Source organism: Glaciecola punicea ACAM 611, from assembly GCF_000252165.1.
Lineage (GTDB): Bacteria > Pseudomonadota > Gammaproteobacteria > Enterobacterales > Alteromonadaceae > Glaciecola > Glaciecola punicea.
The window spans coordinates 115,344-173,014 of sequence record NZ_BAET01000008.1 but is presented as its reverse complement, the minus strand read 5'-3'; the positions used below and the strand labels follow the sequence as shown (position 1 = coordinate 173,014).

The window sequence follows — 57,671 nt, the reverse complement described above, 5'->3', positions numbered from 1 at the left end:
GTGTCGCCACAAAACAAGAAGTCTTCGTGTACGTATACAATATGGTCAAGCGTGTGTCCTGGCGTCGCCAAGATAGTAAAGGTAATGTCAAAGGCTTTTATGTGGAGTGTGTCACTGTCTTGGAGCGTGTAATTAATGCCTGTAATGGTCGGATTGTTAGGGCCATATACTTTAGCCTTTGGAAAAGCGGCTGTTAATGCAGCAATGCCGCCAGTATGATCAAAATGATGATGCGTTATTAAAATGCAATCTAACGTAAGCTGATGCGCTTTTAAAAAAGCAACAACAGGCTTAGCGTCACCGGGGTCAACCACCAAAGCATGCGTATTGTTGTGCAGCGCCCAAATATAATTATCGGTAAACGCTTTTATAGATGAAATTTGATAAGTCATGGTATAGTTTTCGTTCACGTAAAAGAGACTTGTGATAATATCACAAAAGCAACAAAACGTTCACTTCCTTGCTTTTGTGTAAGCCAGCCTTAATTTACGACACGTCACTGGAGATAGTACATGATAATGCGTTCGGCACGCACAGATATCCAACCCGATTATCCAAAACAGTGGCAACAACTAAGCCAAGGAGAACTTGCGCGCGACGAATTAGAAAAAGCACTCGAGCCTATTGTAGCGCGCATTTTTGGCTATTATTTGGTAAAAATTGGCAGCTTAAGTAGCCAAATTAGCCTACCTACCTGCACTATTAAAAATCAATTCAGTTGCGCGCCGCATGCTAATCAGCACAATAGTTTGTATGCAAAATCCTCAAGCTTACCGTTTCAAAATAACAGTATTGACGCATTTGTGATTTTGGCTGAACTAGATTTTGCGCAAGACCCTCACCAAATTATTCGGGAAATTGACCGCGCCATTACGGTCGATGGCAGGGTGGTAATTGCGGGTTTTAATCCTTTTAGTATTGCTGGTGTGCTAAAATATATGCCCATTAACCGCAAAAACATTTTACATCAAGGCCGTTTTTTTACCGCATCTCGTATTAAAGACTGGCTGGCCTTACTGAATTTTGAAATTGTTCAGCAAGAAAATCTTGTATATTCTTCTCTTTTTATGCAAAAGCAATTTAACAGTCAAAGCCCCGTGCAAAAATTCTGCAAACGTTATCTACCTTGGTTTTCGTCTATGTATATTATTGAAGCCAGAAAGCGTGAGATGCCGTTGACGCCGATAAAACCGGTTTGGCAGGTCAAGCATAAGTTTAGTACTTCGCCTATTGTGGCTAGAAACTCACAGTCATCTTTTAAGAAGGCAAATTAGCCTTATATATCTGGTTTAGTTTTATTACGCAGGACCCAGCATAGGGTAGTTTTTAAAGGTTTTAAGAACGACGAGATGTGCGCGGCCAGTTCAGATGTCCGCGCATTTTTATGAGAGCTATTTTACACGCATGCCTGGCGTTGCGCCTTCATGTGGCTCTAATAAATAAATATCTTCGCCGCCAGGACCTGCTGCCAACACCATACCTTCAGACATACCAAAGCGCATTTTACGCGCTGCCAAGTTAGCCACCATAACAGTGTGTTTACCGATAAGCTCTTGCGCATTATATGCCGATTTTATACCGGCAAATACTTGCCTTGTTTCGTTACCAATATCAAGCTCTAAGCGTAATAATTTGTCCGCTTTTTCGACCGCTTCAGCATGTACAATCTTGGCAATTCTAAAATCAATTTTGGCAAAATCTTCGAAGCTTATAGTGTCGGCTATTGGCTCAATTTCAGCCAAGCGCTCATCGGCAATGACTATGTTAGCGTTTTCTTCACTAGTCTGTGCTTTACTTATGTCTTTAGTGACTTGCAGATTTTCTTTAGAAGCCTCTACTATAGCCGCAACCTTATCAGCATCAACGCGCTGGATCATAGCCTTAAACTTATTAATGCTGTGACCTAGCTTAACATCCTGTATGGCGTCCCAGGTGAACTTGTCGTTCAAAAAAGCCTGCGCATCAAGCGACAGTTTCGGCAGTACAGGTGTTAAATAAATCATCAGTATTCTGAATAAATGAATACCCATAGAGCACACGTCATGCGTGAAATCGTGTTTGTTTTCGTCTTTAATGGTTACCCATGGTGCTTGCATATCTATGTATTGATTGGCTTTATCTGCTAGGGCCATAATGTCGCGTATTGCTTTATGGTATTGTAGCGACTCAATCGTCTGCGCAATAGACACATGGGCCTGCTGAAACTCAGCTAATAATTGCTCATTTTGTATTCTATGCGATAACTTGCCAGCAAACTTTTTGGTAATGAAACCTGCACAGCGAGAGGCAATGTTTACCACTTTTCCAACTAGGTCAGAGTTTACCTTTTGCACAAAATCTTCAAAGTTTAAGTCTATATCGCTTGCACTGTCGTTAAGCTTACTGGCGTAGTAATAGCGTAAATATTCAGGCTGCAAATGATCTAAGAAAGTGCGACCTTTAATAAATGTGCCCTTAGACTTAGACATCTTAGCGCCGTTAACCGTCACGAATCCATGAATGTTTACGCCTGTGGGCTTTCTAAAGCCTGCGCCTTCAAGCATTGCAGGCCAAAACAAGCAATGGAAATAGGCGATGTCTTTACCAATAAAGTGATATAGCTCGGTGTCGTTGCCGGTCTGCCAAAACTCTTTGTCATTTATACCGCGTTTGTCTGCATAGTTTTTGAAACTGGCCATGTAGCCCACCGGCGCGTCTACCCACACATAGAAGAACTTGCCAGGCGCATTGGGTATTTCGAAACCAAAATAAGGCGCGTCTCGGCTAATATCCCACTGCTGCAAGCCTTGCTCAAACCATTCTTCTAGCTTATTCGCCATTTCGTTTTTTATCGCGCCTGAGCGAATCCATTCTTTCAGCATGGCCTCAAATTTAGGCAGGTCAAAGAAGTAATGCTCGGAGTCTTTTAATATGGGCGAAGCCCCCGACATCACTGAACGCGGGTTTTTAACCTGGGTTGGGTCATAGGTCGCCCCACAGGCATCGCAGCTATCGCCGTTTTGGTCTTCACTGCCGCATTTAGGGCAGGTGCCTTTAACAAAACGATCGGGCAAAAACATTTGTTTTATGGGATCAAACAGCTGGCTTATAGTGCGTTTTGAAATATAACCACTATCATTTAAACGATTATACACTAGCTCACAAAGCTCTTTATTTTCGTCTGAATGCGTTATGTAATAATTGTCGTAATCCACCAAGAAATCTTGTAAATCTTGATGATGTTCAGCGCGCGTTTTGGTCACTAACTCTTCAGGAGATATGCCTAGCTCTTGGGCTTTTAACATTACCGGCGTGCCGTGGGCATCGTCGGCGCACACGCTATAGCACTGGTGGCCTCGCAGGCGCTGAAAACGGACCCAAATATCGGTTTGTATATGCTCTAATAAATGGCCTAAATGAATAGAACCGTTTGCATATGGCAGTGCACTGGTAACCAGTATGCGGCGTGGATTAGATTGCATGAAGTAGGCTATCCTCGGGAGTTATTAATAAAATTGGCACAAATGGTAGCCGAAACTCATATTATTTGCACCTTGAATTAGGCATAATTGTGCCTAATATATAGTATGGTAGCTTATTAATATTAAAAGTGGGTCAATTGAAATTTTTTAGTCGCTCTAAAGCAACATCATCAAGTCAAATTTCGGTCTCGGTAATCTCACATTTAGGCAAAATATTTCATTCTACTAAGCCTGAATTATTTCAGGTAAAGGTTAATGACAAGCAAGTAGACATTTATTTTCCCTTCGTAATCGACGCCGTGTGGGATGAAGTTAAAAGCACGCTAGCACAGAAGCTTGGACCTGATATGGTGTTTTCAAAATACTATAATGTGCCGATTTTTAGCGCTCAAAAGCCACCGCTTCCTAATATTAAAAATATTATTGCGGTGTCGTCAGGCAAAGGTGGTGTTGGGAAATCAGCTAGCGCGGTAAATTTAGCCTTAGCGCTTAAAAGGCAAGGTGCACGCGTTGGTATCTTAGACGCCGATATTTATGGGCCATCGGTGCCCATTATGCTGGGTACTCAAAATGAAAATCCAAACAGCCCTGACAATAAGACAATGTTGCCTATAATGGCGCACGGACTGGCGTCCAATTCAATTGGCTATTTAGTTAAAAGCGATCATGCGTCTATTTGGCGCGGGCCAATGGCAAGTAAAGCGCTTAATCAGCTATTAACGCAAACAAAGTGGCCTATGCTCGACTATTTGATTGTAGATATGCCGCCAGGCACCGGCGATATTCAGCTCACGATGTGCCAACAGTTGCCGTTAACAGCAGCGGTAGTGGTGACCACGCCGCAAGATCTTGCTCTGTCTGATGCAGCGAAAGGCATTGCTATGTTCGAAAAGCTAAATATTCCTGTTCTAGGTTTAATTGAAAACATGAGCTATTTTGAGTGCGGGCATTGCCATAAAAGAACAACAATTTTTGGCGAAAAGGGCGCGCAGAAGCTCAGTGATAAATATGCACTGCCTATGCTAGCAAAAGTGCCGTTAAACCCAATAATTCGCGAATATGCCGACGCCGGCCGTTCACTCATAGACGAACAAAGTGACCATGACATATCCATAATTTACCAGCAGGCGGCAATGGATATAACCCGCTATTTGTGTGAAGAGGCCGAGGTATTGCCCGTGGCAGCTAATATGGCGTCGAGTATAGAAATTACAAAGCTAGACTAAATTTAACCCTTAACAATAAGAAGATACATGCATGCGACTTTGCGACAAAGACATTAAGAAATATATTGCCAGCGGTGAAATTGTCATTCTGCCCGAGCCTGCACAAAACAGTATTAGTGGCGTAACGGTGGATGTAAGACTGGGTAATAAATTCAGGGTATTTGAGGAGTATCAAGCACCATACATAGACTTGAGCGGACCTAAAGAAGCTGTGCAGGCCGCACTTGACAGTGTAATGAGTGATGAAATTGAAATTGCTGACGATAAGTCATTTTTTTTGCATCCTGGTGAACTGGCGATTGCGGTTACGCATGAGTCTATTACGCTGCCAGGTAATATGGTGGGTTGGCTAGATGGACGCTCATCCTTAGCACGTTTGGGCTTAATGGTGCACGTAACCGCGCATAGAATTGATCCTGGTTGGTCTGGGAACATAGTGCTTGAGTTTTTCAACTCAGGTAAATTACCGCTAGCCCTTAAGCCTAAAATGAAAATTGGTGCTTTGAGTTTTGAAACGCTGTCTGATCACGCTGAAACACCTTACAACGCACGTTTTGATGCAAAGTATAAAGGCCAAGACGGCGCAGTGGCGAGCCGCATAGGAGCGGATGATTAATAATTGTATTCGTGTGATTAGCAAGATTAGTTTGCCTGAAATAGTGAGCGTGTCAGTTTATGTATGATTTAGTTGGAGATATACACGGTTTTAGTGAACCTTTTGTAGTATTGCTCAAAAAGTTAGGCTACGCTGAAATCGAGGGCGTTTGGCAACACCCAACGCGTATTCTTATATCCTTAGGTGATTTAGTTGACCGCGGTCCCGGGCAAAAAGAAGTCGTGGATATTTTGAAGAATATGCAGCAAAACGGCAAGGCAATTGTGATTATGGGCAATCACGAGTTTTATGCTATTGGCTGGCATTTAAAAGGCTCTAATGGTAAACCTTTACGCCCGCATTCTGATAAAAACTATAGCGAACATCGCGCTTTTTTAGAGCAAGCTTCACATGGATCTCCTTGGTATGTTGACGCTATCGACTGGTTTAAAACGCTACCTCTGTTCTTTGAAAACGATTCTATCCGTTGCATCCATGCGGCTTGGCATGAAGACCACCTTTTACGCTTAAAAGAATACACACACGAAAATGGCGTGATAAAAGACGAGGTATGGAGAGATCCTAGCGCGGTTGAGTTGCGGTTTTATAAGTCCTTAGAATATTGTCTTAATGGCCCCAAAATAGACTTACCCAAAGGTGCATTCTTTATTGACTCGAACAATCGAAAACGGTCAAAAGTCCGGTTGAAGTGGTGGGATTTAACTGAGAATCCAACCTACCGAAGTGCCTGCACATCGGTGCCTAATCCCCAGCAGTTGCCAGATGAGCCTATTGCGCTGTCTTCACTGCCCATGATCCACGGCAACAAGCCTATTTTCTTTGGTCACTATTGGATGCAGGGTACACCTGAACTTATGAAAGATAATATTGCCTGTTTGGACTGGTCAGTGGTGCAAAAAGACGGCTGTCTTGCTGCCTATCGTTTTGATGGGGAGCAAGTGTTAGACACGAATAAGCTAGTGTGGGTTTAATTATCCATTTAATCCCCGCGTTTATCGTTCAATTAAGCATAATTATAAGACGAACTGGCGCTAACTATATGGGGTAATGGCGCAGAATAAACGGAGTAATATGTGAATTTGCATAAATACTAGACTATCAAGCAAGTTTTGTTATAAAAGAGTAGATATTTAAGTGTATATCCATATAATGTGTCGCTCGGTCGGTGTGTGGCGCAGCTTGGTAGCGCACTTCGCTGGGGGTGAAGGGGTCGTAGGTTCGAATCCTATCACACCGACCATTAATTACACTTCTACAGTATCAAATTACACTCAATTTCTACCTGATTTTTATCTATTATACATGCATGATCGACGCGCGCGATGGCTCCGGTTAAACCTTCTTGTTTATTAAGCTCACATACTCCTGTGCTAGTGGTAATATTTACGTCTTCGCCAATAATACAAGGCTAATTGAAGCTCAGAAATACTGAGCGTATTCGTTCAGCGCTAAGCTTGGCGTCGCTACTACCTGAGTCGGGCAGTATGATTAAAAACTCTTCACCTTCCCAACGGGTAATCAAGTCATGTGGCATCTATTAAGTGCCCAGTGAGTGGTTTAGTTGTCGCCAGCCCTCGTAACTCTTTTTGTGCTCTGCGCACCATTCCTATATAGTAAAACGAAAGGTAACTGAACATCAAAAATACTACATTTTATTGCTTTTTACACCATACATTTGGAACTTCTCTATGTCTAACACTGTAAGCTTTGAAAAATACACGACATTTTCGATCACTATTAACGAACAAATCGCTCACCTTCAGCTTAATCGCCCGAAGGAGCTAAATAGTATGAATGCTGCTTTTTGGACTGAATTGCCAGAAGCCGTCAACGCAATAGACAGAGCCTCAATGGCCAGAGTAATAGTTATTTCGTCCACCGGTAAGCATTTTAGTGCAGGTATGGATTTAGCCGTATTTCAAAACATGGGGGCTAGCTATGCAGGCGAACCAGCGCGGCGTGCTGAAAAATCGAGACGACATATTTTACAGTTACAAAATGCCTTTAATGCCTTAGAAGACGCACGGATTCCAGTTTTAGCGGCCCTGCAGGGCGGTGTGATTGGCGGTGCTGTAGACATGATTAGTGCGTGTGATATGCGCTACTGCACACAAGATGCGTTTTTTTGTATCAAGGAAACTGAAATAGGCATGACCGCCGATGTTGGCACGCTTCAAAGGTTACCGAAGTTAATTCCTGAGGGTTTAGTGCGTGAATTGGCCTACACGGGCAGAAATATGATGAGCGAAGAAGCAAAGTCCTGTGGCTTGGTAAACCATGTTTACGCCGACCAGAAAAGCCTGCTGGCTGGAGTGATGAAAATTGCTAAAACAATTGCGGGCCATTCTCCACTCGCGGTTGCCGGCTGTAAGGAAATGATTAACTATACTCGCGACCACAGCGTGAATGATAGCTTGAATTACATGGCTACATGGCAAAGCGGTATGTTACAAATGCCCGATGTAATGGAAGCCATGGCGGCTACTAAGGAAAAGCGAAAGCCGGTGTTTGAGAACTTATTACCCATAGATTCTTTGTAGCGTAGTCAGCTCGTTTATTTTTATAAAAGGATACAGTCAATACAAAAAGTGCCTTATTAAACATGGGCGTGCCACATTGTGGAAGGCTGCTTATAAAACAAAACCGTAAATAGCTGCAAAGTGACAAGCAGCGCCTGCTACTACACTAAAATGCCAAAGTGAATGAGAGTAGTGTCTACTTTTTAACAGATACAAAGGAATGCCCGCGCTATAACACAAACCGCCAACGATCAGTAATGTAAAGCCGGCGCAGCTTAATGATAAGTATATAGGGTAAATAAGCAGTAAGGCTAGCCAGCCCATTATTGCGTAGGTAATAATTGATAATTTGGGGAACTTATGACCGAAATAGAGCTTAAAAAAAATGCCCGTAAATCCGACTAACCATACTACCCCTAGACCAATTAGGGCAGAAGTGCTGCCAACGCCTAGTGCTAAGAAGGGCGTGTAAGTTCCTGCTATTAAGAGGTAAATAGCCATATGGTCGAGTTTTCTTAGCACCACTTTAGTATTGACCTCAACGCTGCTATGATAAAGCGTTGAGGTCAAAAACATCAGGGCTAAGCTAATCCCATAAATGAGCACCACTGATACTTCTAGTGGGCTTTGTGCTTTGAGAAACAAAGCTAAAACACCAGCTAGAGCAAGCAAAAAACCTGCGCCGTGGGACAGCGCGTTTAGCTTTTCCTCACCAATGGAGTATGCATTACTAGCAATTTCCCGAGCCGATTTTTTAGGGAGCACAAAGACCCTATCTTACTTCTATACCTTCTGCTTGCTTGTCAGCATGATAGCTAGAGCGAACCATCGGGCCACATGCTGCATGTGTAAACCCAATTTTCTTGGCATAAACGCCTAAGGCATCAAACTCAACCGGTGGTACATAACGTTTAACCGGATAGTGGTGAGCACTAGGTTGTAAGTACTGTCCAAGAGTGAGCATGTTTACATCATGCGTTCGTAAATCGTCTAGCACTATTTGCATTTCATCGTTTTCTTCACCCATTCCCATCATTAATCCTGATTTAGTGGGAATATGCGGATGCTGTTGCTTGAATTTCTTTAATAAATCCAAAGACCACTGATAATTTGCGCCTGGTCTACACTCTCTGTAAAGACGCGGGATGGTTTCTAAATTATGGTTAAATACGTCTGGTACGCCATTCTTAAATATCTCTAATGCACGGTCCATACGCCCACGAAAATCTGGCACTAGCACTTCAATTTTGGTGCTTGGGCTGTGTTCACGTATTGCATTTATACAATCTACGAAGTGCTGTGCTCCGCCGTCTCTCAGATCATCACGGTCAACCGATGTTATGACCACATACGACAGCCCCATTTCGGCGATAGTAGTGGCCAGTTTTAACGGCTCTTCTGCACTTGGCGGTAGTGGTTTTCCGTGACCAACATCACAAAAGGGACAGCGTCTTGTGCAAATGTCACCTAAAATCATGAACGTGGCGGTGCCATTGTTGAAGCATTCTGCAAGGTTTGGACAACTTGCCTCTTCGCATACCGAATGCAGTTTGTTTTTTCGTAAGGTCTTTTTAATATGATCGATGCGATCAGTTCTTGACGGTAACTTTACCTTTATCCACGAGGGCTTACGTAGCATTTCAGCTTTTTGCGTTGGCATTATCGTAATGGGGATATGTTTAACTTTATCTTCGTCTCGAAGTTTAACACCTGCTTGGGGGCGCATATTACTCATCAAAACCTTCTTTATATCGTAGTGGGTGAATGTCTAATAACTTGCAAAAATGTATAACGACCAAATGCTTGGCTTCGCGAATGGTGTTCACTGCATTAACATTTTTACTGTTTATCATTTCAAGTCCGGCGTATCCGCAAGGATTAATTCGTTGAAATGGCGATAAGTCCATATCTACATTAAGCGCTAATCCGTGAAAAGAGCAGCCTTTGCGTATCCGTAGTCCTACTGAACAAATCTTTTTTTCGTCAACGTATACCCCAGGTGCATCTTTTTTTGCATATGCAACAACACCGAATTCGGCCAATGTTAACACGATACACTGTTCAAGTGCAGTCACTAGCTGCCTCACGCCTAGCTTACGCCTTCTTATGTCCAATAATATGTACATCATTAGCTGACCAGGCCCATGATAAGTGACTTGTCCGCCCCTATCAACGGGTACTACGGGTATGTCCCCTGGATTTATAATGTGCTCTTGTTTACCTGCTTGACCTTGCGTAAATACGGGGAAATGTTCGCCCAGCCAAATCTCATCAAGATCATTGGCGTTTCTGGAATCGGTAAAGTGCTGCATTCTTAGCCATACTGGGGTGTATAACTGTAAACCTATGTCTCGCACTATAAGTGATTCAGTTGCTACACTATTTTTGTCAGCATTATGATCATTGCCAGCTTTAGCAATTAATGCTGTCATTTTATGATCCACAAAAACACTGACTATCATTACTACAGTTCATGATTATTATAATACTACCTTGACTAATTCTAATTTAGACAGCTCAATGTAAATAGTTTCCATATGTTCTTTACTAGTTACTTTTATGGCTATTGAGAGTGCATGATAAGTGCCTTTGCTACTGGGCCTTATTGTTGGAGCGTAGTCTCCCGGCGCTAAGGTTTGCAGTCGTGAAATTACCTGTGTTGGCAATTCCTCGTGAGCAATGCCCATTACTTTAAACGTTTGCATACAGGGAAAATCTAATAACTCATCAAATTTTGTTTCCATGGTTATTCTAATCCTAGCTGTAAGTTAATCCAATCCATTGCTTTACTAAAAAAGGTACCTTCTTGAATTTCTTCCAAGGTTACCAATGGGTAGGTGGCAATTGTTTCACCGTCGAGAGTAAGGCTGAGTAGGCCAACCTCGGTGCCTTTTTCCATAGGCGCTTCTAGCACTGAGGTAAGCTCGAAACTGGCGCTTAGCTGATCAGCTTGACCTCTAGGTACCGTCATTGAAGTGGACTGATTAATGCCTAAATTAACGGTTTCTTTACTGCCCATGTATATACGGTGGTTTGCAAAAATATGATTCGGTTGAAATGGCACTACTGATTCGTAAAAACGAAAACCATAGCGCAATAGTTTTTTATTTTCAGCTTTGCGTGAACGCTCACTGTCGGTGCCCATCACAACGGACACTAAGCGCATGTTACCTTGGGTTGCTGAGGTAATTAAACTGTAGCCTGAGTCTGAGGTATGGCCTGTTTTTATACCGTCTACATTCAAGCTCCTGTCCCACAGTAAGCTGTTACGATTAAACTGCTTTATACCGTTGTAAGTAAATTCTCTTTCGCTATAAATTTTATACATTTCAGGCGTTTCTCTAATGAGGGCAGATGAAAGCGTTGCCATATCTCGTGGAGAGGTGAAATGGTCGGCATCGTGAAGGCCATGGCTATTGACAAAGTTTGTTGCACTCATGCCTAAATTTTGAGCATGCGCGTTCATCATACTGGCGAACGCAGATTCGCTCCCTGCTATATGTTCCGCAATGGCCACGCAGGCGTCGTTGCCAGACTGCACGACTATGCCCATTAGCAGGTCGCTTACTGATACTTGAGTACCTACTTCGATAAACATTTTCGAAGAGTCTGGGAATTTCTTTGCCCATGCTTTTTCAGAAATAGTGACCATATCGGTCAAGCTTATGTTGCCTGCTTGTAATTCTTTACCAACCACATAAATCGTCATTATTTTAGTGAGGCTTGCAGGCGCTAAACGTTGGTCTATGTTTTTCTCGGCAATGATGTGCCCGGTGTTGTGATCAAGCAGCAAAAAACCACCCGCATCGACTGTGGGCGGAGGCGGTATGACTATTGCCGCAGTAGTGGTCATAGTCATAAAAAAGGTAAATAAACCTGCTAAAACTGTAAAGCGCATAATTTTCCTGAAAGTGGCGATGGATTATCTATTGGAGTTTAGGAAATAAAGGTCTGTGTTATTTCCAATGTTTTAAAGGCTGATGTGCCTTCACATTAGAAATGCAATAAAACACGTTTCGTGGTCTATTCAGACATATATAATCTTTATTTTACCTGCTTTACATGTAATGTCGACATACAAGCGCTAAAAGACCCCAGAAATAGGCCTTACGGCATCACTTGTATAGTAAAAGCCTGCTCGAAACCTATTTTCTTTAACTCTTGGATGATATTTTGGGCCTTTTGTTCAGTTTCTAGAGGACCTAATTGTAATCTATATATATTTGCAATTTTAGGCACAACGTTAGGGACCTGCAAAAGACTGGACAGACTGCTTGCAAACTCTCTAATTTTATCACCGTTTTCCATTGCCATAACCTGTACAAATAGGCTTTGAGGTATAGGTTGGGGGGCTGAATTTTGCGCAAGCAGCGTTTTTTCAGATAGCTTCTTTTGAGCAGAGCGTTTGGCCAGTAATTCTCCATTTTCAAACACATAAAGCTGTGGGCTCGAACCAATTCGTATTTCTCCCGCTTCATTCACGTCTAATACTTCCATTTTTACATCGGCTACACCGTATTTATGGTAGCCTAATTTTTTGGCGGCGCCATACGATAAATCAATAATGCGGGTGCCATGAAAAGGGCCTCTGTCGTTAACTCTAACGATAGCAGACTTGCCATTTTTAACATTGGTCACTCTTACAAAAGAGGGCAGTGGCAGTGTTTTATGCGCGGCTGTTAGAGCAAACATATCGAATATTTCGCCATTTGCGGTTTTATGTCCATGGAATTTTAAGCCATACCATGAGGCACCACCGGTTTCTTCAAAACCAATTGCGCTTGCCATGGGGTAATATTTTTCACCAAATACGTAGTAAGGACGGCTAGTCCACGTGTTGTGTGGCTCTAAGGTGGGTATAATGGCATCATAAACTATTTCACCATAGTCGAAACTTGGTGCTGTATCTTGTGTTATCGCATAACGACTTTCAGGAGCACTAGAGCAGCCGCTAAGCAGTAACAACATGCTGACGCAAGTAAGTAAAAGTATATAGAGAGAGTTCGGTGGCAAATTTCTTACCTTATTTCTATTAGATAATGTCATTTTATTATTATCGTCAATGCATTGAACATTATGTTTGTGCAGACTCAGGCTTTTTTAAATTTAGGCGCAAAAAAGTGTTAACAACTCAAACATCCATTAGCCTAGCGCGATAATAACCGTTTTTGGGTGCTTATGGCCATTAAAATACCAAATCCAGCCATTAAGGTAACCATTGAGGTTCCGCCATAGCTTATTAGCGGTAAAGGCACTCCTACAACAGGCAATAAACCTGACACCATTCCCATATTAACAAATACATAGACAAAAAATGTCAATGTAATACTGCCGGCTAAGAGCTTACTAAAATTATTTTGTGCTCGGTTTGCTATGTATAAACCTCTCATAATAATGCACATGTACATTACTAATAATCCTATTATGCCAATAAGCCCAAACTCTTCACTGTACACGGAAAATATAAAATCGGTGTGGCGCTCTGGCAAGAACTCTAGCTGTGACTGAGTCCCTTGCAGCCAACCCTTTCCGTCAACCCCACCAGAACCAATGGCAATTTTAGATTGAATAATATGATAGCCCGATCCAAGTGGATCACTCTCAGGATCTAGAAAAGTAATAACACGCTGCTTCTGGTAATCCTTCATTAAGAAAAACCACATAATAGGCGCAAACAAGCCGCCTAATAAACCAATCAAAGATATTATTCGCCACCTCATTCCTGATAAAAATAGCACAAAAATGCCGCTTGCAGATACCAATAAAGATGTGCCCAAGTCGGGTTGCTTGGCGATTAGAATAGTGGGGATAAACACTAGAACAAAACCCACAAATATGTCTCTAACACTCGCAGGAATGCTGTTGCGACTTATAAACCAGGCAATCATCATTGGCATAGCAAGCTTCATTATTTCTGAAGGTTGAAACCTGAGTACACCTAAATCGAGCCAGCGTTGTGCTCCTTTGCCAACGACACCGAAAAAAAGTACACCCAGTAGCATGAGAATGCCGACAATATAAAAATAAATCGACACCCGCTGGTAGACTAGAATAGGCAGTTGAGCAAGCCCTATCATAATGGTGATACCCACGCCTAAGCGAAGCAATTGTCTTTGTACTAAATCCCAGTCCTGTCCGCCCGATGAATATATAGTCAGTAGCCCTATAAACATTAAGCATAAAAGTGAAAGTAGCAAAAAGCCATCAATATGAATGCGCTCAAGGAAACTTTGCTTATTTGTGGTGAAATTAGTTTTTTTCATGAAACTAAGGGCTACTCTGATGACTACTTGGCGTTAATGATATGCCTATTACTTTTATTTTAGCGGCATTTTTTTGCGCTAAGGCCATTTCACGCGCAGGCCTTAATTCGTCAAAGTAATAATCCATTACGTTACGTGCTAACGGGGCAGCATGTGAACTGCCGCCGCCTGCATTTTCGATTGCAACCGCCATACTAATTTGCGGGTTATCAAAAGGTGCATACCCTATATACATGGCATTATCACGCAGATATTTGTGCACATTTTCTTCATCATATTCTTCGTCTTGTGCAACCGTAAAAAGTTGCGCTGTGCCTGTTTTACCTGCCGACACATAACTGGTTTTTCTAAACGCTGTTCGGGCGGTTCCATTTTCACGATTAACAGTGCCATATAGGGCATCTAGTACAATGTCCCAATTTTCTTCATTGTTGATCACAAGCGGCGGCTTTTGCTCGATGGCAACATTTTCAATGCTCCCGTCTATTAAGTAGCCTTTAAGTAAAGTGGGCGTAAAGCGTTTGCCGCGGTTGACCAATATGTTCAAAGAATTCGCAATTTGGATAGGCGTTGCGTTCCAATAACCTTGGCCAATACCCACCGATATAGTGTCGCCAATGTACCATGATTCATTAAACGTTGCGCGTTTCCAACCGCGGCTAGGCAATATTGCTCTGGATTCTTCATAAAGGTCTAGGCCGGTGAAGTTGCCGAAACCAAATTCCCCCATGCGTTCATGAATGCTATCTATGCCTAGTTTATAAGCAAGTTCATAATAAAAAGTATCACATGATACTTCGATCGCTTTGGTCACATCTACCGTCCCATGGCCTTGCCTTTTCCAATCTCGCCAAATGTGGGCTACATTTCTAAGTTTAAAAAAGCCGCGATCTTGGATTTCAGTTTCAGGCGTTATGACGCCTTCTTCAAGTCCGATGAGTGCCAAGTGGGGTTTTATTAATGAGGCAGGCGGGTAAAGGCCTTGGGTGGCTCTATTTAGTAAAGGGCTGTAACGTGAGTTGAGTAATTTTGAATATTCGGTTTGACTGATGCCGTGCACAAACATATTTGGGTCGTAGCTGGGGCTTGAGTAAAGTGCCAATACGCCGCCGGTTTTTACATCGGTAATAATGACTGAGCCACGGCGTCCTGCCATCTCTTGTTGTGCTTTTTGCTGCAGTTTAATATCTATATTAAGCACAATATCCTTGCCAGGTTCAGGAGGTTCGAAGTCAAGTACTCTAATTATGCGTCCTTTATTATTCACCTCAACCTGCTGATACCCAACGCGCCCATGCAATTTGGATTCATGAAATTTTTCCACGCCTTGCTTACCAATATCGTGCGTGGCTGCGTAGTTTGCTTCTTGTCCTTGATCTTTAAGTTTGGCTAAGTCTCTTTTATTTATGCGCGATACATACCCCAGCATATGGGTAAGGGTATCTTTAAAAGGATAGTAGCGCGACAGTCTTGCCTTAATATCAATGCCGGGGAACCTATGCTGATTAGCCGAAAACAGTGCTACTTCCTCATGCGTAAGCTGCCTGCGTATCGAAACAGGTTTGAACCTTCGCTGACGTAGTTTATCTTTTTCAAAGCGTGCAATTTCGTCTGGCGTTATTGCCATTAGCTCAGTTAGTTGGGCTAGGGTTTGTTCGAGGTTATCAACTTCTTCGGGGATTATTTCTAGACTAAACACAGATTTGTTTTCCGCTAAAATAACGCCATTGCGGTCGTAAATGAGACCTCTGTTGGGCGCAACAGGCAAAACCTTAATTCTGTTACCATTTGACTGTGTTTGATACTCCAAATGTTTATTTACTTGGAGGTCGTATAGATTAATCAACAATAAGGACATTAAGCCAAAAACGAATATCGCAGAGAAAAAGGCACGACGGGCAAATAAGTTTGCCTCTGCGCTATGATCTCTTATTGTTTGTCTTGCTTTCGCCATTTATTATTCTCGATGATAAGGATGGTTTTGTGTCAGCGACCACGCTCGATAAAGTGCTTCAGCAACGATAACTCTTACTAAGGGATGAGGCAGAGTCAAGGGCGATAGTGACCATAATTGGTCAGCTATGTCGCGACACTTATCTGATAGACCTTCAGGACCACCAATCAATAAACTTATATTCCTACCATCCATTTTCCAATGGTTGATTTGTGTAGCAAGCTTTGCAGTATCCCAAGGCTTGCCGAGTACTTCTAAAGCGACTATCCGATTGCCTTTAGCAACCGCAGCAATACATTTTTCTCCTTCTGTTTCTTTAATCTTCAATATATTAACTGTTTTTCCACGCTTAAAAGGCGGTATTTCAGAAAAGCTTACTGAAAACTCAGATGGGAAACGACGTAAATACTCGTTAGTACCTTCGACCACCCACGTGGGCATTTTGTTCCCGACAGCGATTATTTGCACGTTCATGTAAATGTGCCCAATTTAATGCCTTAATGTAAGCATATTCATGAAAGCTCGATTACTTAGTTACTGCCAAAGTTTTTCTAACTGATAAAAATCTCTGGTTTCGTCTTGCATAACGTGCAAAACGATGTCGCCCAGATCAACTAATACCCATTCACCTTGGGCTTTACCTTCTACGCTCAAGGGTGCATGCCTAGCCTGTTTGCACTCAACGATAACGTTTTCTGCTATTGCTGATACATGGCGTTTAGACGTGCCTGAACAAATTACTAAAGTGTCAGTAACACTTGATTTTCCCGTTACGTCAATAACCGTAATATTTTTAGCTTTCATATCATCTACTTTATCAATGACAAAATTTGTAAACTCTTGTTGATTCAATACTATTCCTACTTAATTATTATATAGCTTATGCACACTGATATAGTTAAGGATAGCAGTGGGCAGCATATTGCTAATGTCTTTACCGGCTTTTATATGTTGCCTAATATGAGTAGACGACAGGGGTAAAATTTGGTTTTTTATGAACCATAGTTTGCCTATGGCTGAAGTTTCTATTATATCCTTAAAAGCATCATAATTAATACATTGCGTACCATTTTCAGCAGTAGCTAGTGTTGATAATAGAAATATCTTAAGGTTTTTATCAATATCAGGGCCTACAATGTGCTCAAACTCCTGCTTTGATGTGTAAAAGTTATACAGTTTTGATGCCATTTTGCTTGACACTTCGCCGTCGGTTGCTTTCGTCGAATTAGAGGCGTCAAGCGGTGAGCGTTGCATAACAATAATATGGCAAAAATCGAATAGCTGTTGCCAACGCTCCCACAAATGAAGTGTAAGCAGTGAATCTAGCCCAATGATAAAAACAATTGGCTGTGCAGGGTTCTGCTCCTTAAGGTAACTGAGGGTATCGATAGTATAGCTAACCTCGGCACGAGAAAACTCGGTCAAATCAAGCGAAAATCTAGCGTCTATGTCACATAACAATTGAGTCATCGCAATGCGATGTTCTGCGCTGGTCACCTCTTTTTTAAATACCGGCACGTTTGCCGGCAGGAGCGATATAGTGGATAGGCCAGCAATATCAGCAATTTCTGTTAACGGCAATAAGTGACCAAAATGAGGCGGATCGAAAGTGCCGCCAAAAAGCGCATTTATAGCGGGTTTGTTGATATTCTTATCCATTAACTAAACTAAAATCAGGCATATGCGTGGGCATAAATAACAGTGCAAGGTGGCTTAATATTACATAGGGTTTTGCAATATAAGCCGACTTAAACATAATGTCGGCTTGACTTAACTGTTCATTAATTGCGTGCATATGAGCCGGCGTTAATCGCGCTACGGCTGCTTGATACAAGGCTTGTTTACTGGCCCAAATTCTTAATGATTTATAATCGATATGACCCTGCATAGACTGCATGTTTAAAAGCTTAGTAATGGTTTGCGCTTCATTAACGATGCTCCATAAAATAATAACCGGCTCAATGCCTTCATCTTCTAGACAAATTAGCATTTTCACTGCTTTTTGCATGTCCCCACGCAACACTTCATCGGTAAACTGAAATGTAGAATAGCGTGACTGCTGGGTCATTGTGTTGGCAATATCATTGGTCTCTATAACGTGCTGGGGAGGAAACTGTAGGCCTAATTTTTCAAGCTCCTGACGACCTGCCATCAGGTTACCTTCGCATAAGTCAGCTACCATACTTAATGCGTCCTGTGAAATATATAAATTCAGCTTATTCGCGCGCGCTGACAGCCACTTTTGTAACTGACTGTGGGCTAAATCATAAACGTGTAAAAACCAACCTTGGTTAGCTAACGCGCTAAACCACTTTGTTTTTTGAACATCTTTACCCGCTTTTGGGCCATGTATCAATAGCATCACGTCGGGTGAGATTACCTTAGTTATTTCGAGAAATTGCTTAGCTGCAACGGCACCGGGTTTTGACGATAATAAGGTAAGCTCTATGTACTGTTTATCAGCAAATAATGACATACTTTGTATTGCGTCTATTAGATGTGCCCATTCAAAATCGCTGTCTAAAGTAAAGCTCACGCGTTCGTCAAACCCTGATTGTTTTGCTTTAGCCCGCACCGCATCGATAATATCCAATTTTTGCTGTGGTTCGTCGCCAAACACCAGTATGAAGGGGGGAATAGGGTCTGCGTCTAGGTGACGTTGTAAATCGTATGTTTGGATTTGCACTTAATCTTCTCTTTTTCTAATTAAGGGCGTCGTTGGCTTTTTTACAACTTGCTTGTTTGTGCTTACTATTGAGCGGTTATATTGACTAGACAGCAAGCGAATGATGCGGTCGGCTGACTCTACACGTAGTTCACTAAGCACTAGATTAAGCTCACGCGATTTAGCCAGTATTTGATCAGGATCGTCTTGGTATTCGCGTGACACTGTTAGCGTATTATCAATAGGTAGTTTGTTGGGAAAAGTCACCGTATATTTGACAGAGTACACCAGATCATATTCAGCAACTTGACCAGAACTAAATACTGACAACAAACGCCGCTCAAATTGTTCTGGCTGAAGTTGAATTACCACGGTTTTACCAAGCATAGCCGAGTCAACTGAAGCGCTAGGAGTAATGACACCTGTCAATTGGTATACAGGCAGTCTTTTCTGTAAGGCTCTTGAAAGCCCAGAGTATTGAAAAGGTGCAATAATGCCGACCTGTGTTAAGTTTTCGGGTAATGCTTGAGATCCGCGTAACGTGAACCCGCAGCCAGCAACAATGGCAATACAACTGCTAAAAGTAATTAACTTTATCCATGTGCTGAGTCGTTTATTCACGCGCATATCCTTTTTCACCATGGTCTTAATTGGCTACTATGTTGACTAACTTGCCAGGAATAATGATGACTTTTCGTAGTTGTTTACCCTGCGTAAAAGGCGCCACGTTTTCATGTTTAAGCGCAAGTGCTTCAAGTAAGGCTTTATCTATATTGGCGGCCACAGTAAGCTTGGCGCGTAGCTTGCCGTTTACCTGTACTACGATAAGTTTTTCGTCTTCCACTAAAGCGCGTTCATCACATACTGGCCATACGGCTGTTTGTAATTCACCGGGGCATTGCATTTGCGTATACAAACTCTCGCAGATATGCGGTGTTACGGGATTAAGCATTTTAATCATGGCGACTATGGCTTCGTGCATTATTGCATGGTCAATTGCATCATTCACTTCAAATTTTTGCAGGTAGTTAAGCAGTTCCATCATTTTGGCAATGGCAGTATTGAAGGTTTGACGACGTAAAACATCATCGCTCACTTTTAGGATGGCACTGTGCAGTTCAAATCGACATGCTTTTTGCACTTTGGATAAGTTTTTATATGAATAATCAATGGCACTGCCGGTAAATAATTCGCTTTGCACATGCTGTGTGGCCAAGCGATAAAAGCGGCGCAGGAATCTATTAGCGCCGTCTACCGCAGACTCTGTCCATTCTAGGTCTTGCTCAGGCGGCGCCGCAAACATGGTGTATAAACGGATAGTATCAGCGCCGTATAAATCTATGACTTTTTGTGGATCAATACCGTTGTTTTTTGACTTTGACATTTTTATCATGCCGGCGTGCTCCACCGACTCGTGGCTGCTAGTGACGAGCGCGCTTATAATTCTGCCTTTGTCGTCTTTTTCAATGCTTAGATCATCTGGTTTGTGCCAAGTCACTTTGCCGCTTGCATCTTTGGTGAAAAACGCATTAGCGAGCACCATGCCTTGACAAAGTAAGCGTTTAAAGGGCTCATCGCTGTTAACTAAGCCTTCGTCGCGCAATAGTTTATGAAAAAAACGTGAATATAATAGATGCAGAATAGCATGCTCAATACCGCCAATGTATTGGTCGGCAGGCAGCCAATAGTTTGCTTCTTCAGGGTTTAACATAGCGTCGCTAGGCGCTGATGTGTAGCGAGCATAATACCAAGACGACTCCATAAAGGTGTCAAAAGTGTCGGTTTCGCGCGTCATGGGAATGCCGTTATGGGTTGTTTTTGCCCATTGGGGATCAGCTTTTATTGGCGATATTACGCCATCCATAATTACATCGGTAGGCAAAATTACAGGCAAGTCTTCTACATTAACGGCGTGAGAGTTACCTTGCTCATCGTTAACAATAGGAATAGGTGTACCCCAATAGCGTTGGCGTGAAACACCCCAGTCGCGTAAGCGATATTTAACTGCCTTTTTACCGTAACCCAGCGCGCCTAGTTTGTCTGCAATTGCATTAAAACCATCCTCAAAACTTAATGCGCTATATTCAGCAGAATTAATCAGCGTATTTTTCTCAGTATAGGCAGACTCATTTATATCAGTTCCTGCGTGCTCTTCTTTAAAAGCAACCACCTGTAAGATCGGAAGTTTGTATTTAGTTGCAAATTCCCAATCGCGCTGATCGTGGGCCGGCACCGACATTACGGCGCCCGAGCCATAGCTCATTAGTACGAAGTTAGCAATCCATATGGGCAAATGCTCACCGGTTAAAGGATGTATGGCAAAAAGGCCTGTCGGCATGCCTTTTTTCTCCATGGTAGCCAGCTCAGCTTCTGTAGTTTTGGTGTTTTTGCACTCATCAATAAATGCTGCCATAGCGCTATTTGATTCGCTTAACTCTTGCGCAATAGGATGCGCCGCTGCAATGGCTAGATAGCTGACACCATATAAGGTGTCAGGGCGTGTGGTGTAAACCTCAAGCTGGTTCATTCCTGCACTTGGTGTGAATAAATCGAAGGTAACATCAACGCCCTGGGAACGGCCTATCCAGTTTCGTTGAGCGGTTTTTACCTGCGCTGGCCATTCATCTAGTTTGTCTAAGTCGTCAAGTAGTTCATCCGCGTAATCGGTGATCTTAATAAACCACTGCGGGATTTCTTTTTGTTCAACAACCGCGCCCGAGCGCCAACCTTTTCCGTCTACTACCTGTTCGTTTGCCAGTACCGTCTGGTCTACAGGGTCCCAATTAACGGTAGCGTTCTTTTTATACACAAGGCCTTTGTTAAATAGGCGCGTAAAAAACCACTGCTCCCATTTATAATACTCAGGTTTACACGTGGTGACTTCACGGCGCCAGTCATAGCCAAAGCCTAAGGCTTGAAGCTGCTCTTTCATGTAACCAATATTGTCTAATGTCCACTGTGCAGGTGCGCTATTATTATTCAAGGCGGCGTTTTCTGCCGGCAAACCAAACGCATCCCATCCCATGGGCTGAAGTACATTTTTACCCTGCATACGCTCAAAACGGCTTACAACATCGCCTATGGTGTAGTTTCTAACATGCCCCATATGTAATCGTCCGCTAGGGTAGGGGAACATGCACAAGCAGTAGAATTTTTCTTGATCGGGCTTAACCTCAACCTCGAATACTTTGTTATTAAGCCAGTGCAGCTGTGCATTCGCTTCTATCTCTTTTGGGTTATATTCATGTTGTGATGAGGGTAAATTGACTTCAGCGTTTGACATTGAAACAGAATTCTCGCATGGTAATTATTATAAAATAAAGTTTATTAGAATAGCCTGTAATGCTAGCTTTCGACAAGGACATACTGACTAAAAAGAGAGATTTTATGGATATTTTCACTCAAAGCTCCTCAGTTTTATTTTTGCATATGTGACAACGCTAAAAATCCTGTACACTAGCAGGGTGCCAAAGTGGTCTAAAACACAAAATACGTATGCCATACTCCCTAGGATAAAAAATATAAAGTGACAGTCTTAACTCCTGCCGAAACAAGTGCTACAGAACGTAAAAAACTTGCTCTTTTACCCAGTCAATTAAGCGTTGATGTGCCCTTGTCTATGATAGCGCAAGCAATAGAGGCGAATATAAAAAGCAGCTCTCTTATTGGCCAACAAAGAGCAAAAGACGCTCTGTCGTTTGGATTAGGTGTTGATGCTGCGGGTTACAACCTATACGTAATGGGCGAACAGGCTACCGGTCGTTTTACCCTTGTTAACGACTATATTACTGCGATAAAAAAACCAAAATATCCAGTGCTTGATTGGTGTTACTTAAACAATCTTGAGGCTGAACGTGAGCCAATGGCCTTATCGCTGGCAGCGGGGGAAAGTAAGCGTTTGGTCAAGGATATAGAAACGTTGATAGACGAAATAATGGCCACCTTTCCAGCGGTATTCGAAAACCCAAGTTTTCAGCGTAAAAAAGGAGCAATAACGCGTCATTTTGATCAAAAATATGACAGTGCAATTGACCAAGTAGAAAAAATAGCCTTATCGCGAAGTGTTGCTTTAGTGGAAGACGGAAATAACATAACGTTTTCGCCTATTATAGACGGGAAACCTCTAAACGATGGTGAATTTACCAGCAAAACCGATATCGATCGTCAGCATTATTACGATGTTATAGATGGTCTAGAAGTACACTTAAGCGAAGCTTTACTTGAATTGCCTGCTTGGCAACGTGCAAGTGTTGAACAACAAAAAGCGCTTAAGCAAGAAACAGTAGAGCAAGGCATCCGTCCACTTCTAAAAGCCTTGGAACAAAAATATGTTGGTAATATAGCCATTTTGAAATATTGTCAGCAGTTAAAGAAGCATTTGATTGAAACGGTAATTGAAGTGTTGTCGGGTGACGACAAAGACGACAAGGGCAATGAATTTGATAAACGTGCATTATTTGTAGACACATATCTACCAAACGTACTAGTGGCTAACAAGGCTTGTGATATTGTGCCTTTAATTTATGAGCCTAATCCAAATTATCAAAACCTGTTTGGTAAAATCGAATACACAAGCGTACAGGGAAGTATATATACAAATTACCAAATGATAACTGCTGGTGCTTTACACCGAGCTAATGCAGGATACTTGGTGCTTGATGCTGAGAAACTATTGGATCATCCTCACGTTTGGGAGGCCCTTAAGCTTGCCCTCAAGTTTGAGCAAATACGCCTAGAACTGCCTCAGCAAGACCTTGCAATGGTTAACAACATCACTCAAATCCCGCAGCCTATACCGCTCAAGGTAAAACTCATATTATTAGGCTCTAGCGAACTTTATTATACCTTACAAGAATATGACCCAGAATTTTCAGAACTGGTCAGAGTACTGGTCGATTTTGATCATGAAATAGATCTTACCCAAGAGAATATAAATCATTTTGTAACGCGCTTAAGGCAGCAAGTGGCCAATATAGGCTTAAGCGATATTAATCATGACGCAATAGCTTTTTGCATTCGTTATAGCTTACGTCAAGGAGAGCATCAAAGTAAGCTAAGCGCCAAATTTGCAGACGTAATTGAATTATTAAATGAAGCTCATTATTTTTGCCGCCTGGCTAATAATGAGATACTAACAAGAGCACATATAGAATATGCCTTAAAAGCGAAAAAATACCGCTCAGGTCGTGTAAGCGATACGTTTTTACTCGACATTGAGGAAGGCCATGTTCTCATTTCTACTGCAGGTAAGGCTGTCGGGACTGTTAATGGCTTAACCGTACTAGAAGTTGGGGATACTGCATTTGGTACACCCGCACGTGTAACTGCGTCGGTGTACGCAGGTTCAAGTGGTGTGGTAGATATTGAAAGAGAAGTAGAACTTGGACAGTCTATTCATTCTAAGGGAGTATTACTATTAACCGGTTATTTGGGTAATAAGTATGCTAAGACGTTTCCGCTTACCTTAAGTGCAAACATTGCATTGGAGCAGTCATATGGTTATATAGATGGTGACAGCGCGTCATTGGCAGAACTGCTTGCGCTCATATCCTCTTTGACCGATATTGGGCTTGAACAAGGTATTGCCATAACCGGCTCTATTAACCAGTTGGGCGAGGTACAAGCGGTTGGCGGCATAAATGAAAAGATTGAAGGATATTTTACTTTATGTGCAAATCGCGGCCTAACAGGAGAGCAGGGCGTTGTTATTCCAAAATCGAACCACGTTAACCTTATGCTGAGCGACGAGGTTATAGCAGCAGTTGAAAATGGTTTGTTCACAATCTATGCGGTGAGTGATGTAGACCAAGCTATCTGCGTAACAATGAAACAGACGGCAGGTAAGCTAAGTTCCCGCGGTACCTATCCTAAAAATACCGTACATAGCATGGCGATTTCTAGGCTCTTTGCCATTTCAAACGTGGTAAACGGCATGACCGATGAGTAGTGTTTTTCTTCGGTGGGAGCATTACTTGGGTGGCATTCTTAGGCCGCCGTCTAAACGAATAGTTTCGCCGTTAATATAACCATTATCAGCTATATGAAGAACCAATTTGGCAAACTCTTCAGGCAACCCTAAACGTCTTGGATGCTGTACATTACTGGCTAATGCGCTTTGCACGCTGTCAGGCATCGCAAGCAGCATTGGTGTGGCCATAATACCCGGTGCAATAGTATTAACTCGAATGCCAACAGGCGCAAGATCTCTGGCCAGAGGTAAACTCAAACCAATCAAACCAGCCTTACTGGCGGCGTACGCTGTTTGCCCAATTTGGCCTTCATATCCGGCGACAGAAGCGGTGTTAATAATAAGGCCACGACCACCATCATCATTAAAGCTGGTGTTTTTTGCCATAGCCGCCGCTACAAGTCGCGCAACATTGAAGGAGCCCACAAGATTGATATTAATAACGCTGGCAAAGTCTGCTAGTGGCATGGCTTCTCCATCACGATTAAGCGTGCGTTTTGCAGGTGCTACGCCGGCACAGTTTACTAGTAAACGGATATTTTTTTGTTGAAACTTTGCAAGGGCGCTTTCAACACTGCTGCTAGAGGTAACATCTACATATTCAAAAAAACAAGAATGTTGGCTTAGATCTTCTGCGATGTTTTGCCCATTTTCTTGGTTTAGGTCAAAAATACAAACTTCCCAGCCAGATTCAATTAGTGCTTTAGCGGTGGCGTGACCTAAGCCAGAGCAACCACCGGTAACAATTGAAAAAGAGGATGATAAGTTCATAAGCTTCCTTTATACATCTAATGAATACTAATTATTTCCTGGGCAGTTTTATAGTAGGTTCTTTACTGGGCTTATAAATAACTAAGACATTTCCAATGCTTTGCACTTTGACAGAATTAGTTTCACCTACAATGGCATCCATTATGAGCGTTTTTTCATCGCGGCCATCAGATACCACTTTCACTTTGATAAGCTCATGGTGACTAAGGGCAGAGTCAATTTCTGCAAGAACGCCCTCAGTTAAACCATTGTTGCCTAATTGAACGACAGCTTTTAAGGGATGGGCTAAGCCTGTTAAGTACTGTTTTTGCTTGTTAGTAAGAATCATTTTTGAGAAGTTGCCTTTAGTAATGTAGATGCTGCACTTGAATTTGGTTATTCTACCTACACTTAATAACGAAAGCGACCGGTGTTGTTACATCATGGAAAAAATATTATCCTTTGGGTTTAGTTTGCGCAGCTTCAACTTATATTTGAACTAGCGCTTATTACTGGACAATATTTAGAAACGTCAAAAAATGTGGACAAGCAATCAATAGAAATAAAAAGTTTTCTATGTCCTATTGAACAAGTTCGGCACAAGTTGCGTAAACAAGGCGTATGGTTGGATAGTGGCACGAGGCTAGAAAGTATAGTACTGTGTTTAAGGTTGATAGCAAAAGCTTTCAAATTAATTCTTTTATTTTTATTTAGAGGGTCATAGCGTTGAGCGACATGGCAAAAAATCTCATATTATGGTTGGTCATTGCAGTTGTGTTAATGATGGTGTTTCAGGGCTTTAATGGCCAAACAACGCCTAAGCCACAAAAAGACTATATTTCGTTTTTAAAAGACGTTGAAGACGGAAACGTCGTTGAAGTACTGGTGGATGGTCAAAAAATCACTGGTACACTTCGCAACAACGAGAACTTCACCACTTATATGCCTATCCGCGATGACAAATTACTAGATCAATTGCTGGAAAAAGATATTCGTGCTTTTGGTAAAGAACCAGAAGAAGCATCATTGTTAGGCCGAATTTTCATTAATTGGTTTCCAATGTTATTGCTTATTGGTGTTTGGATATTCTTCATGCGCCAAATGCAAGGCGGTGGTGGCGGTCGAGGTGCAATGTCTTTTGGTAAGAGTAAAGCAAGGTTGCTGGGCGAAGACCAAATTAAAACATCTTTTGCTGATGTTGCTGGTTGCGACGAAGCTAAAGAAGACGTGTCTGAGTTAGTTGACTTTTTGCGCGACCCGACCAAGTTTCAAAAGTTAGGCGGGAAAATTCCAAAAGGGGTGCTAATGATAGGGCCTCCAGGAACAGGTAAAACTCTCCTCGCTAAAGCTATCGCAGGTGAAGCAAAAGTACCATTTTTCACTATATCAGGGTCTGATTTTGTTGAAATGTTCGTCGGTGTAGGTGCCTCTCGGGTCAGAGATATGTTTGAGCAAGCGAAAAAGTCATCTCCGTGTATTATTTTCATAGATGAAATAGACGCGGTAGGGCGTAAACGTGGCGCAGGAATGGGCGGCGGAAACGACGAACGCGAGCAGACTCTTAATCAAATGCTAGTCGAGATGGATGGTTTTGAAGGGCACGAAGGCATAATCGTTATTGCGGCTACTAACCGCCCTGACGTCTTAGACCCAGCATTACTTCGCCCTGGTCGTTTTGATCGTCAAGTAACGGTTGGTCTGCCTGACATAAGAGGTCGTGAACAAATATTGAAAGTTCACATGCGTAAAGTTCCTTTGTCTGACAACGTACAAGCTTCAGTAATCGCGCGTGGTACACCAGGGTTTTCTGGTGCTGATTTAGCCAACCTCGTGAATGAAGCAGCCTTGTTTGCGGCCAGAACTAACAAGAAAGTAGTCTCGCAGGAAGAGTTTGACAAAGCAAAAGACAAAATAATGATGGGCTCAGAGCGTAAGAGTATGGTAATGACGGAAGATGAAAAGACCATGACTGCTTACCACGAGGCTGGACACGCAATAGTCGGTCGCGTAGTACCTGAACATGATCCTGTTTACAAAGTGTCCATTATTCCTCGCGGTAGAGCGTTGGGGGTAACAATGTACTTGCCGGAACAAGACCGTCTTAGTTACTCCAAACGCCACTTGGAATGTATGATTTCTAGCTTATACGGCGGCCGTTTGGCCGAAGAAATTATCTACGGTGAAGAAATGGTTACCACGGGAGCATCAAACGACATAGAACGCGCTACCGAAATTGCTAAGAAAATGGTAACGCAGTGGGGACTGTCGACTAAACTAGGCCCGCAGTTGTTTGCTGATGATGAAAATGAAATGTACATGCCGGGTAAGTCAAACAACATGTCTGACGAAACTGCCAAGGTCATCGACGCTGAAATCAAAGACGTTTTAGACCGTAACTACAAGCGTGCGGAGCAAATATTACGCGACAACATAGATGTACTGCACACCATGAAAGATGCGTTAATGAAGTATGAGACAATAGACGCCAAGCAAATTGACGACTTAATGGCTCGCAGAGAAGTACGCCAACCAGCAGATTGGGATAACAATGATAAGTCTGATTCCAACACGCCAACCGGTGGTTCTTCAGTTGATGTCGGGAAAGACGACAAGCCGGCAGATGATAGTGAAGCAAGCAAAGCTACTTAAGCAAATGTAGGGAGTAGTTTGCAAAGTTAAACAACACCGGCTTATGCCGGTGTTTTTCGTTTAGAGAGCCATTTTGTAATGGAAAGTTTTATTTAACATTATTTTTTGATTACGATCGGGTATAATCTCGTGCTATTTTATAAGTCTGCACAGGAACGTTCTGCAATGTTGTTTAAAGATCGTGAAGTTATCTTTAACAGCCCCAAAGTAATGGGGATACTGAATGTAACGCCAGATTCATTCTCCGACGGTGGCAGATTTATAAGCCTAAACAAGGCCTTGAAGCAGGCATCGCTTATGCTTAAGCATGGCGCCACGTTTATAGATGTAGGTGGCGAGTCCACTCGCCCAGGCGCCACAGCCGTAAGCTTAGAAGAAGAGCTTAACCGTGTAATTCCAGTCATTGAAGCAATAAATAATGAACTTGATGTCATTGTGTCAGTTGACACAAGCAAGGCGATAGTAATGCAAGAAGCAGTTAGTGCAGGTGCTAGGTTAATTAACGATGTGCGTGCTTTGAAACTACCAAATGCGCTTGAAACGGCTGCCAAATTTGCTAAAGAACTAAATGTTCCTACCTGCGTAATGCACATGAAGGGCACACCGGCGACGATGCAATGTGCACCTCAATATGGATGCGTGGTGGCTGAAGTTAGCGATTTTTTTAGGTTTCAAATTGAGCGTCTTACCTCGGCTGGTTTCCACTACAATCAAATTTTGTTAGATCCTGGTTTTGGATTTGGCAAGTCACTAGACAACAACTATCAATTATTGAAATCACTGATGCAATTTACCCAGTTTGATTTGCCAGTAGTAGCTGGTATGTCGCGTAAATCAATGATTGGCAATCTCCTCAACAAGGATGTCGATAATCGTTTGTCGGGCGACATTGCGGCGCATACTATTGCCGCTATGTTAGGCGCCAGTATATTGCGTGTACACGACGTTGAACAAACTGTAGACGCAATGAAAATTGTCGGTAAAACTACTAGCGTAAAATAGGATAAGGATTATTTATGGCAAAAAGAGAATTTTTTGGAACTGACGGTATTAGAGGAAGAGTAGGCGACAGCATCATCAATCCTGAATTTGTGACCAAATTAGGATGGGCAGCGGGTAAAATATTAGCCGGTCGCGGTACCAACAAGGTGCTAATTGGCAAAGACACGCGTATAAGTGGCTACATGCTAGAGTCTGCATTAGAGGCAGGTTTGTCAGCTGCTGGCATTAATATTGGCCTACTTGGTCCTATGCCCACGCCTGCAATCGCCTATTTAACCAAAACATTTCGCTCCGAGGCAGGCATTGTGATTTCAGCCTCGCATAATCCTTATTACGATAACGGTATTAAGTTCTTTTCGTCGACAGGGCATAAATTAGACGACGACATTGAACTAGCCATTGAGGCGCAAATGAAAGAAAAGATGACCTGTGTAGAGTCTGACCGTTTAGGCAAAGCAAGTCGAATAAATGACGCAGCAGGACGCTATATAGAATACTGTAAAGGTACGTTCCCATCTGAACTTTCACTTTCCGGTCTAAAAGTTGTCGTAGATTGTGCGCATGGTGCCACCTATCATATTGCACCAGACGTGCTGCGCGAATTAGGTGCTACCGTGATAGAAATAGGTACTGCACCAGATGGTTTGAATATTAACCACAAAGTGGGCGCAACCTCTTTACGAGCCTGTATAGAGGCGGTTAAAAAGCATAAAGCCGACTTAGGGTTTGCACTTGACGGTGATGGCGACCGTATAATGTTAGTGGATGAACACTGTGATGTAATTGACGGTGACCAGATAATTTTCATTATTGCGCGTGACGCATTACGTTTAGGTAACTTAGGCGGAGGCGTGGTAGGCACTAAAATGTCTAATTTAGGCATGGAAGTGGCGTTTGAAAAACTAGGGATCCCGTTTGAGCGTGCCGATGTAGGGGATCGCTACGTAATGGAGCTGTTGAAAAAGAAAGGATGGTCTATTGGAGGCGAGAATTCTGGCCACGTACTTAATCTTAACTATTCATCTACTGGCGACGGCATTGTAGCCGGTTTGCAGGTGATAGCGGCTATGCTACGTGCTAACATGAGCTTAAGTGCACTAAATTCTGGCTTTATTAAATTTCCTCAAAAGCTTATTAATGTAAAATTTAAAAATAAAGGCAGAGATCCATTAACCAATCCAGCGGTGCTTGCATCTGTGCATAAGGCCGAAAAGGCCATGGGTGATACGGGACGCGTTTTGCTGCGTGAAAGTGGCACCGAACCCTTAATTAGAGTTATGGTCGAAGCAGAATCGGAGGAAGATTCTACAGGATGGGCGCAGTACATTGCTGATGAAGTTAAAAAAGCAGGATAATTGCTGTTTTTGTTAGTTTGTGACTTGTATAATCAAGTGCGTACAGTTAATATCAGCGCCGCTTTTACTTCCGAGCAGTAATTGGTTTAAAGCTTGTCTAGTCTCGTTTAAGACATGAATACAGGGTGATATATGAGTAATGTACGTAAGCCCATGGTGGCGGGCAACTGGAAAATGAATGGTTCCTTGGCCTTGTTACATACTTTCATTAGTGAACTTAAGGCCTCACCCTTGTTAGACACCGTGTTATGCCTGCCTTATCCTTATTTAGCAGCTGCGAGTAAAGCAAGTTTTAAAGTGGGTGCTCAAGACTGCAGTCAATTCGGAGCTGGCGCTCACACAGGTGATATTGCGGTTGGTATGTTGCAAGAACTGGGTGCAACGTATGTTATCGTCGGGCACTCCGAAAGAAGGCAAGACCATAACGAAAGTAATATAGCAGTAGCACTAAAAGTTCAAACGGTCCTGAATGCCGGTTTAACACCCATACTATGTGTAGGTGAACCATTAAAAGTGCGAGAAGCAGGTAACGTTAATAAGTTTGTATTTGAACAGCTACAAGCCGTAATAGACGTTTGTTCAAAAGATTTTCTTGAAAAATGCATTATTGCTTATGAGCCTATTTGGGCAATCGGAACGGGCAAAACAGCCTCACCAGAGCAGGCACAAGAAGTGCACCAGTTTATTAGAACTGAAATAGTAAAGTGGAACCACAATGCAGTTTCTACCCGTCTGCTATACGGTGGAAGTGTTAACGCAAGCAATGCTCATGCTTTGTTTGCAAAACCAGATATTGATGGCGGCCTAATTGGGGGCGCTAGCTTGAAAATTGATGATTTTATCGCTATTTGTAACGCGGTAAAATAAGAGGAATTTTAATATGTTATATGAAGTATTGCTAGGCGCCTATTTGATTGTGGCTATCATGTTGGTCGGTTTTGTGTTGTTGCAGCAAGGTAAAGGTGCTGAAATGGGCGCATCATTTGGTGCAGGAGGCTCTAACACCGTATTTGGGTCGGGCGGTTCAGGTAATTTCATGACAAGAACCACCGCCGTACTTGCGACCTTGTTCTTTACTATAAGTCTAATTATCGGTGGCATAACCGCAGGTACTAGTACAACGGTTGACGAGTTTGAGACAATTGAACAGATAATGCTGGAACAAACTCCCTCTGCAAGCACAGACGGTTCAGATTTTCCAGTTTCGGTTCAAGAGACAAAAACTGAACTTACCGAAGAAGCGCCAAAGGCACAAGACAATCAGTAATATTTAACACGCGGAAGTGGTGGAATTGGTAGACACGCCACCTTGAGGGGGTGGTGCTTTAGGGCGTGGGGGTTCGAGTCCCCCTTTCCGCACCAAACATAAAATAGACTGTAGTGAGAAAATCGCTACAGTTTTTTTTTGCTTGAAAAATACTAGTGAATGTTTGTTCTTAACGTAGCTGACATTCGCTTAGGCCTGATGCGTTTCAAGTGTCGCTCTATCTTGCGTTTTACTCTTCCAAGCACTACGTCGAAGGCTTCGCTGATAGTGTTGGCTGAGTCACTTGCAACGAAATCTGAGGTTTTAATAATAGACACACAGACAGTGCAGCATATCGTGTTAGTGCCTAGTACCGACTTTTCTGGTATGAAAGATACCTCACACTTGGTAATTATACTATTGAAGCGCGATAGAGCTAAGCTAAGACGAGTATCTATAGCCTCCAATTCTTGATTATTTGGCTGAATGCCATTGTTGTCTATAATATAGTGCATAAGTCACCCGTAACTGATGTGCATAAATAAATATATAGTGTAAAAATGATCGCAGGTAGCTATTTGGTTTTGCCAGGGTTTCTATTTTTTTTCACCCTGACGACGTAAATTCGGTATATAGGGACTGCGACTAATGCATAAACGTTGACACATCGTTTTTTACGTTGAGTAATAAAACTTTATCAATTAAAAGTGAACAATTAAATTCGTAAATATGTATAAAACTAATCGGGAAATCTTACCTATCAGCTGTATTAAAAGGCTTACATGTCAGACAATTTTAATTATAAACATCTACATTATTTTTGGGTGGTCGCCACCGAAGGCAGTATAGCGCGCGCCGCCGAGAAACTTTTCATTACCCCGCAAACGATAAGTGGGCAACTTAGTATGCTTGAAGAGCGCATTGGGCAGCCTTTGTTTGATCGAATAGGGCGTCGACTTCGCTTAACTGAAACGGGGAGGTTGGTGCTTAGATATGCTGATGATATTTTTGCGTTGGGCAAAGAGCTTAACGATGTACTTAGAGGCGCACCGATCGTGGGAACATCTGAATTTATTGTAAGCGCGGCAAGTGCTTTGCCAAAAACCATTGTGTATAAAGTGCTAGAGCCTGCACTTTCGGTGTCAAACGATATTAGTCTTACCTGCAGAGAGGGACCTGTTGAAGCCATTTTAGGTGAGCTTGCCGTACATGAAGTCGACATGGTGCTAACTGACACACCCTTAAGCAGTGCATTTAGTATAAAAGCTTACAATCATTATTTAGGACAATCGACGCTTTCGTTTTTTGCTTCGCCTAACCTTGCGGCCAAGCTACACGGTGATTTTCCTGCTTGCTTGCAAGATGCTCCAATGCTGTTGCCAACAAAACAATATGCAATAAGACAGCTCTTTGACAGGTGGTGTACCGATAATAGCATATTTCCTGTGGTGCGCGGTCAGTACGACGACAGTGCACTAATGAAGTCGTTTGGTAAGGCTGGGTTTGGTGTGTTTTTTATGCCTAGTATCATAGAGGAAGAGGTAAAGGACGGCTTTGGGCTTCAAGTGATCGGGAGAAGCAAAACTTTGAAGCAAAAGTTTTATGCAATTTCTTCTGAACGCAAAGTGACTCATCCAGCAGTTGCGGCTATCTGTAACGCTGCTAGAGACAAGATATTTAAATAACGATTTATTATTTTTCTCTGAGCTATATTGTCGAAATATTCATTAAAAAGTTGGTATTAAGGTGCTAGGGCTATATACTATGGTCGCATTTAAAAAGTATAAATATTAATAAACTAAAGGATAGAGTGTGACTCCTATTACTAAAACTTTTCAGTATGGTCAACATACTGTCACCCTAGAGACAGGCGTAATTGCCAGACAAGCAACAGCAGCCGTAATGGCAAGTATGGACGACACTACCGTTTTGGTAACGGTTGTCGGCAGAAAAGAAGCTAAAGCTGACCAAAACTTCTTTCCATTAACTGTGAATTATCAAGAAAAGACCTACGCTGCGGGTAAGATACCCGGTGGTTTCTTCAAACGCGAAGGCAGACCTTCTGAAAGCGAAACCTTAATTGCTCGCTTAATTGACCGTCCAATTAGACCTCTTTTTCCATCTGCTTTTAAAAACGAAGTGCAGATTATCATTACTGTAATTTCTGCAAATCCAGAAATACCTACCGATATCATTTCACTTATTGGCACATCAGCGGCGCTTGCAATTTCTGGTATGCCATTTAGCGGCCCAGTTGGCGCAGCGCGCGTTGGTTATGTAAACAATGAATTTATTTTAAACACGCGTACTTCTGAACTTGAAGAAAGTAAATTAGATCTAGTTGTTGCCGGTACCGACAGCGCTGTACTTATGGTTGAATCTGAGGCTGATGTACTGTCTGAAGAAGTGATGTTAGGTGCTGTGGTTTACGGGCATGAGCAGTCTCAAACAGTGGTTAACGCGATTAAAGAGTTTGCCGCTGAAGTTGGTACTGAATCTTGGAACTGGACTGCACCTGAGCCAAATGTCGCTTTAAAAGACAAAATTAAAGCGATTGCTCAAGAAAGCATGACAAAGGCTTATCAAATATCTGACAAACTTGCGCGTAAAGACGCTGTAGATGTAGTTACCGCGAATGCTCGCGCTGAACTAACTACAGCTGACGACAGCTTAGACCCGAAAGAAGTGTCAGAGTTGCTGCACGAATTAGAAAGTGATGTTGTACGCTCACGTATTTTAGCTGGTGAAAAACGTATAGACGGTCGCGATCCTGAAACTATTCGCGGTTTACATGTGGCAACAGGCTTGTTACCTAGAGCGCATGGTTCCGCGGTATTCACACGAGGTGAAACGCAAGCTTTGGTAGTGGCTACTCTTGGAACCGAACGCGACGCACAGATGATTGATGGTCTTTCTGGCCTTAGCAATAACCGCTTTATGTTGCATTATAACTTTCCTCCATACTCTGTAGGAGAAACTGGTTTTGTTGGTTCGCCAAAGCGCCGTGAAATTGGTCATGGTCGTCTAGCGAAGCGTGGTATGCAAGCAGTTATGCCGTCGGCAGAAGAATTTCCATACGTGGTACGTGTGGTGTCTGAGATTACCGAATCTAACGGTTCTTCATCAATGGCTTCGGTGTGCGGTACTTCACTAGCACTCATGGATGCTGGTGTTCCTATCAAAGCCTCTGTTGCGGGCATAGCAATGGGTTTGGTTAAGTCTGACGACAACTTTGTAGTGTTATCTGACATTCTTGGTGATGAAGATCATTTGGGCGACATGGACTTTAAAGTAGCTGGCACTACAGGCGGTATTACGGCTCTTCAGATGGACATAAAAATTGAAGGTATTACGCAAGAAATTATGCAAAAAGCCCTTAAACAGGCTAAAGAAGCTAGACTGCATATTCTTAGTGTAATGGACCAAGCGATTGGTAGTCACCGCGAAGAAATGTCTGAGTTTGCGCCACGTATATACGTGATTAAGATTAATTCAGACAAAATTCGTGAAGTAATTGGTAAGGGCGGTGCGGTTATTCGTTCTATTACCGAAGACACTGACACCAATATTGAAATTGAAGACGATGGTACTATCAAGATTTTCGCGACTGAAAAAACCAAAGCTGATGCTGCGATCGCTCGAATAGAGCAGGTAACAGCTGAGCTTGAAGTAGGTAAAACTTACCACGGTAAAGTAATGCGCATAGTCGATTTTGGTGCTTTTGTGGAAGTATTGCCAGGTAAAGAAGGCTTAGTGCATATCTCACAAATTGCGCATGAACGTGTTGCTAAAGTATCTGATTATTTGAAAGAAGGTCAGGCGGTTGACGTAAAAGTGATGGAAATTGATCGTCAAAACCGTGTTCGTTTGAGCATGAAAGAATTACTTGAAAAACCAGCTGCGCCACAAAATGGTGATGGTGAGTAAATTTATTTTACAAATATAGACCGCTGCGATGAAGGTGGTCTGATGAATTAAGCGTCCGTTCAGATTGTATAAGAGCATTTACAGCGTACCTAGAGCAAAAAACCGTCAAAATAGGCGGTTTTTTTATTTTTACATTATTGTTAGACCTTTACATTGAGTGAGAATCGACATGACAAAAGATCAACAAACCGAATTAGAAGCAGCAACTTTCCGCCGACTTCTCGCGCATTTAGACAGCAATAAGCAAGTGCAAAATATTGAGCTAATGCTGGTGGCCGATTTTTGCCGTAATTGCTTATCTAAATGGTATTTAAGTGAAGCCCAAAAAGCCAATATTGATTTAAGTGATGATGAAGCACGACAGCATGTTTATAAAATGCCCTATTCACAGTGGAAACAGGAGCATCAATTGCCGGCTACAAAGGAGCAAATGTTAGCCTTTGATGCAAAAACTGCAGCCAAACAAAAATAACGGGTCACATTACTTTTTGGTTTTATACATGTTTATTGGTAAACTACACGTTGACAGTGCTTAATTTTATATTGATTACCGTTACACACCTCAAAAATTTAAGGAATGCGGGCTAGGTGCATAAAAAAACGCTAAATTTACGTAAATTGTTTAACAGAGCACGAGCGTTGAAATGTATTGCGTTGGTGTTGTTATCAATGGCTTTACTATCAGGCTGTAGTTCTACCAAGAATACCACAGACTCATTGTCTAGTGGCTTACTATTGGCCGAGCCAGAAATGCTGAGTACTAAAGCACAGCTTGCGGTTGCGCATTACACGAATAGCCTGTACCGCTTACAATTCACTGAGCAAGAGCGTGCTGAAATGCTCTTTCAACGAGGCCTTGCCTTTGATTCTCTTGGGCTGATATCTCTTGCACGCAGAGATTATGCGGAATCAATAGTCCTGAAACCGAGGTTTGCGCAAGCGCACAATTCATTGGGTGTCCTGTACACTCAAGCGAACATGCACATGCAAGCCTATGACGCATTTGATGCCAGTCTAGAAATAGATCCTAGCTACAACTTTGCATTGTTAAATAGAGCCATTGCGCTTTATTATGGCGGGAGGGCGCAGCTTGCAGTAGATGATACATCTACTTATTTAGCGCAAGATCCCACAGACCCATTTCGCCTGCTATGGCATTTTATTGTCTATCGAGAAAGCAGTAACGATGAAGCGGCAAAAATAATGTTGAATAAGGCTCGTGGTGCTTTATTTGAACAAAATTGGGCCAGCAGTTTAGCCGATTATTATTTAGGAATTGTTAATGAAAGTGCGGTAATAGCCGCATTGCTTAGGGATGTGACGAGTCAGACTCAACTTAACCATCGCTTGTGCGAAGCATATTTTTATTTAGGCAAACACAGCGCTTATTTAGGTAAATACACTAAAGCTGAAAATTATTTTAAATTGTCGTTAAGCACCAATGTATTTGAGTACATTGAGCATAAATATGCTCGTATTGAGCTTGCCAAAGTTCGACGAGCACGATTAGATGAAATGCAGGCTCAGTAGCACGTTCAGCGCTGTTAACAGAGCTGTTGTGCAAACTATGTGGTAGTAAACTATCTTGTATAAAAAAAGTGTTAAAGCAATGTTGTTATTGGCCTGTTTGGCCTTAGTTGTACTGTTGTATTCTAGTACTACTCATTATTCTCCCATGCTGCGTCACTATATCTCACCAGAACTTAAACAAGAATCCTATGCTGGCCTATGGCCGGCAGCCAAAAATGGTTCCGAATCAGCGCTTAATATGCTGTCGGAATTAGCTGCGCTTAACAACGATATTTTCTGGCTTGAAAAAGTAGCTTCTTTGCAAAACTTGCAAGCTATACTAGCGCTGGCAGATTTATCCGATGGCAGTAACAAAACGTTTTGGTGGCAGCAGGCGGCAATCATAGGCCATGCGCCGAGTCAGTTTGAACTTTCATTTTTAGTTGATTCTATCCAACAGCGTATCCGCTACTTAGAACAAGCAGCTATGAACGAGCATATTCCTGCAATTATTGCTCTGAGTAAGTTTTACTATGAAAACAGAGATGCAAGTAATGCATTGCGATGGCTTACACGCGCAGTTGAATACGATAAGTCAAGTACATTTAAGCTGGCTAGAATGCTCTTTAGGGAAGGTTTTGAGGCTCAAGCGCGCGCTGCGTTTAACAAAGCGGTTGCCTACACGCCAATTGCTAAAAACTATGTAGATGTGCTCAACAACTATAAGCAAACAACACTGTCGAGTCTGATTAGTCAGCCCACATCAATGCCAGCGTACTGCGCTCAGCAGCTTCAGTTCGTTGCCACCTCGTTGGATGGTGCAGTACAGGCCATGAATATTAAACATGCATTTGAGCGCGATAAACGTCTTAGCACGCTGCCTATTTGTGTTAGCTCTATTATTTGGTTAGCGCAAAATGAGCTGGAGTGTGATCTTGCTGACGGTCGCAAAGTGTGTGATTTGAGCAGTGTTGCAAAACAATCATTTGTGCCTAACTACACGCATTTGGTGTTCTTTTTAGAGGAAGGTAAGGCATATGTAAACGACGGTGCAATGTTTTTAGCACAAGACGATACCTATGCCGTTTTTGTGCATGAGCTAGCGCATTTTGTCGGGTTTGTTGATGAATATTCTTTACCGTCTGCGTTAGCACAGCAGCACTGCTATAAAAGCTACGCGCCTAACTTGCTCGTTAGCAATGATGAAATATTATATGAGCATGAAAAATATCAGCTCTGGCAGCGATATCAAGACCAGTTGATACTTCTCAATTTACCCAATAGGGGTGAAGAGCTTAGCGAGGATAAACAGAGTAATAAGTATACAAAGCGTCTGTCATTGGATATTGCGCCTTCGCTTACATGCGAGTCGTTAGATTTGACAGCCTACAAACCTTCTAGTCAACTTACGTTTATGGAATATCACGACACGCGGAATATTCCACCCATTTATATATTGATGTGGAAAGATCTTCTGAAACAAAGACATCATGATATTGCAGTGACGGCCTTATTTATGAAAAGCGCCCAGCAAAGCGACAATCAAGGTGCTGCGCTTTATTGGTCAGGGTTTTAGGCCTGCATGCGCCCCATCTTAGTGGAGTCAACTTTTATGCTTGAAATGATCAGCGTACATTGCGGTTGCGCCGCAAATTGATACCGGCATTACCATGAAATTAATTACCGGAATAAACGAGAAAATATTCACCATAATGCCAAAACTAAAGGCCCGTGATTTATCTAGGCGTAAGCTGTCACGTGTCAATCTAAAGTCGGCTTTATGGTTATCAAAAGGATAGTCTACATATTGAACTGCCATCATCCAAGCGGTAAATAAGAACCAACTAATTTGTCCAAATAGGGGAACAAAAAAGAAAATAAGTAAAAAACCGCTTGCGCGTGGAATAAAGTAAGTAAGTTTTGAAAATTCTCGGGCTAAGGCTCTCGGCGTGTCCTTTAAGGCGTCTAGTAAACCCTCATCCCCCATTTCTTCCCCGCTTAAATAGCGTTCAACTTTCTCGCTTAAAAAACCATTAAACGGGGCAGCAATCCAGTTAGCTAAAGTGCCAAAAATGAGGGCGAATAGAAGCAATACGGTAATGATAGCAATTGGCCACAAAATATAGCTCAGTGCGTCTTTAATAAAACTCATCCACTGCGGTACTATGCTTATAATGTAGTTTACAGATAGCTGTATGTAATCGAGCAGAAAATAAAATGCGCTGCTAAATAACAATAAATTAATTACAAGGGGAACTAGCACAAAGCGCTTCAGTCCTTTCGTTTTTATCAGTTCGAAACCCTGAAAAAAATAACTCACACCACTTCGATGGTTATCGAAATATACTGAACTATGGTTCATTAAAACTCCTTTTTTAAAATATTATTATAAAGCCTCGCGTCAGCAGCCACCAGTGACATCTAAAACTAATTTGTTACTAAACTTTACTACGTAATATATGGGTAATAGTTAGGCACCTTTTGACCGCTCAGTTCCTCACAAAAAGGCATGTAAAACTGGCCAAAAGGCGTGCACTTGTCTATTTACCCTTAGCATTTATTCACCTACACTATACTTATGCGTTTACAAAAAATCCGCCTAGCTGGCTTTAAATCTTTCGTAGATCCCACGAATATTCCGTTTCCAGGGGATATGACTGCTATTGTCGGGCCCAATGGCTGTGGTAAATCAAATATAATTGACGCTGTGCGCTGGGTCTTAGGGGAATCGTCAGCTAAAAATTTACGTGGTGATGCGATGATCGACGTAATATTTAATGGTTCAAGCTCTCGTAAAGCGGTATCGCAGTGCTCTGTAGAGCTCGTGTTTGACAATACATCTAAGCGTATAGGGGGCGAATTTGCGGCCTATAGCGAAATATCGGTTAAGCGTGTGGTCACAAAGGAGGCTGTTTCAAGCTATTTTTTAAATAGCGCTAAGTGCAGGCGTAGAGATATCACTGACCTGTTTTTGGGCACCGGTTTAGGTCCACGTAGCTATGCTATTATCGAGCAGGGCATGATTTCTAAACTTGTAGAGTCTAAACCGCAAGAGCTTCGGGTTTTTATTGAAGAAGCCGCCGGCATTTCAAAGTATAAAGAAAGACGCAAAGAAACTCTAACGCGTATAAAGCATACCAAAGAGAACCTTGATAGGCTTGAAGACGTGCGCCAAGAATTAGGTGAACAACTTGCTAAGTTAAAACGCCAATCACTGGTAGCTAATCGTTACAAAGAACTTAAACAGCAAGAACGCCAGCTAAAAGGTGAATTAGCCACGCTCAAATGGCTAGCGCAACGTCGTATTATGGATGATGCACAAGCAAACATAATGCAAGAGCAGCAGTTACTAGCTAAGTTAGAGGAAAGCCAGCAGAGCAATTATTCAAGTTTGCAAGCATTAAAAAATCAGCAAACTATGACTAAATCGAGCATTGATAATTTGCAGAAAGAAATTTTCACGGTAGGCACCGAAGTGACTAAACTAGAACAGTTACAGTTGTTTGCTAAAAAGCGCAGGGCGCAAATTCAATCTGAGATTGAACAGATTACGCAAACTGGAGTAAGCTTAAATATGGCCTTGCAAAGTTTATTGGCTGAAATTACTGATGCACAAGAAAAGCGCGCAATCACTGAGCCTGAAAAAGAAATTATTCAAGAGCAGCTTTTCGAGTTGGAAGATAAAAAGGTTGGTGCAGACGCTCGATTAGAAAAACAGTTACGTGTGGCTACGCAAACGCAAGACGCTTTTTATAGCAAGGCGCAACTTTTAGATAAAAAGAATAGCCAAATTCAGTACACACTGAGCTTGCAAACGCGCACGCAAACGAGGGTGGACGAACTTATTGACGAGCTATCAAATTTAGCCAATAAGCAGAGTAACAAAGAGCTTGCTCAGCTAAGTGATACTAGGCATATACTGACTGAATCAATAATAAAGCAGGAAAAACGTCATTGTGAGCTAAGTGATCAATTGCATCAAGCAAGGGCTAAACAAAATGAAGCGCAGCACGCTTATGAGCACCAGCGCGATAATACAGCTAGTGTTAAAGCCAAGCTAGACGCATTAGAAGCACTGCAAATGTCATCGATAGGGAATACTCGGTCAAGCACATCGGCATCGCGCGCTAATGTAGAGCCGGTTTTAGATAAATTCACCAAGGAAACTGCGTGGGAATTTTTCCACGTTGAAAACGGCAGCGAGAAAATACTTAACAGTGTTCTTCAAGAAGTAGGAGCGGTGTGGGTAATTGACGCCGCGTTAAGCGATCCAATTACGCACAACTGGCCATTAGCGGTATGGCTGCATGCGCCGCAAAGCTTGCTTTTTAAACAAAGTTTTACTCAGCATAAGGTCAAAGGTACCTTAGCGAGCCTACTGATTAATGAACTAGTGCCGCAGTTGTTCAACCATTACTTTCTTGCGATGGATCATACCCATGCTTTAGAATTGCTTAGGGTGATAACAGCAAACGACAGGATAATTGTCCCTAACGGAGATATTTATACGATTGACACATTCATAAAGCGTCACCAAGGTGATAATAAAATAGCCAGAGCAGCACAAATAAAGATACTGCATGAGCAGCATACTCTTAGCCAAAGTATTAGCATGCAAGCAAGAATACTCGCTGAGCAGACTCTTGAGAGCGTTAATCAGATCCAACAAGCGCAAGACACCTGTCACAAACAGTTATCCCTTGATAAGCAGCGAACCCAGGCGCTAGAAATAAATTATCAGAACATGCTCTTTCAACAACAACAAAGCGTTTTACAAAGTCAAAAAATACAGATTGAGATGCAACAAAATAAACAGCGTCTAGCACAAGAAAATATGGCTGTTGAAATACTCAATGATGAAGTAAATGACTTGGTTGAGGTTCTTGTAGGGCTTGAAGAAATAAAAAATGAAGCCTTGCAAACAACTGAAAGTTTGCGTGTACAGCAATTGCAGTGGCATGCGCAGCACACGCAAATGCAATCATCGCTGCACCAGCATTCAATGCTGTTGCAGCAAATCTGTAATAGTGTACAGATTCTGCAAGAACAACAGGCCAACAGACAGCTGCAGTTCAACGAGAACGAGGAAAAGCTCAGCCGTTTGCATTTAGAAACACACGATTTATCAGTACCACAGGACGTGCAGCACGAAAACTTGCAGTCACTATTGACCACACAGCAGCAACAGCAAGAAGCACAGGTGCTCCAGCGAAATAGCTTAGCGCAACTAGAGTTAGATATGGCTGAAATTGAGAAAGATCAACTTGATGAAGTTGTGCGCATAAATGAAATTAAAGCGCGTATAGAAATAAAGCGCATTGCCCTAGAAAGCGGCAAGGTACGCGCTCAGTCATTTATAGAACAATTGCAGCAATTACACCAATCTGTGAAAGATATTGTGGCTACCTTACCAGTGGATGCAGATGAGCAAACGTGGCAAAGTGAGCTTAACTGCACGTCAGACAGCGTTGCGCGTCTAGGCGCGGTGAACTTAGCTGCTGTTGATGAGTTTCAACAGCAGTCGAAGCGCAAAGATAATCTTGATGCACAAAATTTGGATTTAACACAAGCATTAGATATGCTTGAAAACGCGATGCGCAAGATAGATAAAGAAACTACCTCGCGCTTCAAGTCTACCTTTGATGCGGTTAATAACGATTTGAAAAGTTTATTTCCTAAAGTCTTTGGCGGCGGTATGGCATATTTAGCACTGAACGATGATGACATGCTCGATACAGGTGTTACTATAATGGCAAGACCACCTGGAAAGAAAAATAGCACTATTGGGCTATTATCTGGTGGAGAAAAAGCCTTAACCGCTTTATCATTGGTATTTGCTATATTTAGACTTAATCCTGCACCATTTTGTTTGCTAGATGAAGTTGACGCTCCTCTAGACGATGCAAATGTCGGCAGGTTCTGCCGCTTAGTTTCGCAAATGTCAGAGTCGGTACAATTTATTTATATTACGCATAATAAAGTAGCCATGGAAATGGCAACGCATTTAACGGGTGTAACCATGGCTGAACCAGGCGTATCTAGAATGGTTGCTGTTGATATGGAACAAGCATTAGTCATCGCTGAATGACAAGATAAAGCAATAAGATCAAGGGTAATAATGCAAAAAGAACTTCAAATAACATTAACTATTATTGGTATTCTAGTCATAGGCGGCGTGTTGCTGCACGGCATGTGGACAACGCGTAAAAATTCAGAAAAGTTAAAAAAAGCACGTTTTGAACCCCGTAATTGGGACGGTAATTGCGATCCCCAAAGCGAAATTAACGATGATGAACTCGGCTTTGATGATGTGGGTGTCTCAAAAGCTCGTGTTGTTACTAAGTCAGCAACTGATAAAAGTTTAGAGCCGTCAGCGCCTAATAAAAAGAGCTCTGAAAGCGCCGATACTTTAGCAGCCCCTTTTCTAAGAGGCTTGTCTGCAGGCGGCTCTGCTACTCACCCAAAAAATATGGAGTTAGGTGACTCAGTTGATGAAAAACATGAAAGCTTCTCAAATTACGTAAAAGATGAGCGCAACCAGCAAAGTAGCCATGGGGTGATTAATGCAGAAAATGCTAAATCAGATTATAACGAAGCTAGTAATGAAACGTCCGAAACTGCCAAGCAAAGTCAGCCGCCGGTATATTCTAATGTTGTCACCCAACGCAAGCCTGAATTTAGTAAGGCAACGGTAAACATAAGTGAAGAGTCCTTTGGTCAACCGCCTGTTTCATTGCTAAACACTGCAGACGCGCAAAAAGCTATGTCGCAAGAAAGTGAAGATATGCCAACTGCCGGTGTAAGCCAAGTAAATAAGCAAGCCGCAGAGCATAAACAAGCGCGCGTTTATAAGAGTCATACAAATGAACAGTTGACCAATAATGTTGCGCCTCATAGTGCTTCAACTGAGCAAGCAACACCTTCATTCGCGTCCCAAGGATTGCCAACGCAGTCATCACCCCCAGCAAAAGTCGAGAATCAATTAAGTTTTACTGAGCAAGCAAAGCGCTTTGTAAGACGAAACAAAAAAACCGTCGGCGAAAGGATTAGAAAGGAGCCTGTGCTTAAAGCTAAGGATGCGGATGACCAAATGCGCATCGACTTCAATGAGTCGCAAAGCCCTACTGCCAGCCAAGCGCAATCTCAAGGTGCTGATGCCAAATTAATGACCCAAAACACTGAAACAGACGTGCTGGTCTTGAATATCCGTGCCACTGATAGCAACCCAATTAGTGGCGCTAGCTTGTTGCCCATGCTCCTTACTTTAGGGTTCAAGTTTGGAGAGCACGATATATTTCACCGACATGTAAATACTAATGGTAAGGGACCTATATTATTCAGTTTGACTAACATGTTTAAACCCGGCGTGTTTGACATCGATAATATAGAAAATTTCAGTACTCACGGTTTATCTTTATTTATGATGCTGCCTATTGAGGGCGAGCCACAGCAAGTGTTTAATATGATGCACAATGCGACGCGCAAAATATCTGATGAATTTGGCTGTCGATTACTCGACGGTAATAAAGTTGGATTAAGTAAGCAAAGCTTACAGCAGTATGTTGAACGTATAAGAGAGTTTGAGCGCAAGCGTATCTCCCAAAATTAAATCCCTTGAGCCTGCGCGATAGGGCAGTGCTAAACGATAAAGCAACAAGCTGAACAATCATTGCATGTAAAAATGCCTGATGACCTTAATGGATAAATGTGAATGACCCCTAGTTTTATTTCTAGTGATGATGCCAAAGCCTTCCTTGACAGTATTAAAACCACTATTGAAGACTATAATCACCAGTACTACGTATTAGACGACCCAAGCATTCCGGATGTCGAATATGACCGTTTAATGCAAGATCTTCTAGCCATTGAAGGCTCATTCCCCAGTTTACGCACGCCAGACTCACCCAGTCAAAAAGTAGGAGGGGCTGCGCTTACAAAATTTGACCAAATTGAACATGAAATTGCTATGTTGTCCTTAGATAATGGCTTTAAAGATGACGATTTACGTGCGTTCGAACAGCGCATTAAAGACCGCTTAAATACCGAAGAAACGATAGAGTTTGCCTGTGAACCAAAATTAGATGGTTTAGCAGTCAGCATTTTGTATGAAAACGGCATACTGACGCAAGCCGCTACGCGAGGCGATGGCCAAGTGGGTGAAAATATTACCGCGAATGTTAAAACTATCGCCAATGTTCCACTTAAACTAAGAGGCGACAACTTGCCTCAACGCCTTGAGGTTAGAGGCGAGGTATTTATGCCCAAGCAGGGCTTTGAAAATTTAAACGAACTGCAAAAAAAAGCGGGTAATAAAATTTTCGTTAACCCACGCAATGCAGCGGCAGGTTCGCTTCGTCAGCTCGATTCAAAAATAACGGCGTCGCGACCACTTCGTTTATATGCATATTCAGTAGGTATTCTCCAAGGGGGTGACATCAGCCAAGCACAGAGTCATACCCAACGTCTTACTTGTCTAGAAGCATTAGGTTTGCCACTGTGCAAAGAGACACAAGTAGTAAGAGGCTTTACTGCCTGTCTTGAATATTTTGTCAAAATAGGACAAGTGCGAAACAGCTTAAGCTACGACATTGACGGCGTGGTGTTTAAAGTGAACAGGATCACCTTACAAAATAGGCTTGGGTTTGTGTCAAAGGCACCTCGGTGGGCAATGGCGCAAAAGTTTCCTGCACAAGAAGAACTTACCATTCTAAAGGAAGTGGAATTTCAAGTTGGGCGCACCGGTGCCATTACCCCCGTAGCCCGTTTAGAGCCTGTTTTTGTTGGCGGCGTTACGGTCTCAAATGCGACACTACACAACCAAGACGAAATTAATCGATTAGGCGTGAGAATAGGCGATACCGTGGTTATAAGGCGAGCAGGCGATGTGATTCCGCAAATCGTTAGCGTTGTGCTTGATAGAAGGCCAGCACACAGCACTGAGATCAGCTTTCCTAGCGAGTGCCCTGTATGCCAATCACATGTTGAGCGAATTGAGAACGAAGCGGTTATGCGCTGCACCGGAGGACTCGTGTGCGCTGCGCAAACTAAGCAAGCTATAAAGCACTTTGCATCGCGCAAAGCTTTCGATATTGAAGGTTTAGGTGACAAAATAGTAGACCAGTTGGTTGATCAAAAATTAATCCAAAATCCTACCGATATTTTCGCTTTGCAGTTATCAGAATTAGTCTCTTTAGAACGTTTTGGCACCAAGTCTGCTGTAAACCTCTTGCGGGCAATAGATGCATCCAAACAAACTACGCTTGCTAAGTTTATATATTCATTGGGTATCCGTGAAGTGGGTGAGTCTACTGCGCGTAATTTAGCACTACATTTCAATACTTTAGACGCAATAATAAGCGCAAACTTGGACGCACTCAAAGAGGTTCAAGACGTGGGTGAAATTGTTGCAAGTCATTTATATGAATTCTTGCGAGAACCTTTAAATATCGATGTGCTAAATAAGCTTGTTAGTGTGGGTATAACGTGGCCAGTTATAGCGCCTCCTTCACAAGAAAAGCAGCCACTGCTTGGAAAAACGCTCGTGCTTACCGGTATGCTGACCCAAATGGGGCGAACGGAGGCAAAGTCTAAACTTCAAGAGCTTGGCGCCAAGGTTTCTGGGAGTATTTCTGCTAAAACAGATTTGTTGATAGCGGGTGAGAAAGCGGGTTCAAAATTGACGAAAGCCCAGAATTTAGGCATTGAAATTTGGGACGAAAATGCGCTTGTGAAATATTTTTCGGGCTTACCTTAAGCCCCACATATTGTTTATCCAGCAAGTTATTGTCTCAGTTCATTAAACTTTGACGGGTACATTTTTAGACATCTTCGCGTTTCATACGCCTGCGTTCTTCCCATGCTTTTACGACCGACCAGCGCCACACTAACTCCAAAGAAAAGTATCCGATAGCCCCAGCCACTAGTGAGCAGATAAGACAGCCTAGTAAAAAGGCAGGCCCCATAGTGGTTAAAGATTGCCCCAACCACGCCCAGCTTAGCTCAAAATTAAAATGCGACATTTCAGTCCCAAGTACAGTACTTCCTACCAAATAAGCACAGTAGAATAGCGGTGGCATGGTAATAGGGTTTGATACCCACACGGTCGTAATAGCTAAGGGTAGGTTAACGCGCATTGGAATGGCAAGTGCAGCAGACAGGGCCATTTGAAAAGGAATTGGCCAAAAAGCGCAGAAAAGCCCAATGCCAAAAGCGCCCTTAGCGGAGCGACGATTAAGCAACCATAAATTTGGGTCGTGTAGCATTGTGCCAAATACTTTTAGCATCTTGTGGTTCTTCACCGTATGTTGGCTGGGTGAAAAACGGCGGATTAAGTTCTTTATTATGCTCACGGCTGTTTTCTCAGGTACCTGCAAATGACGAAGAGTGAAAAAACTCTGCTTGGTTTTATAATAACATTCTTAAGCAGCACATTATGGCCTAGTTTACCGCAAATATCACTCATTGCTTTAGCAATTATTGCGCTCTTATTTGTAGTCCTTACAAGATCTTCGGCCCTTGCAGCAGGAACATTAGTCGGTTTTTTATGGGCAAGCTTTTGCGGCTACTATTATCTTTCATGGCAAATTGATAATGACTTATATAACAACAATCTAATTGTACAGGGTAAGGTGGTTAGTTTATTAGCACCCCTGCCAGCTAATAACCTGCATGGTATATCACCGGCTAAAGATAGCGCTAAGCAATCAAGCGCGCTTGATCAGCGCGCGATTAAATTTAACTTTGTCATTGATAAAATAGGCGAGCAAACGCAAATTATAAAACCAAAGGTAAGGCTGTCGTGGTATTCGCCACGCTTATCGCTGCAGCAGGGAGACAGCGTGAGATTGTTTATACGGTTAAAGCCGCCTGCAGGTCTGGCAAACCCAGATGGTTTTAATTATCAGCAGTGGCTCAGCAGTAAAAATATAACTGCGCTTGGCTATGTAAGGCAAAGTCCTTCCAATCAATTTATTTCGCAAAGTTCAAGTATAAGGCAGCGTAGCGTGAATCTACTTTCAGAGCATGATTTACCTAATATTAGGTGGATACTAGCCTTAAGCTATGGTGACAGGAGAATGTTAACCAAAGATGATTGGGGCTTAATGCAACGCACTGGCACCGCGCATTTATTTGCTATATCGGGAATGCATTTAGGGATCGTGTTTAGCTTCACATTTCTTATTGGTAAAGGCTTATTTTTTGCATCAGCGCTTCATCCTAATGTAGTCATGAGCGTTAGTTTTAGACCACATTTGCTCATGTTACCTTGCAGCATTTGTGTTGCTTATGCTTATATAGCGGGCTTTGAAATTCCCGTAATGAGAGCACTATTCACCATGTTGTTTTGGACCACACTTGTGATGTTTGCCAAGCATTGGCGAATGCCGAACGTTCTGTTGATCTTGCTGAGCAGTTTTTTTATTATTTTTCCATTTTCAATATTGGGGATTAGTTTTTGGTTAAGCTTTACAGTGGTGTTAGTTATCATGCTTTTTCTTTGGCGTTTCAAACTACCAGCAAACGCCTCACTGGTGAGTAAATTTATGCACACTATAAAACTACAGTTATTTATAAGTGTAATTACTCTGCCGTTAATAGCGTTCACGTTTTCATCTTTGCCAGTCGTTTCGTTTTTTGCTAATTTATTTATGATCCCCCTTGTGACTTTTGTGCTGGTACCACTATGTTTGGTGGCTGCTATTATCGTCGCTATAGGTTTTGATGTTGCTATCATATATTGGCTAATTAATACTTGTTTTGAATATGCATTCTTGTTATTAAATTGGCTTGATGGTGGCACATCGCAATTCTTGGGTGAAGATTGGCAATCGGCACTGTGGGTCAAAAAAAGCATGGCTTGGCTAACTCATCCCGGCATAGTACTAGCATTTTTACTCATAACATTACCCCCATGGAATGGCAAAATGCCACTAGTGCTTAGTATATTGGGTGTGTGTGTCATTCATCAAAAATTTATTGATAAACACGCATTTTCAGAAAATAAATCGCATTTGTACGCTATGGATGTGGGTCAAGGCAGTGCCATTGTTATAAAAGATAAGAATGGCACAATGCTATATGACACCGGCGGTTCGTTTGCGGGTTTTAGTATGGCAAATTCGGTATTGCTGCCATTTTTTAAACATGAGAACATAAATAAGCTCAAGTATTTCATAGTAAGTCATTTAGACAATGATCATGCGGGTGGAGCTAACATCATTAAACAGCATTTGGAAATTGGGCAGGCTCTATCGCCACAAAAAGGCTGTAATAGACAAGATTTCTTGGCACTTCATCCATCGGGTGTGGCTAACTTCTTAGGGTTTGAGGCGCAGATTTTGTGGCCGCTTAAGCCTATTTCAGGCGATGAAAACCGGCATAGCTGTGTTATTAAATTGCATAAAGGCGAGCACTCTATTTTGTTAACGGGCGATATTGAAAAACAAAGCGAAGCACAAATTGTCGCCATGTATAAAGATACAAACTCACTTAACAGTAGCATATTGATTGCACCTCACCACGGCAGTAAAACCTCCTCCACAGCAAAATTCGTAAGTGCTGTTTCGCCAGAATACGTGGTGTTTACAAGTGGTAATAATAATCGCTGGGGTTTTCCTGCTCAAAGTGTTGTCAATCGCTACAAAAGTGTTAATGCAAAGGTATATGTGACAGGGCAGCACGGCAGAATAAACATCACGATTACGCAGAACGACATTGTGGTGTCATCTTATCGTGAAGATGAATATCCAAGGTGGTTTTTTAAAGCAAGGTAAAATTACTTACCGTGAACGGTGCCTTTAACTATTAATATCAAACGTTATGTTCTTTTTAGTCTAAACATGGCGATATTTGAACTCTTGTCTATGGTTATTATCAATAAGTTAGCCTAAAAGCATGAAAAAAAGGTAAACTAGAGCAAGGCTATAAATCAGGTTATTTCGTTAATGTCACCATCTCCCATTATCAAGAATGTCAGTGCTGCGCTTGAAAAAAACCAGTCTAAAGCTGTGCTGCGCCGGTTCCTCAGCTACATAAAGCCGTTTAAGCTTCTCTTTTTTTTTGCAGTATTAGGCATGGTTGGGTATGCCGGAGTTGACACCTTTGTGTTTTCTCAAGTAAGACCTTTGATAGATCAAAGCCTTAATATAGGGAACTACGATTATTTAAAAACCGCCGCCTTGTTTATAGTGCCACTGTTTTTATTAAGAGGTATTTTCAACTTCATGGGCTCGTATACGCTTGAGTACATAGGCACTAAAGTGGTCATGAAAATGCGCCAAGAGTTGTTTGAAAAGTTTATTCACTTACCGGTTGAATATCACGATCATAACTCTTCAGGCAGTCTTATTTCTAAAGTCATTTTTGATACCGAACAAGTGCGTGGTGCGGCCGGCAAAGCAATGCTGACCTTAGTCAGAGACGGCATGTTCGTGTTGGGCCTAGTCGCGGTTATGTTTTATTACTCGTGGAAATTATCGCTTATTTTTTTCTTAATAGGGCCGGTTGTAGGCCTCATCGTGTCTATTGTCAGCAAACGTTTTCGGATAGTAAGCAAGGCTATACAGCAGGCAATGGGGACCTTAACTGCCAGTGTAGAACAAGCAGTGAAAGGACATAAAGTAGTCCTTATGCATGACGGTCAAAAATATGAAGCAGACAAGTTTGCCTATAGAAACAATCAAAACAGATTACAAAATATGAAGTTGGTAACCTCTCAAATACTCAGTGTGTCATCTATTCAAATTATTGCTTCGGTTGCTCTTGCGTTTGTGTTGTTTGCGGCAAGTTTACCCTCGATGGTTGAAGAGCTTACCGTGGGTATCTTTATTAACGTCATTGTGTGTATGGTAATGTTGCTTAAGCCCTTAAAACAGTTAACCACCGTAAACACTGAATTTCAAAAAGGTATGGCGGCTTGCGCCAGCATATTTGCTGTACTTGACACCCAAAACGAGACCGACACGGGGAAAAAGGTAATGGCTCGGTCAAGCGGAAAATTAAGCCTGCAAAATGTTACGTTTACTTATCCAACTAGAAAAGATCCCGCTATTAAGAACGTGAGCTTTGACGTTGAGCCTGGACAAACCGTTGCCTTAGTAGGGCGCTCTGGCGGCGGTAAATCGACGCTTTCAAACTTACTGACACGTTTTTACTCTCCAGACTCGGGGCAAATAATGCTTGACGATGTTAACATTAATGAATTCACCCTGCGCAGTCTGCGCGCCCAATTTGCCTTAGTCTCGCAGCAGGTTGTATTGTTTAACGACACTATTGCCAACAACATTGCCTATGGCAAGGAAGGTGAGGTAAGCCGAGAGCAAATTATAAGAGCAGCAGATATGGCACATGTAACAGACTTTGTTAAACAGCAAAACGATGGCTTTGACACTATTGTGGGCGAAAATGGGCTTATGCTGTCAGGTGGACAACGCCAGCGAATCGCTATTGCCAGAGCCATATTAGCCGACTCGCCTATATTACTGCTAGATGAGGCCACTTCTGCCCTTGACACCGAGTCAGAAAAGTTTATTCAACAACAGCTAGACGAACTGCAGCGCTCTCGCACCAGCATTGTAGTTGCCCACCGACTTTCAACTATTGAAAATGCTGACCTAATTTTAGTGGTAGAAAACGGTGAAATTTTAGAATTTGGCAACCACAAGGCGCTGCTGGCGAAAAATGGCATGTATGCACAGCTTCATTCGCTACAGTTTTCTGCATCTTAACGGCTTCGCCTTTAGTGACAAAGAATGAATAACATGACAACAAAGCTTATCAGTGCTTGGTATTCCAATGCTAAATGGGTGTGGTGCTTATTCCCGCTTACTTTCGTGTTCTGGTTGCTATCTTCTACCAGGCGTTTTTTATTTCGCACGGGTTTGTTTGCGTCTAATGAAGCATCAATTCCTGTCATTGTAGTGGGAAACATCGGTGTTGGCGGAAATGGTAAAACGCCACTTGTACTGGCACTGATCAGCACTTTGCGAAATAAAGGTTATACACTGGCTGTTCTATCAAGAGGCTACGGCGGCAGCCAGACAAACTTTCCCTGTTTGGTAGACAAAAATGATTCTGCCGCGCTAGTCGGCGATGAACCTGCATTAATTAGTAAACGAGCACCGTGCATAGTGGTAATTGATCCCGTTCGTGCTAGAGGCGTTAAGTTCATTGAGCAAAATACAGCTGCCAACGTAATAATATGTGACGACGGATTACAGCATTATGCAATGAAACGAGACGTTGAAATTTGCGTGCTTGACAAACGCGGTGTAGGCAATGGCTATTTGTTGCCAATGGGCCCGCTACGAGAGGGTGTTTGGCGTTTGAAGACGGTTGATGCTCTTGTGCATAACATTGGTTTTTCGGCGCATAAAAAGTCAAGCAAGGCCAATTTTGACTCAGTGATGACGGCCTTTGAAATGCGTTTGCAGCCTTCTTGCTGGGTAAACGTAAATACGCAAGAAAAAAAAAGCTTAGCTGAATTTGCCGTGAATGTTAAACGTGCAGGTGAAAATACTGTTTTTACTGCGCTTGCAGGAATAGGCGATCCAAAGCGCTTTTTCGATACATTAGAGAATATGCAGCTTAAGCTGGATAGGACGATTTCATTTGCCGATCATCATCAGTTCACCCAAGACGACCTGCCGACAAACGGGTGGGTGCTGATGACTGAAAAAGACGCGGTTAAATGTATGGGTTTTATTCATAAAAATGCGTGGTATCTGCGTATTGACGCGACTATTGATGATGATTTTTATACGTTGATCGAAGACAGAATTCAGGCGAAATCTCAGTTGCTAGTAAAAAAACGTGCAATAACGCCAAGGCAGTGATACTTTTTAACATCAAGGTGTGGGCTAAGTATCTACGACTCATCTTATTAATATACAGGAACTTGAAAATGGCATTTGACAAAAAATTAATGGCAATCATTGCATGTCCAGCATGCAAAGGGGAGCTTATGTTAACTACACTGGTGAATAAAGATGAGCAAGAGTTAGTCTGTAAATTTGATCGTTTAGCGTATGAAATTAAAGACAACATCCCGGTATTGCTAGAAAACCAAGCAAGAACATTATCGCTCGATGAAATTGAAGCTTTACGCTAGCGCTTTAAGCTTAAACCTAAAAGCCAAAAGTTAAAACAGCACAAAATCAGCCTATTAGAAAATCATGATGCTAAGGCATTCATCAGGATAATATCCATGTCATTTATAGTGGTAATTCCCGCCCGATTCGGTTCTACTCGTTTTCCCGGTAAGCCGCTTGCGTTGATCCAAGGTAAGCCTATGATCCAGCATGTATATGAGCGCAGTGTTGCAGCCGGGGCGCAAGAGGTAATTGTTGCCACCGACGATAAGCGCATTGGCGATGTCGTAGAAAGCTTCTCAGGTAAGGTTTGTTATACCGGAATTCAGCACGAATCTGGTACTGAGCGTATTGCTGAGGTATTAATTAAGCATGGACTTAGCGACAATACTATCGTGGTAAACGTGCAGGGCGACGAGCCCTTTATTCCGCCTCAAAATATTGCTCAAGTTGCCAAAAACCTAATGGTCGCGTCAACGCAAGCGAACATGCAAATGGCAACGCTGTGTTTTCCTATTAGTACAAAATCTGAATTAGACAATCCCAATGTGGTAAAAGTGAACTTTGCTAAAAATGGTAAAGCCCTTTATTTCTCACGAGCACCCATACCGTATGACCGGCGTTGGATGCAAAATACCCAACAAATGCATGAAAGTGCGTATTTCCGACACGTGGGAATATACGCTTACAAAGCCGCATTTATTCATCAGTACATTCAGCTTGCGCCTAGCCACTACGAAAAGATTGAGTCACTTGAGCAACTCAGAGTGCTTTATCATGGCTTTGATATTCACGTAGCAATAGCGCAGCAAGCCCCTCCTCATGGCGTTGACACGCCTGAAGATCTTGATCGGCTGAATCAGCACCTAGCTTAGTCTTGCTCTTCGCTTGGCACTGCCCATAAATCGTGCTCGTCGGCATGGATAATTTCTACCCACAGACGCGTGCCCGGCACTAAGTCATGTTCATTATTTATATGAATAACGCCGTCAATTTCAGGTGCTTCTCCAAAGCTTCTGGCGACAGCGCCTTCGCTGGTAACTTCGTCAACCATAACGTAGTATTCATTGCCAATGCGTGCCTGCAAGCGCTGCGCACTAATTACCGACTGAACCTGCATAAAGCGTTGTAACCGGTCTTCTTTAACGCTTTCATCTATAGGGTTGGGTAACTGGTTTGCAGTTGCGCCTGCTACCGGTGAATATTTAAAACAGCCTACGCGATCTAGCTGCGCGTCTTCTAAAAATTGCAGTAACTCTTCAAATTCTTCCTCAGTTTCGCCTGGAAAGCCCACAATAAAGGTTGAGCGAATAACCAGGTCGGGACACATCTCGCGCCATTTTTTAATCCGTTCTATGGTCCGATCTGCGCTGCCGGGCCTCTTCATAAGGCGTAATATGCGTTTATTTGCATGTTGGAAGGGTATGTCTAAGTAAGGGAGTATTTTTCCCTGCGCCATAAGTGGGATCAAGTCGTCTACATGAGGATAGGGGTATACGTAGTGCAACCGTACCCATATGCCCAGCTCGCCTAATTTTTCGCACAACTGCTGCATGTGCGTTTTTACTGGCATACCGTCCCAAAAATCGATTTTGTATTTTACATCAACGCCATAAGCGCTAGTATCTTGAGATATTACGAGCAGCTCATTGACACCTGCCGCTTTTAAACGTTTAGCTTCATTGAGAACTTCCCCAACAGGCCTAGACACCAGATCACCGCGCATTGAAGGAATAATACAAAAAGTACAGCGGTGATTACAGCCTTCAGAAATTTTCAAATAGGCAAAGTGTCGAGGGGTTAGCTTTATGCCATGGTCTGGTACTAAATGTAAAAAAGGATTATGCAATGGCTTTGGTAAAAACTGATGCACTTGTTCAACCACGCTTTCATAAGCGTGCGGGCCGGTTACCGCAAGCACATTTGGATGTACTTGGCGTATTTCGTCTTCTTTGACCCCTAAGCAACCAGTCACGATTACTTTTCCATTTTCGGCCAAGGCTTCGCCTATGGTATCAAGAGACTCTGTAACCGCTGAATCGATAAACCCACAAGTGTTTACAATGACCAAATCGGCGTTCTCATAGCTTGGCACAACATCGTAACCTTCGGTTCTTAGCTGCGTTAAAATCCGTTCCGAATCGACTAGGTTTTTTGGACAGCCAAGGCTGATGAACCCAATTCTGCCATTACTACCGCCGCTGTTCATAAAGTCGCTACTGAGGGTTTTTACGGGTATTTCCATCGTTGTTGTTTGTTTGGGAGTGTGTATTTTAACTGTCATTGCGCTGGCCATTTAATAATTGCTGTGATGAGTACTGCAGCGCGTTGTAAAACGAATGAAACGCACTGGATCTTGACACTTTATTAGGTTTGTATAGATAATACCGTAAAGATGGTAATAATGCATTTTTCTAGCTTAATGGCAGGATTATATCTTAAGGACTTGTTGTAAGCGATTTTTGAATGTGTATAGCGCTATTATTTACAACTCTAGTAAAATTATAGATAAGCAGCTGATTATAAGCTTAAATCGATATAAAACTTGATATAATATGAAAAATAGTCGACAATAATTAGTAGAACACTAACTATTTATTATAAAAACCGTTTAAAGCAATCAAATAAGAGGATATATGTCGATTAGTAATAAAAAAAGAGTTGTTATCAAGGTGGGAAGCTCCCTTATAGCGCCTCAAAATAATGGTTGTAGCTCACATAACCTATTGGCTATTGCGCAGTTCATTATCAAGTGCCGCTCACAGGGTAAACAAGTTGTGCTTGTTTCCTCAGGCTCGGTAGCTGCCGGACGAAAATGGTTCGATACCCAGACAATGACGGTAGCATTAAAGCGTGCTATGGCCGCAGCAGGTCAGTCCGACATGATGGAAGTATGGGATAAGCTATTCGATTTTCCTACTGCGCAATTACTGCTTACTAATGATGATATCCGTAACAAAGAACGATTTGACAGCATTCGCGATACCATTGAGGCGCTGTTGGAACACCATGTTTTGCCTATCGTAAATGAAAACGATACCGTAACCTCAGACGATCGCAAAGTAGGCGATAACGATAACCTAGCCGCTATGGTAGCCAGTTCCGTTGACGCTGACGCATTTATTATGCTAACCGATGTAGATGGTTTGTACGATAAGAATCCTCAGCAGCACGCCGATGCTCGCAAACTGACGTCTATTGAGCATATAAACGATGAAATTTATGCCATGGCAGGCGGTGCAACAAGCGCTCAAGGAACGGGCGGGATGCGCACTAAAATTGAGGCGGCTGAAAAAGCTACAAGTCATGGTATCGATACCTATATTGTTGACGGATTCGATCCAAAATCGTTTGAACAATTAACCTCAGGCTTCAATCCCGGATCGCATTTTTTAGCGCATGCTAAACCTATGGCTGATGGCCTACACTGGATGACTCACAGTGTTAGAGAATGCGGTGAGGTAGTTTTAAGTGAACCTTTATGTGAATCTGACGATTATCAAGATGGCGTAACTAGTGCCCGGATCGTGTCAGTGAAAGGTGAGTTTTCTGTGGGGGACACTATTTTATTGCGCGACGACGAAGGCAACAAAATTGCAAAAGCAAAAGTGAATTACAGCAGTTGTTTGCTAAACTACTTGGCTGATGATGATATTCGCAGTAGATTAGACAAAGACTCTTCGCTTTTACATAATTCAATTATTTCAGATGAGCACTTGGCTGTGCTGGAGAATTCATGAGTATGATAACAACTTTGGCCAAAAACGCGGCTACAGCAGCAAAAACCATCATTCGGTTAAGCGAACAACAAAAGAACGTCATTCTATTAGAAATGGCGGCAAAATTAAGAAGCAATTTCTCTGTCATCCTTGAGGCTAATAAACAAGACATGCAGGCGGCCAAAGAAGATGGTTTGGACGACGCTATGTTAGACCGGTTATTATTAGATGAAGCACGTATTAATGCCATGGCTGAGGGCATAGAGGTGGTTGCTTCACTGCCTAACCCGGTGGGTCAAACACGTGACATAACAACGCGTCCAAACGGTATTAAAATATCAAAGATGCGTATACCCCTTGGCGTTGTGTGTATGATTTATGAAGCAAGGCCTAATGTGACCGCCGACGCTGGTGCGCTATGTTTTAAGTCAGGTAACGCGGTTATACTGCGCGGTGGTAAAGAGGCATTGCATTCGTCAAAAGCAATTGCCGGGGCCATGCAGACTGTATTAAAGGCACATAATTTGCCTGAAGCGATTATTACGGTCGTGCCCGATCCTGATCGCGCACTTATGTTAGAGCTTATTAAGCAAAAAGAGTACATAGACGTCATTATTCCACGCGGCGGTGAAGGTTTAATAAACTTTGTGACCCAAAACAGTTTAATACCTGTTATTCAGCACTATAAAGGTGTGTGTCATTTATATGTTGATAAAGACGCCAATATAGACAAAGCAGTTGCACTTTTGTTAAA

Annotated in this window: 49 protein-coding genes and 2 tRNA genes (2 of these 51 cut by a window edge); 28 read left to right on the top strand and 23 right to left on the bottom strand. The window is 42.4% G+C overall.

Annotation, left to right across the window (positions count from 1 at the left end):
- On the bottom strand, positions 1–392 hold the 5' portion of the coding sequence (gene gloB, locus GPUN_RS05295; protein ID WP_006004193.1) for a hydroxyacylglutathione hydrolase. It extends 385 nt beyond the left edge of the window; the window shows 392 of its 777 coding nt (coding positions 1–392); its start codon is at positions 390–392; the stop codon falls past the left edge of the window.
- 120 nt (positions 393–512) lie between these two features.
- Here gloB and GPUN_RS05290 point away from each other — a divergent pair, with 120 nt between their 5' ends.
- Positions 513–1,274, top strand: a complete 762-nt coding sequence (locus GPUN_RS05290; protein WP_006004192.1) for a class I SAM-dependent methyltransferase — start codon at positions 513–515, stop codon at positions 1,272–1,274.
- A gap of 117 nt (positions 1,275–1,391) precedes the next feature.
- On the opposite strand, the gene metG is transcribed toward GPUN_RS05290, so the two are convergent.
- On the bottom strand, positions 1,392–3,461 hold the full coding sequence (metG, locus tag GPUN_RS05285; protein ID WP_006004191.1) for a methionine--tRNA ligase: 2,070 nt from the start codon (positions 3,459–3,461) through the stop codon (positions 1,392–1,394).
- Positions 3,462–3,598: 137 nt separating this feature from the next.
- Here metG and apbC point away from each other — a divergent pair, with 137 nt between their 5' ends.
- The 4 genes from apbC (at position 3,599) to GPUN_RS05265 (ending at position 6,543) form a co-directional block, all read left to right on the top strand.
- The gene (gene apbC, locus GPUN_RS05280; protein WP_006004190.1) at positions 3,599–4,687 is read left to right on the top strand and encodes an iron-sulfur cluster carrier protein ApbC; all 1,089 of its coding nucleotides are present in this window, start codon (positions 3,599–3,601) and stop codon (positions 4,685–4,687) included.
- 31 nt (positions 4,688–4,718) lie between these two features.
- Positions 4,719–5,303, top strand: a complete 585-nt coding sequence (gene dcd / locus GPUN_RS05275; protein ID WP_006004189.1) for a dCTP deaminase — start codon at positions 4,719–4,721, stop codon at positions 5,301–5,303.
- Between the two features lie 59 nt (positions 5,304–5,362).
- Positions 5,363–6,274: a metallophosphoesterase gene (locus GPUN_RS05270; RefSeq protein WP_006004188.1), complete on the top strand. Its 912-nt coding sequence runs from the start codon at positions 5,363–5,365 to the stop codon at positions 6,272–6,274.
- A 192-nt stretch (positions 6,275–6,466) separates the two neighbouring features.
- Positions 6,467–6,543 (top strand) — tRNA-Pro (locus tag GPUN_RS05265).
- A gap of 168 nt (positions 6,544–6,711) precedes the next feature.
- Here the strand turns inward: GPUN_RS05265 and GPUN_RS13890 are convergent.
- A complete protein-coding gene (locus tag GPUN_RS13890) occupies positions 6,712–6,837 on the bottom strand; it encodes a diguanylate cyclase domain-containing protein (protein WP_006004187.1) in 126 nt (41 codons plus the stop codon).
- Between the two features lie 154 nt (positions 6,838–6,991).
- Between GPUN_RS13890 and GPUN_RS05260 the strand changes: the two genes are divergently transcribed.
- Positions 6,992–7,843: a crotonase/enoyl-CoA hydratase family protein gene (locus tag GPUN_RS05260; RefSeq protein ID WP_040520346.1), complete on the top strand. Its 852-nt coding sequence runs from the start codon at positions 6,992–6,994 to the stop codon at positions 7,841–7,843.
- Positions 7,844–7,933: 90 nt separating this feature from the next.
- On the opposite strand, the gene trhA is transcribed toward GPUN_RS05260, so the two are convergent.
- The 14 genes from trhA to leuS form a co-directional block, all read right to left on the bottom strand.
- The gene (gene trhA / locus GPUN_RS05255) at positions 7,934–8,587 is read right to left on the bottom strand and encodes a PAQR family membrane homeostasis protein TrhA (RefSeq protein ID WP_006004185.1); all 654 of its coding nucleotides are present in this window, start codon (positions 8,585–8,587) and stop codon (positions 7,934–7,936) included.
- 7 nt (positions 8,588–8,594) lie between these two features.
- On the bottom strand, positions 8,595–9,557 hold the full coding sequence (lipA, locus tag GPUN_RS05250) for a lipoyl synthase (protein WP_040520345.1): 963 nt from the start codon (positions 9,555–9,557) through the stop codon (positions 8,595–8,597).
- On the bottom strand, positions 9,550–10,254 hold the full coding sequence (lipB, locus tag GPUN_RS05245) for a lipoyl(octanoyl) transferase LipB (protein WP_141567223.1): 705 nt from the start codon (positions 10,252–10,254) through the stop codon (positions 9,550–9,552). The genes lipA and lipB overlap by 8 nt, the downstream gene beginning before the upstream one ends.
- Before the next feature lie 48 nt (positions 10,255–10,302).
- The gene (gene ybeD / locus GPUN_RS05240; protein ID WP_006004182.1) at positions 10,303–10,566 is read right to left on the bottom strand and encodes a DUF493 family protein YbeD; all 264 of its coding nucleotides are present in this window, start codon (positions 10,564–10,566) and stop codon (positions 10,303–10,305) included.
- A 2-nt stretch (positions 10,567–10,568) separates the two neighbouring features.
- The gene (locus tag GPUN_RS05235) at positions 10,569–11,720 is read right to left on the bottom strand and encodes a D-alanyl-D-alanine carboxypeptidase family protein (RefSeq protein ID WP_006004181.1); all 1,152 of its coding nucleotides are present in this window, start codon (positions 11,718–11,720) and stop codon (positions 10,569–10,571) included.
- 209 nt (positions 11,721–11,929) lie between these two features.
- Complete coding sequence (locus GPUN_RS05230; RefSeq protein WP_006004180.1) at positions 11,930–12,790, bottom strand: septal ring lytic transglycosylase RlpA family protein; 861 nt, start codon at positions 12,788–12,790, stop codon at positions 11,930–11,932.
- A gap of 179 nt (positions 12,791–12,969) precedes the next feature.
- Positions 12,970–14,085, bottom strand: coding sequence for a rod shape-determining protein RodA (gene rodA / locus GPUN_RS05225; protein WP_006004178.1), 1,116 nt, complete (start codon positions 14,083–14,085; stop codon positions 12,970–12,972).
- A gap of 4 nt (positions 14,086–14,089) precedes the next feature.
- Positions 14,090–16,039 carry a penicillin-binding protein 2 gene (mrdA, locus tag GPUN_RS05220; RefSeq protein WP_006004177.1) on the bottom strand — a complete coding sequence of 650 codons (1,950 nt, stop codon included), beginning with the start codon at positions 16,037–16,039 and terminating at the stop codon, positions 14,090–14,092.
- 3 nt (positions 16,040–16,042) lie between these two features.
- Positions 16,043–16,513, bottom strand: coding sequence for a 23S rRNA (pseudouridine(1915)-N(3))-methyltransferase RlmH (gene rlmH, locus GPUN_RS05215; RefSeq protein ID WP_006004176.1), 471 nt, complete (start codon positions 16,511–16,513; stop codon positions 16,043–16,045).
- A gap of 60 nt (positions 16,514–16,573) precedes the next feature.
- Complete coding sequence (gene rsfS / locus GPUN_RS05210) at positions 16,574–16,891, bottom strand: ribosome silencing factor (RefSeq protein ID WP_006004175.1); 318 nt, start codon at positions 16,889–16,891, stop codon at positions 16,574–16,576.
- 12 nt (positions 16,892–16,903) lie between these two features.
- Complete coding sequence (gene nadD, locus GPUN_RS13660; RefSeq protein ID WP_006004174.1) at positions 16,904–17,698, bottom strand: nicotinate (nicotinamide) nucleotide adenylyltransferase; 795 nt, start codon at positions 17,696–17,698, stop codon at positions 16,904–16,906.
- Positions 17,691–18,725: a DNA polymerase III subunit delta gene (gene holA / locus GPUN_RS05200; RefSeq protein WP_006004173.1), complete on the bottom strand. Its 1,035-nt coding sequence runs from the start codon at positions 18,723–18,725 to the stop codon at positions 17,691–17,693. Before holA ends, nadD begins: the two co-directional genes overlap by 8 nt.
- Complete coding sequence (locus tag GPUN_RS05195; RefSeq protein WP_141567222.1) at positions 18,726–19,331, bottom strand: LPS-assembly lipoprotein LptE; 606 nt, start codon at positions 19,329–19,331, stop codon at positions 18,726–18,728.
- 19 nt (positions 19,332–19,350) lie between these two features.
- Complete coding sequence (leuS, locus tag GPUN_RS05190) at positions 19,351–21,987, bottom strand: leucine--tRNA ligase (protein WP_006004171.1); 2,637 nt, start codon at positions 21,985–21,987, stop codon at positions 19,351–19,353.
- Between the two features lie 243 nt (positions 21,988–22,230).
- Between leuS and GPUN_RS05185 the strand changes: the two genes are divergently transcribed.
- Positions 22,231–24,651 (top strand): Lon protease family protein, encoded by a 2,421-nt coding sequence (locus GPUN_RS05185; protein ID WP_006004170.1) that lies wholly within the window; start codon positions 22,231–22,233, stop codon positions 24,649–24,651.
- 21 nt (positions 24,652–24,672) lie between these two features.
- On the opposite strand, the gene GPUN_RS05180 is transcribed toward GPUN_RS05185, so the two are convergent.
- Both GPUN_RS05180 and yhbY read right to left on the bottom strand, forming a co-directional pair.
- Positions 24,673–25,443: an SDR family NAD(P)-dependent oxidoreductase gene (locus tag GPUN_RS05180; protein ID WP_006004169.1), complete on the bottom strand. Its 771-nt coding sequence runs from the start codon at positions 25,441–25,443 to the stop codon at positions 24,673–24,675.
- Between the two features lie 31 nt (positions 25,444–25,474).
- A complete protein-coding gene (yhbY, locus tag GPUN_RS05175) occupies positions 25,475–25,771 on the bottom strand; it encodes a ribosome assembly RNA-binding protein YhbY (RefSeq protein WP_006004168.1) in 297 nt (98 codons plus the stop codon).
- Between the two features lie 377 nt (positions 25,772–26,148).
- Between yhbY and ftsH the strand changes: the two genes are divergently transcribed.
- The 6 genes from ftsH (at position 26,149) to GPUN_RS05145 (ending at position 31,790) form a co-directional block, all read left to right on the top strand.
- Positions 26,149–28,071: an ATP-dependent zinc metalloprotease FtsH gene (gene ftsH / locus GPUN_RS05170; protein ID WP_040520339.1), complete on the top strand. Its 1,923-nt coding sequence runs from the start codon at positions 26,149–26,151 to the stop codon at positions 28,069–28,071.
- A 165-nt stretch (positions 28,072–28,236) separates the two neighbouring features.
- Positions 28,237–29,073, top strand: a complete 837-nt coding sequence (gene folP / locus GPUN_RS05165) for a dihydropteroate synthase (protein WP_006004166.1) — start codon at positions 28,237–28,239, stop codon at positions 29,071–29,073.
- Between the two features lie 14 nt (positions 29,074–29,087).
- Positions 29,088–30,428, top strand: a complete 1,341-nt coding sequence (gene glmM / locus GPUN_RS05160; protein ID WP_006004165.1) for a phosphoglucosamine mutase — start codon at positions 29,088–29,090, stop codon at positions 30,426–30,428.
- Positions 30,429–30,560: 132 nt separating this feature from the next.
- Positions 30,561–31,295, top strand: a complete 735-nt coding sequence (gene tpiA / locus GPUN_RS05155) for a triose-phosphate isomerase (protein WP_006004164.1) — start codon at positions 30,561–30,563, stop codon at positions 31,293–31,295.
- Positions 31,296–31,308: 13 nt separating this feature from the next.
- Positions 31,309–31,695, top strand: a complete 387-nt coding sequence (secG, locus tag GPUN_RS05150; RefSeq protein WP_006004163.1) for a preprotein translocase subunit SecG — start codon at positions 31,309–31,311, stop codon at positions 31,693–31,695.
- 10 nt (positions 31,696–31,705) lie between these two features.
- Positions 31,706–31,790 (top strand) — tRNA-Leu (locus tag GPUN_RS05145).
- Positions 31,791–31,847: 57 nt separating this feature from the next.
- Here GPUN_RS05145 and GPUN_RS05140 read toward each other — a convergent pair.
- Positions 31,848–32,189 (bottom strand): HPF/RaiA family ribosome-associated protein, encoded by a 342-nt coding sequence (locus GPUN_RS05140; protein WP_040520336.1) that lies wholly within the window; start codon positions 32,187–32,189, stop codon positions 31,848–31,850.
- A 267-nt stretch (positions 32,190–32,456) separates the two neighbouring features.
- On the opposite strand from GPUN_RS05140, the gene nhaR reads away from it, so the two are divergent.
- From nhaR to GPUN_RS05115, 5 genes are all read left to right on the top strand, one after another.
- Entirely contained in the window at positions 32,457–33,359 is a 903-nt protein-coding gene (gene nhaR, locus GPUN_RS05135) for a transcriptional activator NhaR (RefSeq protein WP_006004162.1), read from the top strand.
- A 127-nt stretch (positions 33,360–33,486) separates the two neighbouring features.
- Complete coding sequence (pnp, locus tag GPUN_RS05130) at positions 33,487–35,601, top strand: polyribonucleotide nucleotidyltransferase (RefSeq protein ID WP_006004161.1); 2,115 nt, start codon at positions 33,487–33,489, stop codon at positions 35,599–35,601.
- A gap of 169 nt (positions 35,602–35,770) precedes the next feature.
- On the top strand, positions 35,771–36,073 hold the full coding sequence (locus tag GPUN_RS05125) for a DUF1244 domain-containing protein (RefSeq protein WP_006004160.1): 303 nt from the start codon (positions 35,771–35,773) through the stop codon (positions 36,071–36,073).
- Positions 36,074–36,189: 116 nt separating this feature from the next.
- Entirely contained in the window at positions 36,190–37,131 is a 942-nt protein-coding gene (gene nlpI / locus GPUN_RS05120; RefSeq protein ID WP_369403270.1) for a lipoprotein NlpI, read from the top strand.
- Positions 37,132–37,186: 55 nt separating this feature from the next.
- Positions 37,187–38,686 (top strand): tetratricopeptide repeat protein, encoded by a 1,500-nt coding sequence (locus GPUN_RS05115; protein WP_141567220.1) that lies wholly within the window; start codon positions 37,187–37,189, stop codon positions 38,684–38,686.
- A gap of 27 nt (positions 38,687–38,713) precedes the next feature.
- Here GPUN_RS05115 and cysZ read toward each other — a convergent pair whose 3' ends face one another.
- Positions 38,714–39,472, bottom strand: a complete 759-nt coding sequence (gene cysZ, locus GPUN_RS05110; protein ID WP_006004155.1) for a sulfate transporter CysZ — start codon at positions 39,470–39,472, stop codon at positions 38,714–38,716.
- Between the two features lie 216 nt (positions 39,473–39,688).
- Here cysZ and smc point away from each other — a divergent pair, with 216 nt between their 5' ends.
- The 3 genes from smc to ligA all read left to right on the top strand — a co-directional run bounded on the left by smc (position 39,689) and on the right by ligA (position 46,864).
- Entirely contained in the window at positions 39,689–43,198 is a 3,510-nt protein-coding gene (gene smc, locus GPUN_RS05105) for a chromosome segregation protein SMC (protein ID WP_006004154.1), read from the top strand.
- A gap of 30 nt (positions 43,199–43,228) precedes the next feature.
- Complete coding sequence (gene zipA, locus GPUN_RS13655; protein ID WP_006004153.1) at positions 43,229–44,719, top strand: cell division protein ZipA; 1,491 nt, start codon at positions 43,229–43,231, stop codon at positions 44,717–44,719.
- A 102-nt stretch (positions 44,720–44,821) separates the two neighbouring features.
- Positions 44,822–46,864, top strand: coding sequence for an NAD-dependent DNA ligase LigA (gene ligA / locus GPUN_RS05095; RefSeq protein WP_006004152.1), 2,043 nt, complete (start codon positions 44,822–44,824; stop codon positions 46,862–46,864).
- 64 nt (positions 46,865–46,928) lie between these two features.
- On the opposite strand, the gene GPUN_RS05090 is transcribed toward ligA, so the two are convergent.
- Positions 46,929–47,453 (bottom strand): DUF2062 domain-containing protein, encoded by a 525-nt coding sequence (locus tag GPUN_RS05090; RefSeq protein ID WP_040520367.1) that lies wholly within the window; start codon positions 47,451–47,453, stop codon positions 46,929–46,931.
- Positions 47,454–47,483: 30 nt separating this feature from the next.
- Between GPUN_RS05090 and GPUN_RS05085 the strand changes: the two genes are divergently transcribed.
- The 5 genes from GPUN_RS05085 (at position 47,484) to kdsB (ending at position 54,073) form a co-directional block, all read left to right on the top strand.
- Positions 47,484–49,883, top strand: coding sequence for a DNA internalization-related competence protein ComEC/Rec2 (locus GPUN_RS05085; protein WP_006004150.1), 2,400 nt, complete (start codon positions 47,484–47,486; stop codon positions 49,881–49,883).
- A 171-nt stretch (positions 49,884–50,054) separates the two neighbouring features.
- Positions 50,055–51,836 carry a lipid A export permease/ATP-binding protein MsbA gene (gene msbA / locus GPUN_RS05080; protein ID WP_006004149.1) on the top strand — a complete coding sequence of 594 codons (1,782 nt, stop codon included), beginning with the start codon at positions 50,055–50,057 and terminating at the stop codon, positions 51,834–51,836.
- 33 nt (positions 51,837–51,869) lie between these two features.
- Positions 51,870–52,943 carry a tetraacyldisaccharide 4'-kinase gene (lpxK, locus tag GPUN_RS05075; RefSeq protein ID WP_006004148.1) on the top strand — a complete coding sequence of 358 codons (1,074 nt, stop codon included), beginning with the start codon at positions 51,870–51,872 and terminating at the stop codon, positions 52,941–52,943.
- Positions 52,944–53,011: 68 nt separating this feature from the next.
- Complete coding sequence (locus GPUN_RS05070) at positions 53,012–53,218, top strand: Trm112 family protein (RefSeq protein WP_006004147.1); 207 nt, start codon at positions 53,012–53,014, stop codon at positions 53,216–53,218.
- 96 nt (positions 53,219–53,314) lie between these two features.
- On the top strand, positions 53,315–54,073 hold the full coding sequence (gene kdsB / locus GPUN_RS05065; protein WP_006004146.1) for a 3-deoxy-manno-octulosonate cytidylyltransferase: 759 nt from the start codon (positions 53,315–53,317) through the stop codon (positions 54,071–54,073).
- On the opposite strand, the gene rimO is transcribed toward kdsB, so the two are convergent.
- The gene (gene rimO / locus GPUN_RS05060) at positions 54,070–55,482 is read right to left on the bottom strand and encodes a 30S ribosomal protein S12 methylthiotransferase RimO (protein ID WP_040520365.1); all 1,413 of its coding nucleotides are present in this window, start codon (positions 55,480–55,482) and stop codon (positions 54,070–54,072) included. The two genes, kdsB and rimO, sit on opposite strands and share 4 nt — an antisense overlap.
- 352 nt (positions 55,483–55,834) lie before the next feature.
- Between rimO and proB the strand changes: the two genes are divergently transcribed.
- Both proB and GPUN_RS05050 read left to right on the top strand, forming a co-directional pair.
- Positions 55,835–56,938 carry a glutamate 5-kinase gene (gene proB, locus GPUN_RS05055; RefSeq protein WP_006004144.1) on the top strand — a complete coding sequence of 368 codons (1,104 nt, stop codon included), beginning with the start codon at positions 55,835–55,837 and terminating at the stop codon, positions 56,936–56,938.
- Positions 56,935–57,671, top strand: partial view of a glutamate-5-semialdehyde dehydrogenase gene (locus GPUN_RS05050; RefSeq protein ID WP_006004143.1) — the 5' portion only. Its footprint extends 511 nt past the window's final position; 737 of the gene's 1,248 nt are visible here — the first part of the coding sequence; it begins with the start codon at positions 56,935–56,937; the stop codon falls past the right edge of the window. Before proB ends, GPUN_RS05050 begins: the two co-directional genes overlap by 4 nt.

What these genes read in the sequence shown, in the direction of transcription:
- GPUN_RS05290 (WP_006004192.1), top strand. Translation starts at nt 513, where the DNA reads ATGATAATGCGTTCGGCACGCACAGATATCCAACCCGATTATCCAAAA.
- metG (WP_006004191.1), bottom strand. Translation starts at nt 3,461, where the DNA reads ATGCAATCTAATCCACGCCGCATACTGGTTACCAGTGCACTGCCATAT.
- dcd (WP_006004189.1), top strand. Translation starts at nt 4,719, where the DNA reads ATGCGACTTTGCGACAAAGACATTAAGAAATATATTGCCAGCGGTGAA.
- GPUN_RS05270 (WP_006004188.1), top strand. Translation starts at nt 5,363, where the DNA reads ATGTATGATTTAGTTGGAGATATACACGGTTTTAGTGAACCTTTTGTA.
- GPUN_RS13890 (WP_006004187.1), bottom strand. Translation starts at nt 6,837, where the DNA reads ATGCCACATGACTTGATTACCCGTTGGGAAGGTGAAGAGTTTTTAATC.
- GPUN_RS05260 (WP_040520346.1), top strand. Translation starts at nt 6,992, where the DNA reads ATGTCTAACACTGTAAGCTTTGAAAAATACACGACATTTTCGATCACT.
- lipA (WP_040520345.1), bottom strand. Translation starts at nt 9,557, where the DNA reads ATGAGTAATATGCGCCCCCAAGCAGGTGTTAAACTTCGAGACGAAGAT.
- lipB (WP_141567223.1), bottom strand. Translation starts at nt 10,254, where the DNA reads ATGACAGCATTAATTGCTAAAGCTGGCAATGATCATAATGCTGACAAA.
- ybeD (WP_006004182.1), bottom strand. Translation starts at nt 10,566, where the DNA reads ATGGAAACAAAATTTGATGAGTTATTAGATTTTCCCTGTATGCAAACG.
- GPUN_RS05235 (WP_006004181.1), bottom strand. Translation starts at nt 11,720, where the DNA reads ATGCGCTTTACAGTTTTAGCAGGTTTATTTACCTTTTTTATGACTATG.
- GPUN_RS05230 (WP_006004180.1), bottom strand. Translation starts at nt 12,790, where the DNA reads ATGTTGTTACTGCTTAGCGGCTGCTCTAGTGCTCCTGAAAGTCGTTAT.
- rodA (WP_006004178.1), bottom strand. Translation starts at nt 14,085, where the DNA reads ATGAAAAAAACTAATTTCACCACAAATAAGCAAAGTTTCCTTGAGCGC.
- mrdA (WP_006004177.1), bottom strand. Translation starts at nt 16,039, where the DNA reads ATGGCGAAAGCAAGACAAACAATAAGAGATCATAGCGCAGAGGCAAAC.
- rlmH (WP_006004176.1), bottom strand. Translation starts at nt 16,513, where the DNA reads ATGAACGTGCAAATAATCGCTGTCGGGAACAAAATGCCCACGTGGGTG.
- nadD (WP_006004174.1), bottom strand. Translation starts at nt 17,698, where the DNA reads ATGGATAAGAATATCAACAAACCCGCTATAAATGCGCTTTTTGGCGGC.
- GPUN_RS05195 (WP_141567222.1), bottom strand. Translation starts at nt 19,331, where the DNA reads ATGCGCGTGAATAAACGACTCAGCACATGGATAAAGTTAATTACTTTT.
- leuS (WP_006004171.1), bottom strand. Translation starts at nt 21,987, where the DNA reads ATGTCAAACGCTGAAGTCAATTTACCCTCATCACAACATGAATATAAC.
- GPUN_RS05180 (WP_006004169.1), bottom strand. Translation starts at nt 25,443, where the DNA reads ATGAACTTATCATCCTCTTTTTCAATTGTTACCGGTGGTTGCTCTGGC.
- yhbY (WP_006004168.1), bottom strand. Translation starts at nt 25,771, where the DNA reads ATGATTCTTACTAACAAGCAAAAACAGTACTTAACAGGCTTAGCCCAT.
- folP (WP_006004166.1), top strand. Translation starts at nt 28,237, where the DNA reads ATGTTGTTTAAAGATCGTGAAGTTATCTTTAACAGCCCCAAAGTAATG.
- glmM (WP_006004165.1), top strand. Translation starts at nt 29,088, where the DNA reads ATGGCAAAAAGAGAATTTTTTGGAACTGACGGTATTAGAGGAAGAGTA.
- tpiA (WP_006004164.1), top strand. Translation starts at nt 30,561, where the DNA reads ATGAGTAATGTACGTAAGCCCATGGTGGCGGGCAACTGGAAAATGAAT.
- secG (WP_006004163.1), top strand. Translation starts at nt 31,309, where the DNA reads ATGTTATATGAAGTATTGCTAGGCGCCTATTTGATTGTGGCTATCATG.
- GPUN_RS05140 (WP_040520336.1), bottom strand. Translation starts at nt 32,189, where the DNA reads ATGCACTATATTATAGACAACAATGGCATTCAGCCAAATAATCAAGAA.
- nhaR (WP_006004162.1), top strand. Translation starts at nt 32,457, where the DNA reads ATGTCAGACAATTTTAATTATAAACATCTACATTATTTTTGGGTGGTC.
- GPUN_RS05125 (WP_006004160.1), top strand. Translation starts at nt 35,771, where the DNA reads ATGACAAAAGATCAACAAACCGAATTAGAAGCAGCAACTTTCCGCCGA.
- cysZ (WP_006004155.1), bottom strand. Translation starts at nt 39,472, where the DNA reads ATGAACCATAGTTCAGTATATTTCGATAACCATCGAAGTGGTGTGAGT.
- smc (WP_006004154.1), top strand. Translation starts at nt 39,689, where the DNA reads ATGCGTTTACAAAAAATCCGCCTAGCTGGCTTTAAATCTTTCGTAGAT.
- zipA (WP_006004153.1), top strand. Translation starts at nt 43,229, where the DNA reads ATGCAAAAAGAACTTCAAATAACATTAACTATTATTGGTATTCTAGTC.
- ligA (WP_006004152.1), top strand. Translation starts at nt 44,822, where the DNA reads ATGACCCCTAGTTTTATTTCTAGTGATGATGCCAAAGCCTTCCTTGAC.
- GPUN_RS05085 (WP_006004150.1), top strand. Translation starts at nt 47,484, where the DNA reads ATGACGAAGAGTGAAAAAACTCTGCTTGGTTTTATAATAACATTCTTA.
- msbA (WP_006004149.1), top strand. Translation starts at nt 50,055, where the DNA reads ATGTCACCATCTCCCATTATCAAGAATGTCAGTGCTGCGCTTGAAAAA.
- lpxK (WP_006004148.1), top strand. Translation starts at nt 51,870, where the DNA reads ATGACAACAAAGCTTATCAGTGCTTGGTATTCCAATGCTAAATGGGTG.
- GPUN_RS05070 (WP_006004147.1), top strand. Translation starts at nt 53,012, where the DNA reads ATGGCATTTGACAAAAAATTAATGGCAATCATTGCATGTCCAGCATGC.
- kdsB (WP_006004146.1), top strand. Translation starts at nt 53,315, where the DNA reads ATGTCATTTATAGTGGTAATTCCCGCCCGATTCGGTTCTACTCGTTTT.
- rimO (WP_040520365.1), bottom strand. Translation starts at nt 55,482, where the DNA reads ATGACAGTTAAAATACACACTCCCAAACAAACAACAACGATGGAAATA.
- proB (WP_006004144.1), top strand. Translation starts at nt 55,835, where the DNA reads ATGTCGATTAGTAATAAAAAAAGAGTTGTTATCAAGGTGGGAAGCTCC.